This window comes from Bacillus sp. OV166 (genome assembly GCF_900177675.1).
In the GTDB taxonomy this organism is placed as follows: domain Bacteria; phylum Bacillota; class Bacilli; order Bacillales; family Cytobacillaceae; genus Neobacillus.
This window is the reverse complement of sequence record NZ_FXWM01000001.1, coordinates 5978331-6036001: the sequence shown is the minus strand read 5'-3', so window position 1 is coordinate 6036001 and position 57671 is coordinate 5978331. Positions and strand designations below refer to the sequence as shown.

Sequence of the window (57671 nt, the reverse complement as noted above, 5' to 3'; positions counted from 1 at the left end):
GTTCCCTTTTCGAAGAAACCCTACTATAAACGAAATAATGATGCCGTCAAATACCATCGTTGTTACCTACCTATGCTAGAATATATAACTAATAGAAGAAGTTCAAAAATTCCACAAAAAAAAAATATTCCCACAATAATATAATCAAAGATATTCGTCGAATGCAAGGGGATGTTGCTTGGTCTTGTGTCGAATATGTGTATATTCTGATGTCTTGACTCGAATACTCTTATTTCATAGGATTGTCCCACGATATAAACCGACTGGTAGGTGAATAGAATAGCTATTTATTACGTGAGTGCTTAGCTGTTCATTAGTAATCTCCAGAAAAGAGGTGTTTTAAAGACAGTTCTCGACATACTTTTCAGCCATTTAGAGAAATAAATCCAGGAATGGCACGTCCTGAACCCACTTTTAATCAAACGTTTATGCAGTAGGGAAAAGGGGGGGAATTAATAGAATGATGTAAGTTCAAGCGAAATCTGCCTGTTTTTGTGGAAATAATGGTTATTTCCTGCGGAATGATCCAGCGTAAACCGACAATTTCCCGCCTGCATTAGCAGGGGAAATCCTTATAGGCCAATACTTGCAGCTGTTTCAACCAAACGGTTGATTGAAAGGGAAACTTGGGGGAAATGGGTGAGATTTGTCATTTCATTGGATGGATTTGGAGTAAATAATCTACTAGCGGACATCCTAAAACCAGTTTTATAAATATGGAATAATCTAACTGATGATGAGATGGCTATAGTGGGAAAGCATGTATTAAAAGTGGAAAGGGATTTTATCAAGGGGATGGGAGAGTTGTGTATGCTAGATAAAGTAAAAGGTGGTCTTTTTGGAGTGGCGATTGGGGATGCCTTAGGAGCGACAACGGAATTTATGTCCCCAGAAGAAATTAAAAAAGAGTATGGTCGAGTGACGTCGATCATTGGTGGGGGCGTTTGGAAAGTAGAACCGGGGGAAACCACTGATGACATAAAGAGGTTCTATGTGACCGTGAAGGAAGAAAAAAGGAGAGTCCGGTCACATAGAGAGGTTCTAAACAAAATCAGCTAGTGTGATGCTCATTTCATTTTAGTAATATAGTTTTTTGAGCTCTTTCGCCGGTAAAACGAGTTTACGCGGTGAAATAATTTTGTTCTAGCGGGTTTCTCCATTCTTCTATTTTGTGCTATTTTTAAATATATCAAAAAGACATTTAATATAATGCCCATTGGAGGAAGTTTACATGTTAGGTGCCATTGAAGCAGGAGGAACAAAATTTGTTTGTGCAGTAGGGGATGAATCGGGTAAGATTCAGGAGCGTTTTCAAGTTTCTACAACCGTTCCTGAGGAGACCATTCCTTGGGTGATCGAATTTTTTAAAAAATATCCTATCCAAGCCATCGGAATTGGCTCGTTCGGGCCGATTGATGTGAACCGGGAAAGTCCAACTTATGGCATGATTACCACGACACCGAAAACAGCATGGAGGGACTTCCCATTTGTTGACACGTTCAAGGAGGCATTTTCGGTTCCAGTAGGATTCAATACGGATGTAAATGCTGCTGCATTGGGTGAATCTGTTCTGGGTGCTGCAAAAGGTCTGGATAGCTGCCTTTACATCACTGTTGGGACTGGCATTGGAGCAGGTGCGATTGTACAGGGGGAACTCTTGCAGGGGTGGTCACATCCTGAAATGGGTCACATTCTTGTAAGACGGCATCCGAATGATGAATACAAAGGCAAATGCCCATACCACGCTGATTGCCTGGAAGGTTTGGCTGCTGGACCCGCGATTGAAGAACGATGGGGTGCACAAGGAATCCATCTGGTGGAGCGTTCCGAAGTATGGGAAATGGAAGGGTACTATATTGCACAGGCACTTATGCAATATATACTGGTTCTCTCTCCTAAAAAAATTATTATTGGCGGCGGCGTTATGAACCAAAAGCAGGTATTCACGTCTATCTATAAGTTTCTATCGGAATTAATGAACGATTATATCACCTTACCAAAGCTTTCTAACTATATTGTGAGTCCTGGTCTAGGGGATAATGCCGGGATCACGGGGTCCCTTCTGCTTGCCCATCGAGCGTTACTTGAAGCTGGACTTGAAAAATAAACTTAAACCATCCTAATAAAAAGCGTAATAGGCGATGACCTATTACGTTTATTATTTTTTTCATAGATTCCCGGTCTTAACGAAGAATGGCTGGACGCCTTGAAATAAAGAGTGAGTAAATGCTGAAGCCATTTTTCTCCATTCCTTTCAGGCATTTTGAGGGATAGGTTCAGGACTGGAGAGTGGTGACACCACTTTTAATTAAACATTTGTGTAGTAGAGAAAAGGCGGGAAATTAATAGAATGATGGAAATTTAAGAGAAACCCATCAGAATTTGTGGAAAGGTGGGTTATTTCCTGCGGAATGATTTTGCGAATCTCGACAATTTCCCCTCAACCTTGGCAGGGAAAATACCTATAGAACCGTACTTACAGCTGTTTCAACTAAACGTTTGATTAGTATAGCATATATGGAATCACGTCGATTGGCTGTCGTTAGAAACAATAATTGTTCAAAGGCTATTTATCTCCTAATTTTAGGTCATTTTTCAACAATTAATTTATAAATTTGAAGGTATGAATACTTATTTATCAAGGGTTGAAGATACTTTTAATCAAACGATTGTTTGGAAGTAGGTTTCTTTTCAGTTGAAGAAGCATTGGAAATGGTTACTTGGAATAATTTCAGGCAAAGAATCGAGTATTGTTTAAACGAAAAACTTCATCCTTTTTATGTGGAGTGTTGATTTAGTTTTTTTAGTAGTTGTTAAAAGAATGGAACGGACAGGAGTTACAGTTGGTTTTTCTTTGGAGAATATTTCAGTAATCAACCCTAACTCGGAAATATTCACATACGAACAATCAGTCCATGCTAGAACTGATTGTTCATAAAATTATTTTTTGATACTGAAATTATCAGCTAACAACGTCCAGTTCGATGGATATGGATAGCCTAATGCCCAGTAACTAATTCCGCGGAGATTAAATTCCTTAGCCAAGTCGAACTTGGCTTGGGCGCTGCGGGCATCTTCAAACCAAACTTCATGGCCACGGCCTTTTTCATCGACGTAACGGAAAAATGGTGATTGGGTGGTGTCATCATATTGAATCGATGCCCCGTATTTTACCGCACGCGCAATCGCTTCTTGTGTACTAAATGTTTCTGCTTCTTGTCCTTTAACATGTGGAAGGAGCCAATCGCGGGCATAAATTTGGAACCCTAAGAATATTTTTTCTGCCGGCATAACGGTCCGTGCGTATTCCACGACACGTCTCATTTGGTTGATAGGAGAGATCGCCTGTGGCGGCCCTAATCGGTATCCCCATTCATAGGTCATCAGCACGACAAAATCTACAATTCTTCCATGTGCTTCATAATCATGTGCTTCATACAGCAGACCCGCTTGTGTCGCACTTTGCTTGGGTGCAACTGCCGTTGAGACAAAATATCCTCGCGGATGAAGACGGTCCACGGTTAGTTGGAGGAATAGATTGTAATTTTCGCGATCGGCTGGCAACACATTTTCAAAATCAATGTTTACTCCTTTATATCCCTTTTCATCCATAATCCGAAGCATATTTGTCAGTACCTTTTCACGTAATTCTGGACTAGATAAAAGGGTATGAGCCACGTTTGAGCCAGCTGCAGTTGAAGTGAAGTTTGTAATCGACATCATCGGTGTGACATTACTTGTTTTTGCTGCTTGAAGGGTTAACTCATCATGAACTGGAGTGAGATCCCCCTTTTCATTGATTAAGTAAGCAAATGGACTGATATACGTGAGCAACTGGCTAAGCTCCTTAACCGTTTCAGCCGCTGCTTGATCGGGTTGATAGGTATAGGCATTGACTTCGATGATTGGTTTCTTGATTGGTATTCTTAGCCGTGTACCCGAATAAATAAGGTTTGGATTTTGAATCTGATTTTCATCGATAATGGCTTGGACTGTTACCCCGTAACGATTTGCGATTTGCCATAATGTTTCCCCAGATTGGGTCACGTGTATCCGTGGAGGGATAATTAGTTTTGTCCCCGGATATAAAAGAGACGGATTTGTGAGTTGATTTGCCTGGATGATCGAGTTAATTTCCACCCCATATTGTTGTGAAATCGACCACAATGTATCACCGGATCTAATGATGTGTGATGTTCCGGGGACTGGGATTACTAGTGATTGCCCAACTAACAGCTGGTTCGGGTTTTGCAGCCCATTTGATTGAACAATTCCATTCATATTTACTTTGTAACGAGCAGCAATTTGCCAAAGCGTTTCACCGCTCCGGACCACATGGATCACCATCTGCCTCTCCTCCTGTTTCACTTCAATAATGTAACCTATGTGGGTTAGAAGGATTGGGTTAATTGTCTATATAAGTTTATGGGCACAGTTAGATTTTTTCGTAAAAAAGCTAATCATCGAATATTAGTGGGGATAAGTGAAATCAAATTATTCTTATTTTTCTATAGAAGTTATTGTATGATCCTCAAAGAAACGACATATAGTCTGAATGCTTAGTTTTTTGTAATAGTATTGACAGTTTTTCGACATAATTATAGAATTACATTGAAATATATGAATCTATGCTTTTCTAATACGGTTGATCGGGGGATCAACTAAACCAGCTTATTATTACACTTCCCATTCCAAAACATAACATCTTGCGTTCAAAAGTAGGATTGAAAAATTTCGGGAGTAATTTTCGTGATGTAATTGTTTTTTTGCACTAATTTGAAATCGTTTTCAATTTTTTTGACAATAAAATCCCGATGAAACAATACGAGCAGGTGTTATGTGAAGAAACTGAGTGAGGTAATATAAAAGGAGGAATTATTTTGGCAAAAAAGGTTTTAGAGGACTTCTTAACACCCCAACTGAACGAGTTGCGGGAAAACGGCCTCTACAATGTCATTGATACTGTAGGAGGACCAAACGGCCCTATAGTTACCATCAATGGCAAATCATTAATCAATATGTCATCCAATAACTATCTTGGCCTAGCCAATAATGAAAGAATGAAGCAAAAAGCGCATGAAGCAATCGAGGCATATGGGTTGGGGGCCGGTGCGGTCCGTACAATCAATGGTACATTGACAATCCATAATGAATTGGAGAAAACAATTGCCAAGTTCAAGCATACCGAAGCTGCCATTGCTTTCCAATCCGGGTTCAATTGCAACATGGGTGCCATTTCAGCCCTGATGACAAAGAAGGATGCAATTCTCTCAGATGAATTGAACCATGCATCGATTATTGATGGGTGCAGATTGTCAGGAGCGAAAATTATCCGCGTCAAGCACCAGGACATGGACGATTTGCGTCGAGTAGCGAAAGAGACAATTGAAAGCGGTTTATACGAAAAAGTCATGTACATCACAGACGGAGTTTTTTCAATGGACGGTGATGTAGCAAAGCTTCCGGAAATCGTTGAAATTGCTGATGAGTTTGGGTTAATCACGTATGTAGATGATGCTCATGGCTCTGGTGTAATGGGTAACGGTGCTGGTACGGTTAAGCATTTTGGCCTCTCAGACCGAATTGACTTACAGATTGGGACCCTTTCAAAAGCGATTGGCGTCGTAGGCGGATATGTAGCAGGTACAGAGCAGCTGATTGACTGGCTGAAAGTCCGCGCACGTCCTTTCCTGTTTTCAACCTCATTGACTCCGGGAGATGCGGCGGCATGTATCGAAGCTATCAATATCATGACCGAATCGACAGAAAAAGTTGAAAAGCTTTGGGAAAACGGAAGATATCTAAAAGAAGGCTTAAAGAACCTTGGTTTCGAAATTGGCCATTCCGAAACACCAATTACCCCATGCATCATAGGAAAAGAAGATCTGACCCAGTTATTTTCGCGCAGGCTGATGGAAGAAGGCGTTTATGCAAAATCGATCACCTTCCCAACAGTTCCGAGAGGTACAGGCAGGGTTAGGAATATGCCTACTGCTGCGCATACCAAGGAAATGCTCGATGAGGTTCTGGCGGTCTATGGAAAAATAGGCAAAGAATTGTCTATTATATAATCGTTTACAATTTCACAAACTATAACAGAGTTCTTGCTTCAGTTGAATAACTGTAAAATAAACCTCAGGAGGTCTCTAATATGAAAAAAATACTTATTACTGGCTGTCTCGGCCAAATCGGTTCTGAATTGACACACCGTCTCAGAGTAATGTACGGAACAGAAAACGTTGTTGCAACAGATATTCGCCATATCGAAGGCAATCCAGTCATCGAGGGTGGTACATTTGAAATACTTGATGTTATGGATTACGAAGCAATGCTAGGCCTTTGCAAAAAATATGAAGTTGACACCCTCATGCATCTTGCAGCCCTATTGTCGGCAGTAGGAGAAACCAAACCAAAATTCGCATGGGACCTAAATATGGGTGGCCTTATGAACGCCCTTGAAGTTTCCCGTGAGCTAAACCTGAAATTATTTATTCCGAGCTCCATCGCTGCTTTCGGACCAGGAACACCGGCAGATATGACACCGCAGGATACGGTACAAAGGCCTGCCACTATGTATGGTGTTACCAAGGTAGCTGGTGAATTGCTTTGTGACTACTATTTTACTAAATACGGTGTAGACGCACGCGGAGTAAGGTTCCCAGGACTGATTTCGTACAAGACTCTTCCAGGCGGGGGAACAACCGACTACGCAGTAGATATTTACTATGAAGCACTTAAGAACAAGAAATATACATCTTTCATTGGCAAAGGAACCTATATGGACATGATGTATATGCCTGATGCTATCGATGCAATCATTCAATTAATGGATGCTGATCCTTCAAGATTGAAGCACCGCAACGCATTTAACATCACTGCGATGAGCTTTGAGCCGGAACAAATTGCTGCATCAATTAGAAAATTCATTCCTGAATTCGAAATCTCATACAATGTTGACCCTGTACGCCAAGGCATTGCAAATTCATGGCCAAACAGCATTGATGCCTCTGCCGCACGTGAAGAATGGGATTTCAATCCTCAATACGACCTGGATCGTATGACAAAAGATATGCTGGAAAATTTATCAGAGAAATTAGGCATTCCTTTTAGAGAGCTTGCATTAACCTATTAATTATTAGTTTCCTTTCCTAAAACTATTTTATGAAAACTGGGGTAAAGGAAAGCGCTCTCTTCTATAAAAACTATTATAATTCATTTGCGAAAAAAAGACAAATGTATTTTCAGGATGGACTCTTTCATGTATATTAGAAATTTGAAATAAAGAGGGGGAAATTTAAATGGCAAACAAGGAATTGAATAGGGGTTTAAGTTCACGCCATATTCAGATGATTGCGTTGGGCGGAACGATTGGTGTAGGTCTATTTATGGGATCTTCAAGCACGATAGGCTGGACGGGTCCATCCGTAATGCTTGCTTATGCAATTACAGGAATTTTTCTATATTTGATTATGCGTGCCATGGGCGAAATGCTCTATTTGGAACCAAGTACAGGTTCATTCGCAACATTTGGCTATAAGTATATCCATCCAATAGCGGGATATATGACTGCCTGGAGCAACTGGTTCCAGTGGGTAGTTGTCGGCATGGCGGAAGTCATCGCAATCGGCACATATATGCATTATTGGTTTCCAGATCTTCCTGCGTGGATTCCAGGCCTTATCGCAATGGTTATCCTTGGGGCAGCAAACTTTATTTCTGTTAAATCATTTGGTGAGTTCGAATTTTGGTTTGCTTTGATTAAAGTAGTTACGATTGTATTGATGATTGTTGCAGGTTTCGGCCTGATTTTCTTCGGCTTTGGCAACGGAGGAGAATCAATCGGCCTATCAAACCTATGGAAAAATGGCGGCTTCTTTACTGGCGGAGTTAAAGGGTTCCTCTTTGCCCTAGCACTCGTTGTGGGTGCTTATCAAGGTGTTGAGCTTATCGGTATTACAGCTGGTGAAGCGAAAGATCCTCAGAAAACAATAAGGAACGCGATTCAAAGTACAATTTGGCGTATCCTCGTTTTCTATATTGGCGCAATTTTTGTTATTGTCACAGTTTATCCTTGGGATCAATTGACTTCTATCGGAAGCCCGTTCGTAGCAACTTTTGCAAAAATCGGTATTACAGCTGCAGCTGGAATCATTAACTTTGTGGTTATCACTGCTGCATTGTCAGGCTGCAACAGCGGTATCTACAGCGCAGGGCGCATGCTTTATACTCTTGGAGTCAATGGACAAGCTCCAAAAGCGTTTGCGAAGGTTTCAAGTAATGGGGTGCCTTTATTCGGTACAATTGGCGTACTGATCGGCCTTGGCTTTGGAGTTGTTTTAAGTTATATTGCACCGGAAAAACTGTTTGTGTACGTCTATGCTTCAAGTGTTCTTCCTGGGATGGTTCCTTGGTTTGTCATTCTGATCAGCCAAATCAAGTTCAGGAAAGTCCATGCTGCAAAAATGGCCGCCCATCCATTCAAAATGCCTTTTGCGCCTGTCACTAACTATCTGACAATTGGCTATCTGGTAGCGGTCCTTATCGGTATGTGGTTCAATGAGGACACTCGTGTATCGCTGATTGCGGGTATCGTGTTCCTGGCTATTGTGGCAATCAGTTTTTATGCTTTCGGAATAAACAAGCGTGTACCTGCGGATCTTCAAGCAGAGGATCTGAAAGAGAGGAAAGTGATCTAAACTCCTGACTGTTTGATTGTGGGAGAAACGGAAGGGTATAAGGAAGCTATTAATATAAGAAGCAATAAATAGGGACAGTTTTCATAAATTGTCCCTATTTTTCTTGCAGGCTGCATGCTAAGAAAACCAACGGAACATCTATGTAGAGAATCTTAATTATAGAACTCAGGTGAAAACAATGAAGTATCGATCAGCATTTGAAATCATTGGTCCAATTATGATTGGGCCTTCCAGTTCACATACAGCAGGTGCAGTCCGGATTGGCCGCGTTGCCCGAACCCTATTCGAGGGCCAGCCGAAAAAGGCTGTTCTCTCGCTTTACGGCTCATTTGCAAAAACGTATAAAGGACATGGAACTGACTTGGCTCTTGTTGCGGGCTTATTGGATTTTGATACGTTCGACGAGCGGATACCCGACACATTGGAAATAGCGGAACAATTGGGTATGGAGGTCATCTTTCAAGAGGAAGAGGCCATTACAGAACATCCAAACACAGTAAAGATTAATCTTTTTGATGAAGATAAAGAGTTGGAGATTATCGGCATCTCCATTGGCGGAGGAACCATTGAAATAACTGAAATCAATTCGTTCAAACTAAAATTATCGGGTGACCCTGCAATACTGGTCATTCATAATGACCGTTTTGGAGTAATCAGCTCTGTAACATCCATTCTTTCGCAAAATAAAATAAACATCAGTCATATGGAAGTGTCCAGGAAAGATAAAGGCGACATGGCAATCATGGTAATTGAGTCCGATGAAAAGCTAGATGACCAGGTGATCAACGGGGTGCAAAAGCTGGATAACGTTATAAGTGTAATCCGTATGGTTGTATAAATAGGTGTTTTCGGGCACGAACATAAATTAAGAGAAGACAGCAGGGGGAAATCCTATGTTTCGTAATGTAGCTGAACTTGTTTCGCTGGCGGAACAACGACAGGTTAAAATAGCCGAAATTATGATTCGGCAGGAAATAGAAGTGACTGGCCTTTCCCGTGAAGATGTGATTGCCAAAATGGATCAGAACCTGACGGTAATGGAACGGGCTATCGAACGGGGCTTAAATGGAGTAAAATCACGCACTGGACTCACAGGCGGAGATGCAGTATTGCTGCAAAACTATATTCAGAGCGGAAAGTCCCTTACGGGCACATTGCTGTTGGATGCGGTGAGCAAGGCGGTTGCCACGAATGAAGTCAATGCAGCAATGGGCACCATTTGTGCCACGCCAACTGCCGGTTCGGCCGGGGTTGTCCCGGGTACATTATTTGCGGTAAAGGATAAACTCAATCCAACTAGGCAGGAAATGATTGAATTTTTATTTACGGCAGCGGCGTTTGGGTTTGTCGTTGCAAACAATGCGTCCATTTCAGGGGCTGCAGGCGGTTGCCAGGCAGAGGTAGGTTCGGCTTCAGGTATGGCAGCAGCAGCAATCGTTGAAATGGCTGGCGGTACGCCAAAGCAATCAGCAGAAGCGATGGCCATCACCTTGAAAAATATGCTGGGTCTTGTTTGCGACCCGGTTGCCGGCCTCGTTGAAGTGCCTTGCGTGAAACGGAATGCAATGGGTGCATCGAATGCTTTGACAGCAGCCGATATGGCCCTTGCCGGGATAACCAGCAGGATTCCATGTGACGAAGTCATTGGAGCCATGTATGCAATAGGACAGTCAATGCCGGCTTCATTAAGGGAAACAGCCGAAGGCGGACTAGCGGCTACCCCGACCGGACGTAGGCTTGAAGCAGAAATCTTTGGCCAGCCTAAAGTAAAACTGATTGATTATTTAGTATAACTACTTCAAAAAGCTGCCGGTCATACTAGGCAGCTTAATTTTTGGTATCTATGAAGGAGAAACGGAATGCAAAAGGTCCATTGCAGATTCCCTGAAAACTTATAGCAAACTTTAATAAATATTCTGGATAAAAATGCTGCCACAAATAGCAAGTCATAAAAAAGTTCTAACCACGTCACTTTTTTCCTTCCACACTGGTAATGCCTCCCATAAATGACGAAATATTTATAGACATAAAGTTTCAACTCTTGCAGCCACTTATTAAAACAAATGGAATCTTCCGATTATGATCGTCCAAATGATCAAAGTTAAGATTGGCATGGAGATTAGGGTGATTAACCACGCTCTTTCAAATAGGTTATAGCCTTTTTTCTCCGCAAACCATTCAGACAATAGGATCAGGAGATAAAGGGCGATGAACTCTAGCGTAATAGTTAATAACTTATAGAGTACAAAATTGAAGAAGCCATGATTGTCCATGTTTATCCCCCTTCGCTTGTACATGTTTATTCGTTTCCAGGCTAAAGTATTATAAAAACTAAGGCTGTGGTGTCAGGCACCATTTACAAAATGTCCCTACCCTAATTAATAGGAAGCTCGCTACGGTTAAACGATTTGATACTATAAATATATTTTTATACAAAAAAATTGACAAAATCTGAACGGAATTTGTCGCTGAAGAGGTCATTTTCGTAGGAAAAGTTGAAATATGGGCTGAATTTTATCCCCGGGTACCTTGAGATGATGACTTTCCTCAAAAATAAAAATAAAAGATTAGATTTGTAGATTTTTGACTAAACATTCTTAATTACGAACACAACACCCCTTTGTTAAGATAGTAATGTACTTAATAACGAATGGAGCGGTGTTATGAAAATTGGTAAAAAATTCAAGAGTTTAGTATTAGTTGGCGCTTTACTTATGTCCTTACCCGTTAACGCTTTTGCAAAAGGCCCTGCAAACGCCGCAAAAAGTCCTCAAAAACCGGTCATTGATTATGTGGCTTTAGGGGATTCGCTCGCAGTAGGATATACGCCCTTTGGTCCAGGTGATGTAGGATATCCTGACTACATTGCACAAGATTTTGAGAAAGAAAATTACAAAGTTGATTACGATAATTATGCGATCCCTGGCTATACTTCAGCCCAATTGTTGAAAGATGTCCTTTCCAACAAAGAGGTAAGGGCGGGAATTAAAGAAGCTGAGTACATTACCATTGATATTGGGGGAATTGACCTTCTAGGGGCTCTAAAGGCTGACCCAACTGGTAAAGCTGCTCCAGCTGCAATTGCCCGTGCATCTCTGAATTTACAAATCATTTTACAAACGATTGATAATTTAAACCGCAATGCGAAGGTTTATGTCATGGGTTATTACAATACCTTCCCTTATTTGCCTGCGGAACAACAGGCCGGGCTGCTGCCATTGTTGTTTGCGTTTAATAGTAAAATCGACACGCTATCCAAAGCCAATCACGATACGTATGTGCCGACTTACAATGTGATTGCATCAAACTATCCATTGTATCTTCCAAATCCATTTGACATTCATCTAAGTCTAGCAGGCTATCAAGTTGTTGCCGACCAGTTCTGGAGAGAAATTGATCCGACCTTACCATAGAGGAAATAACGACAACCAGAACGTTATTATCACCGATAAAAAGCAAAAAAGTAACCGCTCATCCATCTGGATTGGGCGGTTACTTTTTTTATCCCACAAAGTAAGATATTTGGTGCAAAGGACATATCCCTGTATAATCAAAAGAAATATGAAGCTATTGAATGATCCGATTATAAGCACTAATACTCCCTCATTTGAAAGGAACATGAACCCATGCGATTAGAAGGAAAGAAAGTAATTAGTCTCGTTCATAATGATTTTGAAGATTTAGAGTTATGGTATCCGATTCTTAGACTTCAGGAAGAGGGGGCAGTCGTCCATCTTGCCGGAGAAAAAGCAAAGGAAAAATATATTGGTAAATACGGCGTACCGGCGATCTCTGATTTTGCCTATGGTGAGGTTAGCGCTGAAGACTATGACGCAATCTTAGTTCCAGGAGGATGGGCACCAGATAAAATTCGACGTTTCCCTGAAGTCCTTTCTCTGCTTCAGCAGATGAATGCGGATGAAAAGCCAATCGGACAAATCTGCCACGCAGGCTGGGTACTAGTTTCTGCAAAAATCCTTGATGGAAAAAAAGTAACCAGTACTCCTGGTATCAAAGATGATATGGAAAATGCAGGCGCGATTTGGTATGACGAACCCGTTGTGACGGACGGTCACCTTGTGTCCAGTCGTCGTCCACCGGATCTGCCTGACTATCTACGCGAATTTATTAATGTCTTAGAAAAGAAATAGTCATGGAAGGGAGATAGCGAGCAATAACTCGCTGTCTTTTTTTTGATTCTGTGGCTAGTCATTCTCCGAACATGGGGTAAGACATCCTCCTTTTTTCTGAGGTCATGGAAACGTTTAACACCTAATCGTTACGGTTAATTCTTTTTTTCCGAGGTCACGGTAACGATTAACCTCTAATCGTTACCACTGACTGCTTTTTTCTTTGATTACGGGCAGAATAACTTTGCTAATTGATTTTTCTCGCGGAAAGATTGAATTTTTCTAATGGGATTAGAAGATGATGGTGTTTACACCTCGACCGACCAAACCACAAACCATGAAACCTTTCCATTTATCATTCGTATGTTTTATTGATAAGAATAAGGGTAATTTTGTAGAAAATAAACAAACGAGGGTGACTCAAAATACATGGAAACAAGAGATGAATTATTGAAAGAACTAACTGTTATTGAGAAGTGGGAAAATGGCCAGAGCGATCTGTGGATTTGGGATCGCCTGGGACGGCTGCCATTTAAGATACTCGATAAAATCACTCCGCAATTCATTCACAATAAAGTGGGGAAATTACTAGAAGAGGTCGGTAACTATATTCAGACCGGCGGCAGCTATTTAATTAAAGAAGATAAACTATTTGATAAAATTGAAAAAGAGACAGGTAAGCCGATTAACCAAATAGCTGATATCAAGGAGATCCCTTTAGCTGACATGAATAAGATAAGCGAAGAGTTGACCGGTCAACGAAAGAAGTTTGCGACGATCCAAGGAGCGAGCACCGGAATCGGCGGGATTTTTACTCTTGCGATCGATGTTCCGGCTTTAATGGGCATTTCATTAAAAACGCTGCAGGAAATTGCTATCATCCATGGATATGATCCTAACGAAAAAAGCGAACTAATTTTTATAATTAAATGCCTGCAGTTTTCCTCAGCCGATATTGTCGGCAAACGTGCGATTTTGAATGAGCTTTCCAGCTATTATCAACAAGGGAGCGGGTCAGGTGAAATGATGTCGCAGCTGCAAGGCTGGCGTGAGGTTGTTTATACATACAGAGACCAGTTTGGGTGGAAGAAGCTGTTTCAAATGGTACCTATTGCTGGGATGATTTTTGGTGCATTTACAAACAGGTCAATGATTAATGACCTAGCGGAGACCGGGATTATGCTTTATCGGAAAAGAAGGATTCTTGAGAGATTGGAACAGGAATAGTGTCAATCTAATTTGGTCGTAAGTTTGTTAATAAAAGAAACAGCATTTTTTGAAGGGATTACGTTTCCAATCGTAAAGCTGAAAAAAGCACCGCATAATGCGGTGCTTTGTCATTTACAGATTAAAAAGCCCAGTTACGATTTTGTACAGGGAGAACAAGTTTTTTTCATTTTATAACTTGTTTTTAAGAATAAAGGAGGATTATTTAGAAAATGCTACTTAAATGGGGAAGATTGGTTATCGTTAGGGGGGACTGCCTTGTTCAATCATATGGTAAAAGCTATACCTAATTTATTTACGATTGGAAATTTATTGTGCGGTGTTCTTTCAATCACCTCTAATATGAGTGGCTTTTTGGAAGTAGCCTCCATTTTTATTTTCTTATCGGCAGTTTTAGATCTTCTTGACGGAAGAATAGCAAGAAAATTAAAAGTGAATAGTGAATTTGGCGTAGAATTAGATTCTTTAGCTGATATTGTTAGCTTCGGAGTTGCTCCTGCACTTCTATTTCATTCGATAGCTGCACCATCCATTTTAACTTCATTGGCATTTATCCTTTTCCCAACGATGGGGGCATTGAGATTAGCTAAATTTAGTGTTAAACCAACCATTGGATATTTTAGAGGATTACCTATTCCAGCTGCTGGATTGCCATTGGCTGGTATGGGATTGTTTTTATATAGCAATGCATGGATCACCTTAATCCTCGCTTTCTTAATGGTAAGTCCAATTAGGATTAAAAAAATTTAATATTATTATCTATTGTTTAAAAGCTAGTAACTTTTTCAAAAAAGGAATAGACTTCTTGTTTTTTGAAATGATACGATTGGAAAAATGAAAATTAATACATATAAAGTCATCATGGTTAAGAGAAAATTTCAAACAGACAAAAACCCCATATCTACAAGAGTAGGCAAGAGGGTTTTTGTCTGTTCCATGCCATTCCTAATTCATTAGAGTTACGGTTTTTTCCTCAAAGTATTTATTCATTAGTAAATTAAGTCTGATTGAAAGTGTAATATATTCGGAGCTGCTTGGACCTATTTGATTATATATTTCGCTTAGTTTCGTTTTAAGAGTAACTATTTCCTGTAAAAGTTCCATGTTTTCATTATGAGCAGATTCGATTGCTTCCATCATACACCTCGTAAAATAATATTTTTTTCCAACAATGGTTTGGAAGGCATGATGACTTGATTCCTTATTCTTCGTCTTCTAATGATAATACGATTCCAATCCCATTCTGATAGTAACATAGTGGATTTTTCATGTGAACAGGGAATGAAATAGTAAAAATATTTGAAAAAAGGTAAATAATATTGGTATATCAAGTGTTCTCCAATAGCAATTTGTAACCGCTTGAAAATAAACAAATACTGAATTTAGCTTATTTCGATTCACTGCGAACAAGTTATATTGTAATAACATCAAAATTAAAATAAAAATATTTTAATAATTACAAATAATTAAGATGAGGCATCAAATCTGGTTAAAGCTTTTTATAAAAAAAATATCCGGCAAGATGCCGGATCTACAAAAAATATATTAAAAGGGGGTCATGAAAAAGAAAAAGTTAAATGTTGTCCTCTTCATGTATTTATCGTACTACTTAATCATGAACAAACTATGAATAAACCGTTTAGTTTTTATTAATAAAGTTAAATTCAAAACTATTTATGGGAATTATAGGTTAAATAACATTGGGCTCTGCCCACTAGATCGTTAGATATTGTTTGCAAAGATTGTTACAAATGCGCTTAGTAGAACAGTTCCAATGGCTATGAAACTATAAGTAAGGTTCTTTTTGCGCTTTTTCTTTTTAAGCATTTCTTCTGTGGTGAGCCAGTAGCTTTTTGACATCTATTTTTACTCCTTTGTGCCATTTATAAAATTTACTGTATTCCTGTGTTTTTCTGGGTTTCCAAAATGATATTATACAATAATTTCAAAAAGCTGGAAAGTGGACTATAGCTGGTAAGATTAGGGAAATCCATTGAGGAATAAACATACAAACCTCCTCCTTATATTAATCAACTATTTGAATCGGAAAAAGAAAAAGGTAATTTCTGTCGAAAATTGTGTTTTGAAATTGGTAAGAGATGGTACAATAGAATGATGAATTTGGGAATTATTTAATGTCGATAAGATGTTTTTTGTTTCTTGTTCTTCCTAATCGTAGGTGGCAAAAACCTTGGCATGGCTCAGCAGCTTCATTGGCAGGCATCCCTTTAGTTTTTTACATAAGAATCGGTGGGTAATTCGCCTAATTTATAGGTGAAATAAGCTCCCATATTTTCTTTTAGCATAGTATGCAAAAGAAAGTAGGTGAAAACATGACATTAGGGTCACATGGTATGATGTCATTTCCAGGAATGGGGATGAGCGGTTCACCAGGAATGGGGATGGGCGGTTTCCCTGGAATGGGAATGGGCGGTCAACCAGGCATGGGGATGGGCGGTTTTCCAGGCATGGGAATGGGCGGTCAACCAGGAATGGGGATGGGCGGTTTTCCAGGGATGGGAATGGGCGGTCAACCAGGAATGGGAATGAGTGGTTTCCCTGGAATGGGAATGGGCGGTCAACCAGGAATGGGGATGGGCGGTTTTCCAGGCATGGGGATGAGCGGTCAACCAGGAATGGGGATGGGCGGTTTCCCAGGAATGGGGATGGGCGGTTTTCCAGGCATGGGAATGGGCGGTCAACCAGGCATGGGGATGAGCGGTTCACCAGGAATGGGAATGGGCGGTCAACCAGGAATGGGGATGGGCGGTTTTCCAGGAATGGGAATGAGCGGTTCACCAGGAATGGGAATGGGCGGTCAACCAGGCATGGGGATGGGCGGTTTTCCAGGAATGGGGATGTAGCGGTTTCTCTAGAATGGATATATAGCGATGATTTAACCAAGTTTCCAATACTTTGTTCATCAAATAAGTGCTTTTGCGAAAACAAAGCTGTCAATGTGGCAGCTTTTTTTATCAAAAAGCAGCGTAATACCCCTAGATTTAGCAATGGGGATACTCATGGAAAAATCCAGGCACTAAAAGGAATTAGTCTTGACGTGGAACAAGGTAAAATTGTAACCATACTTGGTGCTAACGGAGCCGGAAAAAAAAGACTACAATGAAGACAATATCTTGGAAGAAGATCAAGTTAGTTAGGATTTTGGGTCAGACCCCAACTTAGCTAAAATTTAAAGTGATAAAGTATGAATGCGAGGCGCAAGAGAGAAGTGCTACCAACACCTCTCTCTTTTTTATTATAATCCCATAGTTTTGGGTCCAGTCACTACCCAAATAATGGTAAGGGAGTAACCTTTTCTATTTATGCTACTAAGGAAATTGGACAAAGGAAGACCTAGTTATTTCAATTCTTTTTAAAGAAAACAAAAAAGGAACGGAGAGATCCATTCCCTTCTTGACTACATTTCAAGTCCTGCTTGGAATTTTTAATTACTTAGAGAATTCTAGTTTAAAATCACCATCATAAGGTTTATGCTCAACTGTTATGGTTATGTCCTTCCCATCTTTATCTTTACCTTTTCGCATATATGTGAATTTATTTTCATTAAGCTCTGTTAGTTCAAGAACGGCACCATACTTCATCCCTAGGGAAACATGTGCTCTTATCTTATTTCCATGTACGACATCGAAATAGCCGTAATCACCGCGGCTTTCACCCGTATTTGCATCAAAAAATTCATATTTATTTGTCTTATTATCATATTTGGCTAGTCCTAAATAATTTGAATTATAACTTGATACATCGTTTCCGTTTTCATCTAATGCCACGGTTCCTTGCCATAAGGTGCTTGATAAAATTTTATCCCCATCAATGTTTGTCACTACTTCTCCTGTAGTCGTTTCCAACTTCTTGTCCGGATCAGTAAAGGAAAGTTTTGTTTCTTTATAAGGAATATGATCAACGAATACCTCTACTTCGTTACCATTAGCATCTTTTCCCATTCTTTTATAGGTAAAGATATCTTTATTTAGTTTTGTTATTTCGACAACAGCTTGGTAACCCATGGATTCTGAAATTAATACTCTAATCTTTCCATCGTTGGTGATAAAGAAAGTTCCTTTATCGCCACGGCTTGCTTTTGTCGTTTTATCAAAAAATTCATATCTCGATGTTTCATCGTCATATTTCGCAAGACCGATAAAGTTTGCGTTCTCTTTTGTTAAGTCATTTTTATCCTTATCATATACTTTTGTACCTTGCCAATTTGTGTTACTAAGTATATTAGCCAATTCCTGTCCTTTGGTTTCCTTATTTTGTTTTTTGCTCTTTTTTGCCGTTTGTTCTTGCTTCTGTTCACTCGTTTTCGCTTGTGTGACTGTGCTGCATCCTGTTATCACTAAAGTTAACCCAAGTAGTATAGATGGTAATATTTTAGCTTTTTTGTTCATTTTATCGTCTCCTCATTTCTTTATTTTGGTGTAATTTACACTAGTGTCTATGATTTCTAGTACTAACATGGTTCTGTGTTTAGAGATGGGAACCTTATACGCTCTGGTTACTTTGCTCCTGCTTTTAGCAAAATATGTTCAATCTCTTTAAATCCTTTCTCGCGTGCATGCTGTATAGGTGTCACATTATTATGATCAGGATTGTGTACATCTGCCCCATGATCTATTAGTAATTGCACTGTTTGCTGCTGTTTTTCGTCACCATTACTCAAAATAATCTCTTCTAGTAAAGCTGTCCAACCGAGATCATTTACATGATTAATATCGATATCAGTACTGGTAAGAAGTTCTTTAATTACATCCACATATCCATGTTCAGAAGCTGGGATTAAAGCAGTTCCTCCAAACCGGTTAGTTATAGATGGGTCGGCACCTGCTTCAATCGTAAGTTTAAGAATATCTATATATCCTTCTGCACCAGCATACAGGAAGGGGGTATTTTCCATGTTATCTTTGATGTTGACATCTGCCCCCGAATCAATTAGGATTTTTGCAATCTCTACATCATTGTTATAAGTCGCAATCATAGTGGCAGTTCGCCCTTGTGAGTCCTGTGAATTAATATCAATACCTTCCTCAATCAATCTTCTTATGGTATCCGTTTCTGTGTTTTCTACAGCTTGAAATAGTTTTTCATTCACATCTATTGCTCCTTTTATCTCTTTTTCCTGTTCATTTGGATCACCATCGTTATCAGAGACACATCCCTGAAGAATGAAAATACATCCAATGAATATTGTTAGCCACCTCCACATGAGAATTTCACCAGCCTTTCGTTAATTATTACTTTAATTATGTTAATACTTAATCTTGAACTCCCTCTAAATAATTTCTTAAAATAAGATAAACTTTTTAATAAAATTTCTTAAGATTGATAAAAAAAACCGTCACCTTTGTGACGGTTCCTCAGATTATTTAATTTAAATATTAAATCGATACCCGGCTCCCCAAACCGTTTCTAAAAATTTTGGATGTGAAGGATCTCTTTCAATTTTCCCGCGAATTTTCCTGATATGAACTGTCACAGTTGAAACATCTGCTGCCGTTTCTAACCCCCATATATTTTCATAAAGCTGTTCTTTGCTTAATACTTGATTCGGGTGCATCACAAGAAACACAAACAAATCGAATTCTTTTGTTGTGAACGGTATTTCTTCACTGTTCATATGAACTTTGCGCGCTGACTTATCAATCGAAATTCCATGTACGAGAATCGTATTTGTTTTAGCTTGATTTCCAGCTAAACGTTTATAACGCTCTAAATGTGCTTTCACCCTAGCTACCAATTCACTTGGACTAAAAGGTTTGGTTATATAATCGTCTGCCCCTAAACCGAGACCCCGAATTTTATCGATCTCGTCTTTTTTAGCGGAAACAAACAAAATAGGAATATTTTTAACAGCGCGTATTTGTTTACATATCTCAAACCCATTTACTCCTGGGAGCATGACGTCCAATATAATTAAATCATATTGATTTTGAAGAGCTAGTTGGAGTCCTGCATCACCAGTATGTTGAATTTCGACATTAAAATGATTAATTTCTAGGTAATCTCTTTGCAGTTCTGAAATACTAACATCGTCTTCAATAAGCAATATCTTTTTCACAATACATCACCTTTCTTCTTTAAGGAAAAGAAGATACTTGTACCTTTTCCTATCATGCTTGTAGCCCACATTTTCCCTCCATGCTCTTGAATTATATGTTTTGTGATCGCAAGTCCTAAGCCACTTCCGCCTGTCTGAGAATTTCTAGATTGTTCTGCCCGGTAAAACCGATCAAAAATGTAAGGTAAAGCAGCAGGCTCTATCCCTTGTCCATTATCTTTTACTTGTACAGTTACGTCATAAATTCCATCAAATAGAGAAATGGTAATGTTCTTTTGGTCCTTATTCATATATTTTACACAATTGCTAATTAGGTTGGCCAATACGCGTTTTAATTTCTCCCTATCTGCTATTACATTTATCGGTTTGTCCATAAGATGAAGGTCAATCCGGATCCCTTGTTGATGTAAATCATGGTGAAGGTCTTCTACGTAGTCTTCCATATATTTATCCAGTTCGACAGTTTCAAAAGTAAAGGGCTCTTTTTTTAAATCTAGCTTTGAAAATAAGAACAATTCATCTATTAGTGAATCCATATATATTGCTTTTTGGTACACAGTTGATAAGTACTTGTCCATTTTCTTTGGAGTATTAGCTACACCGTCTTTTATCCCCTCAACATATCCAATAATTGAAGTAATAGGAGTCTTCAAATCATGCGAAATATTGGACAGAAGTTCTTTTCGATTTTCCTCATACTGAATTTGGAGATTTACGGACTCTTTTAATTTTATTCTCATATCCTCAAAGGTTCTGTTTAACTGTCCGATTTCATCATTAGAAGCAGCTTTGATTTCAAAATTTAGATCTCCTGATTTTATTCTTTCTGCACCTTCCCTAAGAATTGAGATAGGTTTGATGATGCTTCGTGAAACTAGATAGTTCAAAAGTCCAATAATCATTATAAAGAGAACTAGCAATAGACCGAATAAAATTGGAAACAACTCACGAGTCAATTCAGCAAAGGAGCTTACCTTTCTCAATACAAAAATACTTCCTTTACTTTTATCAGAAAAATAGAAGTCAAACTTCACATACGTGAAAAAAAAATCTTCAATTTTAATCGTATCTCGCGTATTAATGTTCGTTTCCTCAAACCCAGGAAGGGACTTAATCAATGCTTTCTTATCAAGAGTGGGGGAAGCGTACTCTATCTTTCTATTCTTTCTTACGACAATTTTGATCTCTTGCTGTTCAATCTTTTTTAGTTCCTCTTGGTATAGAAGTTGTTTAGGATTATTTTTAGCCAATAACTTTAAATCTAGGAACGCACTTTCCTCTACTGGTGTTAAGGGTTTTTGAACATAAGATTTTTTGTAAAAATGCTCGATAGATTTTACATCACCTGTTACCGCAAAAATAAGTAAAAAACCAGCCGCTAATAATAAAGTGATAGAAACAAGGACTACTCCAACGTAGGACAACAGAAACCTCATTTTAATTGACATCATATTCACCCCAGTGTCTATCTCTTGCTCATTCTTTAATAGAAGTTTACCGTTTAATCGGCTTGTTCTTGAATGCGAAATGCTGTTTGCAAATTACCATATCACATAATCCTTAAAACTTTCTAAAATATATATGAAAAATCCTTAAACATCAAACAATAAACGGCTTAAATAGTAACGGATTAGAGTTGGGGTTGCGTGGAGGCGTCAACCAGTGGTCCTTTGTTGATCGATTACGAAATTTTGATTAGAAAAGTGGAATTTCGTAAGTTGAAAAAAGCTTCTAGTATTGATAGTTACGACCAGGAATTGTATAATATTTACAATGATAGCTAATTAGGAAGTGGTCGGATGAAAATAAAGAGCTTTATAGTTACTTTTGGTTCATTTGTATTGATTGTGGGACTGCTTTACCTAGTTGGACATATGTTTATTATTCCTTCGTTAATGTTCCATCACGAATATACAAATAACGCAAATGGTTTCTTTATTACAACTGGTTCGTTGACTCCGCTTGTTATCGGGTTGATTATTAGCTTTTTGGCAGAAAAAATTTATATTTTCAAGTCCCGTCAAAAACTTGGTTAATCATGCCAAGTTTTTTTGTATGTCATTAATATGTTTTTTAGTTAAGTTTGTAGGAACTATTTTTCTAGCTCTAAATGATCAATCGCAGCTTTTTTATATGCTCGGCTTAAGGTATGAGCTTTTTTATAAAGGACATTCTTTTTCCCATCGCTCATTTCTCCAACAAATTTAACGACAACTTTTCCCTTTAACTCCGTCCATAATTGATTAAACTCTTTTATATAGGGTTTAACCGAACCTTCATAAGCATTTACATCAATAGCGTTGTCGCAAGAGGCCTATCATATGGATAATTTACAAGATGGTCATTAGTTAGATAGAGTTGATAAAATTGGAAAAACAAAAGGGGAGAATAAAATGGACATACTACATAAGATTTTGGAACTTGATTTTGCGTACCTTGATACCTTTACAAATCGGATGGATACTTCGTGGGGATCTATTTTTTACAATGAAGACCAACCGGCCTATTATGATGCAAATCATGCCCATATAATTCAGGTTCCGGAAAATCCCGAGGCTGTGATAGAAGAAGTTTTGCACTTCTATACGGATAGAAATTTAGCACCGAGGTTTTACATCTATGATTTTGAGAAACAAGCAAGATTTATTGAAGCGCTGCAAACTTATCAATTTCAGACTGAATCACTGGTTAGTCCAGTGCAGCTTTGGAATCAAGAGATTAACGAACATAAACGTAATGACAAAGTTACAATTGAGAGGGTAACAACAGATAATTTTCATGAAGCATTAGAGATTGAGTGCAGTATTAAGGAACTGGGTGGAAGGGAAGTAAGAGAGAAGTCTTTTCCAGAAGAGTTTAAACACCCTTCATTTACACATTATCTCTTAAGATATGACGGGGTTGCCTGTTCAACCGCATGCTTATTTGAACATGAGGGCCAAGTTCGGCTTGAGAGTGTCGCGACTATTGAAGAATATCGCGGAAAGGGACTCATTGGGGAACTTATCTACTTTTTGCAAGAGGAAGTAAAGAATCAAGGAGTGGAGAATTTCTGGGTTTTTCCGATCAATGAGAGAGTCGAAAAGGTTTACTTGAAATATGGATTCCAAACGATAGCGAAACTAACTACTGGACATGCATTTTTATCTGGAAAGAGTATTAAGGAAATACAGGGAAGCTAATGATTCGAAAGTTTCCCTCTGGATTTACCAGTGCCTTTGGTCACCACTCGAAATTTATCGAAAAGTGATAAGTTTTTAGTGTCAGCGGAAATGAACTTAGGGAAGAACCTTTTAGAAATAAAAATTCGGAGGATATAAAAATGTTAATAGACAAAATCATAGATTTCGAAAATAATTTTGCAGAGATCCAATCTACAGTAATCGAAAAAACTTATGGGAAAATCTTTTATGATAAGAATAATCCTTTATCGTATGATAGTAATCATGCATTCATTTACGAAGATTCTGACTATGAAGTCGCTATTAAAGATATTGTACAATTTTATCAATCAATCGACATAACTCCACGAGTGTATACATTCTCAAGACAAACAAGTGCAGTTGGTCAATATTTAGAGAGTAAAGGATTTAAGAAATCATTAGATGAAATTTGTTTCTTTGTCCAAAAAAACAAAAAAATAATAGATATTCCTCAGGCACTTCAAATTAATAGATTAAACCAAATAGATGAAACAATAAATGAATTACTCAGCTCTGATAAAGAACAAGGTGAGTGGGGTTATAAATCTCTGTTAAAGTCGATAGATAACGAAAATTTTTATTTGTTTGGTGGATACGTTGATGAAGAATTGGTTTGTATAGCTTCCTTGTACAGCAAAAATGATATTTCTAGGGTAAATGATGTATTTACTAAAAAAGATAAAAGAGGAAAGGGTTATAGCAGCCAATTAATTAACTTTATTACTGGTTTTAATGATCAGACACTAAAAACAATAAGTTATTTATATGCTCACAATCCTAATGCAATAAAAGTATATAAAAAAGCTGGATATGAGGAAATAAATGCAATTATTAGAGGTTGTTACTGGTTCGATTAGAAAAAATAATTCTATTTGAAGTTCTACACTGCCATTGGTTTGCTGGAAAACAACTGCTTTTTTGAGAAAATAAAAAGAAGAAGCATGACCTTCTTCTTTTTATATAAATTATGTTAATTTAAGCGAAACACATAAAATTTCTTATTTGTGAATACCTGTAACTTACTTTTTGGCGACGTCCTAGCCTCCAGGTATATCCGGATACTCCATTTTTTCTAACTTCTGTTGGGTAAAACCAAAAATCTCTTCCAAAAGGACCTGGCATTCTTAACCCTATTAATCCCCATTTACCTAAACAATTACACATCCAAGACCTCATTTGTCCAGTTTGTGCAGCTCCAGAAAACGTTGCAGGTAATGCTGGCATTTGTGCTGGTGGTGGTGTGGTCGGAGCATCTTCAGCATCATCTGGTCGATACACTTCATCATCAGTATCTCTTGAAGTATACACTGATTCATAACCAGAATTTTGTAAATGATAATCGGGTTGTTGAGCATAATTACTATATGGAAAGTATTGTGGCGAATTATTCACTTATAAGATCTCTCCTTATCCAATAAATCTAAGTTATTAGTATGCTGTCCTGTCATTATATGAAGCTTATTTACAGCAATAAATATACGGAAAGAAGGAAGAACACCCCCCATTTTAATAACGATTTTCCTCTTTATTCAATTAACCTGTTTCTTTAGCTATAAAAAGAAAAGCTGCCTTAATTTTGCGAATCGAGAGGACCATACAAGTATTTGTATGGTCATCCTGCACTTTGAGAGGTTGCTTTTTGCATAAATCTAATTTTTTGATATGCTGAAAATAGACGGTTAAAAAGAGATATAACAAATTGGAAAGGCTAAAATCAATAAAGTGAGGTTTATGAATGATTTTTACCTATGCTATTACACAAGATAATCAGTTGATAAAAGATGTAAAGTTGGAGGATCTAAGGTCAGATAGGTTCAAATTTTATTGGGTGGATTTTGAGGAACCAACTAATGCGGAAACAAAGTTGTTAAGTGAATTTTTCCACTTTCATCCCTTGGCGATTGAGGATTGTCTGCATTTTATCCAGCGCCCCAATATGAATTATTATGATGGTGTCCTTTTCTTTGTTTTACATTCAGTAAGTAAAACAATAAGGTGCGAGGAGATTGATGTTTTTGTAGGAGAAAACTATGTCGTGTCCTTTCATAAGGAGAAGGATGAGGCAATAGATATGGTTAAGCAAAAATTATGTGCAAGTAAGGAAATGGAAAAGGTTGGACCGTTATTTGTTCTACATAGCATTATTGATGAATTAGTGGATTGCTATTTTCCAATTTTGCATCAAATTGAAGACAAACTAAATGAATATGAAGAGAAGGAAGCCAGCAGCAAAAAAGTCATCGAAGAGGTTTATGAGATTCGCAGAGATCTGATTCGGTTGCGAAAAACGATCATTCCGATGAGAGATTTGTTATACCGGATGATAAACTCGAAGCGGATTCAGGAAACAAAGCAAATTCACCATTATTTTTCCGATATTTATGATCACTTAATGAAGTTAACGGATATGGTTGCGTCTAATCAAGATGTTACTTCTGATATGAGGGAGAATTACATGTCCATTCAATCCAATCGAATGAACTCCATTATGATGACACTTACCGTTATAACAACCATTTTTATGCCACTTACATTTATTGTGGGAGTGTACGGAATGAATTTTGATCATATGCCAGAGTTACATTGGCAATACGGCTATTTCATCACTCTAGGGGTTATGGCGATTATTGTAATTTTAATGATTTTTTGGTTTTACAAAAAGGGCTGGTTATTTAAAAGGTAACAAACAACCAATATTAAGTAATTTCAGAAAGAGTAAGGTGTATGGTTACATATTAATCGTCACTGACGATACTTCATATGATATATTCCCGATTTTTTGAATCAATTCCACCTAAACACGAACATTAAGTAGTTATAATGGATTAATATTCACCTTTTTATTGATTTTCTATTTTATATTTGCTATATTATCATAGTAATCATCTTACATATCATTACTCGTATATACTCGGTAATATGGTCTGAGTGTTTCTACCTGGTTCCCAATGAAAGAACTAGACTACGAGTTAAAGTATTTGGCTGTACGACTTTTTTAGCCGTTGCCCTGTTATCATTTGGCATATTTATCTATTTTTGCTAAATGATCTATACTTTGACTCTTGTAGGTCTAGAAGGTAGAAATCATTCTACATTTTCTAGACCTTTTTTATTGGCCAAATTTTTCGAGTTCAACACACATCAAGAGAAAAGGGAGAGGTTTTTTATGACAAACAAAATCTTAAAGAAATACGCTCCATTAGCAGCTATTGCTCTACTGTTCTTATTGTTGCTTGCATTACGTAATTCAGCTTTTCTAAATGAAACAGAGGTAGAGGGTGCTGGGAGGCCAATACTTATTCAAGGTCCAATGCCAATAGAGGCTGAAAAATTTGCACAAAAGTTAGAAAAAGTTAAAGTGGAAAAATCAGGAGCTTTCGTCTTTTACAAAGGAAAGCTGAACAATTATCCTGTAATCGTTGCTAAAACAGGTAAGGGAATGGAAAATACAGCAGCCGCTACAGCAGTGGCGATTGAAAAATATAACCCGATCGCTATCATCAACCAGGGGACATCTGGCGGACATGATCCGAAACTACATGTATTTGATATTGTTTTAGGAAAAAGTACGACAAATATCGGTTCCTTAAAAACAGAAAGTAAGAATGAAAACGAGGGAATGGATCCCACACAATGGATCCCGATGGACTTAATGGCTTCTGAAGGAAGCGGGTCAGATCCTAATGCTGAAAAAATTCGTTACTACGAGGGCGATAAGGATTTACTTGCAGCTGCTAATGCAGTAAAAGATACCTACACTAAGGGTAAAGTTGTCGAGGGTACGATCGGTTCAGCAGACGTTTGGAATAATGAAGTTGATCGAATTAAATGGTTCCATACGAATTACGGTACATCTGTAGAAGAAATGGAAGGTGCCGCAGCAGCACAAATGGCCAAAGCTTATGATGTACCATTCTTGGGTATTCGAGTACTGTCTAATAACAAAACAAATGGTGATAAATACAACCCGGATACGGCAGCAGCCAATCAAGAATATGTTTATGAAGTAGTTAAGAAATACATTTCTACTATTCAAAGCAAATAATATCGTAAAACTAAACAAACACCCTTGTCCAAGTAGACAAGGGTGTTTGCTTTATGTGAACATTAGCCACTTTAATATCTATTAATCCCTGCGTTTTATAATTCATCTAATCTTCCATTTGTGGTGATACATCATAAATTATACTATTCCAGTAGTATTTATCCAATAATAAAAAAAGATTAGGAATTTCACCTAAAAAAAGACAAAAAAGAGAGAGAATGCCATGGGTGCATTCTCTCTAAATTATTGACGAATTCAAACACATTAGAAATGGTTCTCAAAGGACTTAAGTTGAGGTATACGACTATTGCAATTAAATAAAAAAAGATCCGTAAGGAATAGATAAAATCCTTTGTACGTGTTTTGTAAGTATTGAGAAAAGGTCAAGGTAAGGATTTAGGGGTTTAGAATATTTATCTTCCAATAATATCCTATTATAATCGTTAAGCAGTTTGTCTAGTTCTTGGCTGCAATAGATGGTTTCTTCATTTTGAAGTCCTTTTGTCATTCCTAATTTAATCATTTCGTTTTTTTTCTCTTTAATAGCAGCTTCACATTGTTCTAGTCTCATAGCCCGATTACTCCTTATAAAATTTCAGTAAAGTTAGATTCTAATGGAGTTGAAATGAATTATAGCATTTTATTAACTGATATGGATTAGATTCGATAAAACAAGATAAAAGGAGACAAAAATAGACGAGGCATGTAGATTTTCGACAACATGGCCTGTTGAATTTACTCATATTGTAGTTCCTTAAAGAGTTGAAGGACTTTAAGACTAAAATTTGCAGGAGTGTTCCAACAACTAATAGGTAGATAGTAAGCTCTTCTGGAGATTAAAAAGACCGAATTTCTTCTATATAAGAAAGAAATTTCTGTTATTATTATTTTATACTTAAAAAGGTGAATGGAAGGATGCGTGATCGTTTGATGGACCACTATGATGTGATTATTGTAGGCGCAGGGTCTATGGGCATGGCTGCAGGGTATAATTTATCGAAGCTTGGAAAAAGGACATTATTACTAGATTCTAATGATCCCCCCCATAGCTTGGGCAGCCATCATGGGGATACTAGAATCATTCGCCATGCCTATGGAGAAGGAAGGAAATATGTTCCGCTTGCACTCCGAGCTCAAGCATTATGGCGAGAATTAGAACAAGAATCAGGAATGGATTTGTTTTCACCTACAGGAGTATTGTGTGTCGGTGCAGAGGGCTCTTTATTTATCGAGGAAGTTGTCAAAAGTGCAAGAGAATTTTCTTTACCTCTTGAAGTACTATCAAGTGATGAGATAAATGTTCGGTGGCCAGGCTTCAATTTACCAGAAAGATCGATTGGATGTTTGGAAAAAAATTCAGGAGTGTTATTTAGTGAAGAATGTATTCGAGCCTATCGCCGACTTGGCTTAGCGAATGGGATGACATTGGTGCCATTTACAAAAGTGGAGAAAATTGAAAAGTTTGGTGAAGGTGCCATTGTACAAACAAATAGCGAGCAATATGTTGCTGATTATGTGGTTGTCTGTTCGGGAGCTTGGACAGGAAAAATCCTCGAGGGAACAGGATTAGACATTCCTCTTCAGCCGACACGGAAAACAGTCTCATGGTTTGAATGTGATGATTTTCTTTATGATTCCAGTCGATTTCCAGCTTTCACGATTGATTTATTAGATGAACATTATTATGGCTTTCCAAATATCAATGGAAGTGGGTTAAAAATCGGAAGACATGATGGTGGCGAAAAGGTAGATCCGGATTTTTTCAATCGGGAATACGGTGTCAATTCATCAGATGAGGATGAGGCTCGAAACTTTATTAAAAAGTATCTACCAAAAGCCAATGGTCCCCTGATTAAAGGTAAAACATGTCTTTATACACTTACTCCTGATGAGCATTTTATTATTGACCGTCACCCTATACTTTCAAATGTTATTATAGCGGCTGGTTTTTCAGGACATGGCTTTAAATTTGCTAGCGTCATAGGAGAAATAATAGGTAATCTAGTTACTGAAGGTAAAACAAATTATGATATCTCCCTGTTTTCACTTCATCGATTTTCAAATGAATTTACAAATTAATAAGAGGGGAACCTTAAATGCGGTTTCCCTCCTTTTTATGCACATATAATTACTTTACAATAGCAACATTGTGCTAATAGTTCGAATGATTATCTAGAGCCTTCTTTATTTCAAAACATTATAATTTAGTTAGATAAAGTGTAAACGCTTTAATAAAGATGAAAGGCAATTAAGTTATTTTTTTTAAAAATATTTATCTGAAAAATTAAAAAACAGTGAAAAGGAGTTTTTTATGAGCAATCAAAAATATTTAATGGATGATGCCCCGCTTAATAAATTTCATCTTCGTATTACTGCACTTACTTTCGGTTCTAATTTTTCAGATGGTTTTGCTTTAGGGATTATTGGAATGGCGCTTTCATTATTAGGACCTGAAATGAAACTTGGACCTATATGGGAAGGATTAATCGGAAGCTCGGCTTTAATTGGTCTCTTTTTTGGGAGCCTATTTCTAGGTGGGTTATCTGATCGCATTGGCAGACAAAAAATCTACTTAGCTAACTTTCTGATTATTACGATTGCCTCTGCTTTACAGTTTTTTGTCAATGATCCATGGACGTTATTCATTTTACGCTTATTGATCGGTATTGCATTAGGAGGAGACTACGCTGTTGGATCAACTTTACTAGCTGAGTTTGCCCCTAGAAAGTATAGAGGATTATTGCTTTCTTCTTTAAATGTACTATGGACAGTCGGTTATGTCGTTTCAAATCTAGTAGGTTTCTATTTACAAAAATCAGGACCGGATTCTTGGCGATGGATGCTTGTTAGTGCTGCGATTCCCGCTTTTATTGTGTTAATCTTGCGTCTGGGAACTCCAGAATCGCCACTCTGGTTAATTAAAATGGGGCGTGTGGAAGAGGCTCGTGCCATCGTTAGAAAATATATTGGGCCCAATGCCATCCTGGATGAAACGATTAAAGAAAATTCCAAAACAGCCTTCCGTACGGTCGATCTTTTCAGTAAACATCTTTGGAAACGGACAACCTTTGGATCTTTATTTTATTTATGTCAGGTTGTTCCATATTTCGCCATCTATACCTTTCTGCCTACGATATTAAGTAAAATGGGATTTGAAGAAACGTTTAGTGTTGATATGCAACTGAACATTTTCCTGCTAGTTGGATCGATCGTTGGAGTTTGGTGTACGGAAAAGCTTACGCGAAGAAGCTTCACGATTTCTACCTTTATCATTCTTACCATTTCTTTATTTTTGTTAAGTGTATTGCCTAAGGATGCGCAAACGTTTGCGATCATAATCTTTGCTACCTTTACTTTTGTTATGTCTGCGGCATCAAATCTTACATTAGTGTATCCTGCAGAACTTTTCCCTACAGAAATTCGTGGCACAGGTGTCGGCGTAACTACTGCTGTCAGCCGAATTGGTTCTGCTATTGGAACCTTTCTGTTACCAGTTAGTGTTAGTTCATGGGGGATGGGACCATCGATGATTGCGATGAGTGTTATACTGTTGATTGGAACAATTGTATCGATCGCATGGGCACCAGAAACAAAGTATCTATCGATAAGTGATGTTAATAAACCAGAACTTGAAACGGGGAACTCTCCAATCATAGATTCTTCGCTTTCAAGCAAAAGAAATTTATCATAAGCTTTATTTTGAATAAAGAGGTGTTTTAGATGATCAAGAATGAATACTTACACCCAAAGGATATAAAAGAGGTTATTCTTGGAGATCATGAGCTTTCGCTTCATGAGGTGATCGCTGTTGCTAGATATTCAGCAATAGTTTCATTTACAGAAACGTATTGTAACAGGGTAAAAGCATCACGAGGATTGATAGAAAAGTTTTTACAAGAAGAGCGCGCGATTTATGGAGTGACAACCGGATTTGGCAGTAATGTAACAGAAGTGATTTCGAAGAACGATGCAGAAATACTACAACGAAATATTGTTCGATCTCATGCGGTTTCTGTCGGAGAGCCACTGGAAAGAGAAGTGGTTAGAGCGATTCAGCTAATGATCCTAAACCATTTAGGGCATGGATTTTCAGGAGTTAGTTTAGAGGTTTTAGAACTTATGGCCGGATTATTAAATCATGATATATTACCGATTGTTCCCGGTGATGGTTCAGTGGCCTATCTTTCTCCTGAAGCCCACATCGCTTTAGTATTAATGGGTGAAGGAAAAGCGTGGTATAACGGTGAACTCCTATCAGGTTGTGATGCGTTAGAGAAAGCAGGATTAAAGCCAGTTATATTAGGTTGTAAAGAGGGACTAGCCCTCATAAATGGTACAACTTCCGTTACAGCGTTTGCAGCTCTCGCCTTATACAATGCAATTCAAGCTGTAAAGACCGCAGATATTTCGGGAGCTATGTCGTTTGAGTCGTTAAAAGGAACCATAAAAGCTTTTGATCCTCGCCTCCATTCCGTAAAAAAACATGAGGAACAGGGGAAAACAGCTCGAAATTTAGTGAGAATTCTGAGTGGTAGTGAAATTGTTGATCAGTACAAAGATTATCGATTACAAGATGCTCTAAGTCTACGCTGTATTCCACAAGTCCATGGTGCCGTAAAGAAGGTATTGAAAAATACTTTGGATAACTTAATGAATGAAATGAAGTCGACCTGTGATAATCCAATTATCTGGCCTGAAGGTGATGATGGAATTGCTCTTATGGGAGGAAACTTCGATGGCTCCTTCATTGGAATGGATGCAGATTCCATGTGTATCGCGATGGCTAACTTAGGGAAGATAGCTGAACGTCGGATTGATCGATTAGTGAATTATCATGTAAGTGAACTACCAAACTTCTTAGTTGCAAATCCCGGTTTGAATAATGGCTATATGATTCCCCAATATACGGCTGCCGGATTATTAAATGAAATCAGAGTTCTTTCTCATCCAGCTACCATTGATAATGTCCCTACTTCTGCGAATCAAGAAGATGTGGTGAGTTTTGCTTATTTTGCTGCTAAAAAAGCCTATCAAATTTCAAAGAAACTTCAATACATTTTAGCGATTGAACTGATGCTTGGTACGCAGGCTTTAGATTTCTACGACTCATTGAATCCATCAATCGTCACTGGAAAAGTCCATCAGTTTATACGAGAGAAAGTACCAACTGTCCAAGAGGACCGATTTTTTCATCCTGATATAGAGATTATTTTCCAGCAAATCCAAGAAGGAGAAATCGTAACACTTGTCGAAAAGTTGATTGGAGAAATAGAATAGTAATTGTTAAAGGAGGAAGCCACAGGAAGCTTCTTCTTTTTCTTTAACTTAGAAAGACAGGATGAACGAGGGGAATGATTATGAAGCAAGATCCAATCAGAGCTGCTTTTTCGCATCTTCTACTCTCTGGAACGCTTGTTCATGAAGGGACATTTGCAGAGTTACAACAAAAATTTGGGATTTCTATTCATCCACATTTAGTTATGATTATTTCCATCGATCGTTATCCAGATATAGCAAGCGCAAGCGGGAATTCTTTGGAGTGGAGAAAAAAAGTTGGCCAGCAGCTAGTGGGAAAAATTGAGGAAACCGTACGTATTCCTTTTCTTTGGAATTGGGTTGAAGAGGGAGTTCTAGCTCTTCTTTTAGAATTAGAGGAACAGGATTCAGTAAATGAGTTTAATAGAAAAATGGTTCATATGGCAAAAGAAATCCAACTTGCTACTAATTCTATTGAACTGTCAGTATCCATAGGGATTGGTAGATATTATCAGGATCCATATGCGCTTTACCAATCGTTTTTAGAAGCAAGGAAATCCATGTCAGGCCGCTTTTTTCAAGGGAATCAATTAATCTTTCATTGTGAGATGAAACGAAATAACGAGGAGCCAGTAATCAATCCGTTTAATGAAGAAAAGGCAGAGCTGCTGGCACTTGTTAAAATTGGGGATGTAGAAGGGACCATTCAAAATTTGAAACGCCTCCTAGAAAAATTAGCTGTGGCTAGTCATTTTAATGAGGATATTTTCAAAACAGAAGTAGTGTCCATCGTCTTATTATTGTCTAAACGGGTGATAGATTCAGGTGCAAATGCAATAACCATCCATTCAAATAATACTAATTTTATTCAAAACTTGTATCATATTATTCGTTACGATAAATCTGTCAATCAGGTTTGTGAATATGCGGTTTGGCTTACCGAGCAATCAGTAAACACGCATTTAAATGAAGTAAGTCCTGTAATTCAACAAGCTATCGGTTATATTAAAGAACACCATCAGAAGAGTATTTCGCTGATTGAAATAGCACAATATTGTTGTTTGAGTCGGCATCATTTTAGTCATTTGTTTAAGAAAGAAGTAGGGATTAGTTTGATTGATTATTTAAATCGAATGAGAATTGACATGTCTTTGTCGTATTTAGAAATGACTGATTTACCAATAAGTGAGATTGCTGCCAAAATAGGTTTCCATGATGCCAATTATTTTAGCCGCATGTTTAAAAAATATATGCAGTTTAGTCCTTCAGATTATCGATTAGCAAGAAATTGAATGGAACTATTATTTTTATCGCCAAACAGTATAAAGGCAGAACAGCTTCTCAAAAGCGGTTCTGCCTTTTCTATTTTATATCAACTCAAGGTATAAATTTGAAGTACAGTACTTGAAAATCCTTTTTTAATGGAGCAGACTTATTTCATCGCTTCAACTAATAAGTCCACGATATGGACCGCACGCATGGTAGAGGATAAGCCTTCCCGTTCAATGCCAAGCTGCATCTGTAATAAGCAACCTGGATTTGCGGTGACAATCGTCGTTGCGTGTGTCGCTTTGGCCTCAATCATTTTTGCGTCGAGCATTACCATCGACATCTCTGATTCGACAATATTATAAATCCCGGCTGAACCGCAGCAGCGATCGGCATCCTTCATTTCTTTATATTCTGCCCCTTGGATGGCTTGAAGGAGTCTTCTTGGTGCGGCGGCTGTTTTCATGCCATTTCTTAGATGGCAAGAATCCTGGTAGGTGATCACCTGCGCAGGAAGTTTCAATGGTACCTTTTTATGAAAATCGACGGCTGCTAATATTTCGGAAATATCCTTTATCTTTTCCTTAAATTCTCTGGCGCGGTCTTTCCAAGCAGGTTCATCTTTCAGTAAATGATCATAATCTACTAAGAAGGCGCCGCACCCGCCTGCATTGGTAATGATGAAATCAACTTGAAGATCCTCAAAGGCCCTAATATTTCGTTTGGCTAGGTCTTTTGCTGTTTCTTTTTCACCACTATGACCATGGAGCGCTCCGCAGCATGCTTGATTTTGCGGAATCACGACCTCACAGCCGGCTTTTTGCAGCAGCTTCATGGTGGCATCGTTGGACTTTAGGAACATCGTGTCCATTAAACAGCCGCTGAAAAAAGCAACTCTGTGTACCTTTTCAGCGATTGCAGGCAAATAAGTGGGCCGATTTTTCATCTCTTTCATCGTTGGCACTTCAGGCAATACTTTTTCCATTGCCGTTAATTGGTTTGGTAAAAGTCCTAAAAAGCCGATTTTTCGGGCAATCGTTTGAATGCCGGAGCGCTGATAAAATCCGATTAAACCGACCACCCCGCGCATCCGGTTCTGGTGCGGGAACAGCCCTTGAAACACGGTTTTCCTGACAACCTGCGCTGGCAGAGAGTGCTTTTTGTTTTGATGGATAATGTCCCTTGCCTCTTCGAGTAAATGGCCATAATTCACGCCGGATGGACAGACCGGTTCACAGGCACGGCAGCCAAGACAGAGTTCAAGCGAGCGCTCAAAATCCTCATCCGGCTCAATCAGCCCATCCACAACAGCCTTCATTAGTGCGATCCGGCCTCTTGGAGAATGAGATTCTTTGTAGCCTGATTCAATATAGGTCGGACAGGTTGGCAGACAAAAGCCGCAGCGCATACAGTTGAGCAGTTCATCTTCGTTCATCCGCGCTTTAAATTGTTCTTGAATCGTTTGCTTTTCTTTCACGGTTGTCATCTTGTAATCACCACGCGTTTCTTGCTGTCTTTGGCAAAAACCTTCCCAGGATTCATGATGTTATTTGGGTCAAACGCTAGTTTAATAGATTTCATCGCGGCAATTCCTTCTGCTTTCAATTTCCATTCAAGGTAGGGGGCTTTCATCGCGCCGACGCCATGTTCCCCGGTAATCGTTCCGCCCAAATCAATCGCTTTTTCAAAAATTTCCTCAAAAGCTTTTTCGACCCGTTCCATTTCTTCATGATTTCTTGCATCTGTTGCACAGGTTGGATGGAGGTTTCCATCTCCGGCGTGGCCAAACGTACAAATGGTCAGTTGGTATTTTTCAGTTATCTCATTGATCGCCTGCACCATATTGGCAATTTCTGACCTTGGAACCGTTGCGTCCTCGAGTATCGTCGTCGGTTTTAAGCGAGCAATCGCAGAAAGTGCGGCACGTCGTGCAGTTCTTAGTGCATCAGCTTCTTCCTCAGAAGCGGCGACTTGAATCGAAATCGCTTTTTCGTTCTTACAAATTTCAGCCATTTTGATTAAATCACGCTCGACCACTTCGGGCGGACCGTCCTGCTCGATTAGAAGAACGGCCTTTACATCGGTAGGCAGTCCGATTTGAGCAAATTCCTCGACCACCTTTAAGGTTGGCTGGTCAAGAAACTCCAGTGTCGTGGGAATGATTTTATTAGCAATGATTTTTGAAACAGAGTTTGCGGCAGCGGATAGATCTTGGTAAAGGGCAAGCATCGTTTGTTTCGTCTCCGGCATCGGAATCAATTTGAGTGTGGCCTCGGTAATGACAACGAGCGTGCCTTCAGATCCAACAAACAGCCGGGTTAAGTCATAGCCAGCAACATCCTTTGCCAGCTTTCCACCGGTCCTGATGATGTCGCCATTTGGCATAACGACTTCAAGGGCGATGACATAATCGCGTGTCACCCCGTATTTAAGCCCGCGCAACCCACCGGAGTTTTCATTGATATTTCCGCCAATCGTCGAAATCTTCATCGAGCTTGGATCGGGCGGATAGAACAGCCCTTTTTCTTCTACCTTATTAATCATATCAAGGGTAATGACACCAGGTTGAACGGTGACGGTTAAATTTTCCTCGTCAATTTCGAGGATTTGGTTCATATGCTTAAAAAGCAGGACAATCCCGCCCTCGGTTGGGCATGTCCCAGCACAAAGGTTGGTCCCGGAACCGCGCGGAACAATCGGAACCTTATGTTCATTACATACCTTTAGGATTTGAGAAACTTCTGCTGTATTCCTCGGGCTGATGACCGCATCAGGCATCGACTGGAAGTTCGGTGTGGCATCATATGAGTAAACTAAGCGTTCGACTTGGGAATCATCAAATTTTTCCTTGGTTACAATGGAAATTAGTTTTTCTTTTACTGTATTCGAGAGCATTTGGTTTCCCCGTTTCATTGTTTTGTCTATTTTAATGTTTCTTACAGTATAGGTGATTCTTGTTTGGAAATCAGAATATTATATAAATTGTTGTCCTAAAAAAGTGGTGTCAGGCACCATTATAATTTGAAATTAAATTTCAGTAATATTATATTAAAAATAAAATAAAATTACAAAGGGGAATTAATAGGTGAAATATCGACTATTAGCGACGGACTTAGACGGCACGTTATTAAATGATCAAAAAGAGATTGATGTGGAAACGATTGAGGCAATCCACGAATACCGCAAACGAGGGGGGAAAGTCGTAATTTGCAGCGGGCGTTCCCCGCTTTCAACCCAATGGATTGCACGTACGATTGGCCTTGAGGGTGAGCCGATCATTGCTTACAATGGGTCGATTCTAATCGATGAAAATGGTGAGGTCAGCGAGCAATCAGTTTTTCAATACGAGCCGCTGTTGAGCTTTTGGGAATTATGTGAGGCGGAGGGTATCTATGCCCACTTTTACGAAGGGGATATTCTCCTGGTCCCACAGGTGAATAAATGGAACGAGAACTGGATTGAAAACAACATCCCTACCCTTGAAAAATCAGGGGGAGAACGTCAGCATTGTCAAAGTTTTCGAGAAAAATGTCAGGTGAAAGTGGTTGAGGACTTTTACCGATACGTAAAGGAACAGAAGCCGAACATTACAAAAATTGCTGTCTTTGATGATGGGAACAAGCTGGATGATTTCACCAAACGTCTGAAGGAACAGAGCGTCGATATGGAAATTAGCAGCAGTTTTAACTTTGTTAATTTAGAAATTACCCCCACTGGTGTGACAAAGGCGTCTGCCCTTATGAAACTGACCGAGCAGCTGAAGATTCCACTCTCTCAAACGGCTGCGATTGGTGATAATTACAATGACGCCCTCATGCTCTCGGCTGCTGGCCTTGGAATTGCGATGGGAAATGCGCCCGAAAAGGTGAGACTGTTAGCGGATCAGGTGACTGGTACGAATAATGAAGTTGGTGTTGCTAAGGCGATCCGCCGCTATTTGCTTGAATAATGTCCAAATAAACATTTCAGTACAATAGTGTTTTGAAATAACATTTCATTATTTTAATAAAAATATTGAAATGTTATTTCAAAGATTATATAATAAATGTGCGGGTAACCGTTTTCACCTCAGAAAAGACTTACAGGAGGATAACAATACAATGGCAGAAAATCTTGAATTATTAACGACAGAATCGCGAAATGAACAGTCGATGCAAATAGATACAGCAAGTCCAATCGATATATTACGAATCATGAATGAGCAAGATCAACTGGTCGCACTAGCGGTTAAGGATGTGTTACCAGATGTGGAGGCAGCGGTTCAATTTGTGTTTGAATCCTTTAAAAACGGCGGGCGCCTCATTTATTTAGGTGCAGGCACGAGCGGAAGATTAGGAGTTCTAGATGCAGTCGAATGTCCGCCTACCTTCAGCACGGACACTGAAATGGTCCAAGGGATTATGGCAGGAGGAGAAGGCGCCTTTTTGAAAGCAGTCGAAGGAGCAGAGGATCAGCCTGATCTTGGTGTAGCTGATTTGAAGGAATTGGGCCTGACAAAAGATGATACCGTTATTGGTATTGCGGCCAGCGGGCGGACACCTTATGTGATAGGTGCACTTCGATATGCACGAAGCATTGGAGCGAAAACCGTTGCTCTTTCCTGCAATAAAAATGCAGCGATTAGTAAGGAAGCCGACCAAAGCATCGAAGTGATTGTCGGTCCAGAGGTACTAACTGGTTCGACTCGCTTGAAATCAGGGACCGCCCATAAAATGATTTTGAACATGATTTCAACTTCATCAATGATTCTTTTAGGAAAAGCCTATGAGAATTTAATGGTAGATGTTCATGTCAGCAACCAAAAATTGAAGGAACGAGCGATCGGCATCATCCGTAAAATTACTGGGGTTTCCTATGAACAGGCTTTGGAAACACTAGAGGCATCAAATCTACAAGTTAAAACGGCAATCGTCATGATAAAAACGAATAGAAATAAACAAGAAGCAGAACGATTATTAACAGAAGCGAATGGCTATGTAAAAAAAGCAATCCAAAACGTGGCAGAGTAATTTTAAAAAAGGTGGTCATTGGTGTGGCAGCAGGCGGATTAAAAATGATTCAAAATATGCTGGAACAGCTTCCGGCTTCCGAGCGGAAAATTGCTGAATTTATTCTTGATAATCCTCAAGCGATTTTAAACAGTACAGTTCATGACATCGGATTGCAGGCTAATACAAGTGGTGCTGCTGTGATTCGGCTGTGTAAGTCCTTGGGCTTAAACGGTTTTCAAGATTTAAAAGTACGAATTGCTGGGGATCTAGTGAAACCAGTTGAACAAGGGTACCGTGACATCGAGCCTGGTGAATCTTTTTTCTCTATCGCTCAGAAGACAACAAGTAATAGTATCCAAAGCATCCGCGACTCGGAAGAGATGATCAATTATGACGAATTGGAACGTGCTGTTCACACCTTGTCGACTGCTCAAAATGTTCATTTTTTTGGAATTGGGGCTTCAAATATTATCGCTAGGGACGCACAGCAAAAACTCCTTAGAGTTCATAAAAACGCAACCGCTTTTTCGGATACACATCTTGTTGCTACATTGATTGCCAATGCCAATAAGGATGATCTGGTGTTTGGAATTTCCCACTCAGGAGAGACACCTGAGGTGATTAAAGTTATGGCACTCGCAAAAGAGCGCGGCGTTAAAACAATTAGTTTAACGAAATATGGGCAATCATCGGTCTCTGCTTTGGCAGATATTAAGTTGTTTACCGCCTATTCAGGAGAGGCTCCGTTTCGAAGTGCAGCCACTTCATCACGCCTTGCGCAGTTATATATCATGGATATTTTGTTTTTATCGATGGCAACCGTTCAATATGAGGATACGATTCATTCCATTGATAAAACAAGAGAAGCGATCCGGTTTATTAAAGAAGGGAAATAGTCCTTTCAGGAGGTGATGTGAACACCATTCCATCTCTTATCGTCCTGCATTACTGACTTGGAATAAGAAGTTCACTTTTGAAAAAACAACAGAGAGAAGGGGAATTAGCATGGCTGGAGAGAATAAAATTTTAGCAGAAAAGATTCTTGAACAATTAGGCGGCCCAGCGAATATTGAAAATTATACTCATTGTATGACAAGACTTCGTGTGACACCGAAGGATGATTCGATTGTCAACCAAGCTGCCATTAAGAAAATAGACGGAGTCATGGGAGTTGTAGAAGAAGAAACGCTCCAAATTATCTTAGGCCCAGGAAAAGTAAACAGGGTGACAGAAGAGTTTGGCAGATTGATAGATGCGGCTGGCGGAATCGATTTGAAAGAAAAGGCAGCCAGCAAAAAGGCTGAAATTAACAAAAAGAATGCCACGCCATTTAAGCTATTTTTACGAAAAATCTCAAGTATTTTCATTCCATTAATCCCAGCACTTGTCGCTTCTGGATTGATTACAGGGATCACCAAAGCGATCGTCCAAGCGGGATGGTTAGCAGCAGATTCCCAACTGGCAACCATCTTGTCCGTAATTGGAAGCGGTTTATTTGGTTACCTTGGCATTTTAGTTGGTACCAATGCAGCGAAAGAATTCGGTGGTTCACCCGCACTTGGGGCGATTGCCGGTATTCTAATCATTAACCCAGCTGTTGCAGGAATCAAATTGTTTGAAACCGCCTTACTTCCTGGGCGCGGCGGTTTAATTGGAGTTTTATTTGCCGCCATCTTTATTGCCCTTGTCGAAAAACGAGTTCGTCGTTATGTTCCACAATCGCTTGACCTGTTTATCACGCCAACGGTTGCTTTATTGTTTACTGGTATTGTAACTTATCTTGTTTTTATGCCGCTTGGTGGTTTCGTTTCAGATGCGATTACAAAAGGATTAACTTCGCTGCTTGATGTGGGTGGTGTCGTGGCTGGCTTTGTGCTTGGTGCAACCTTCCTGCCGCTCGTTGTCACTGGTTTACATCAAGGATTAACACCAATTCACTTGGAGTTAATTAATACGCTTGGAAATGACCCGCTTCTGCCAATCTTGGCTATGGGTGGTGCCGCACAAGTCGGCGCTGCGTTTGCGATTTACTTTAAAACGAAGAAAAAACGCTTAAAAAGAGCAATTGGCGGGGGGCTGCCTGCAGGAATTCTTGGAATTGGCGAACCGCTTATTTTCGGTGTGACCTTACCATTAGGCCGTCCATTCTTAACTGCCTGCTTAGGTGCAGGTGTCGGCGGTGCATTCCAGGCTGTCTTCCATGTAGCGACGATTGCTGTAGGGGTTTCTGGTTTACCGCTTGCTTTCCTAGTTGTTTCTGGCCAAGTCCTGCTTTACCTGCTAGGTGTGTTAATTTCTTATGCTGCTGGTTTCTTGTTCACCTATTTATTCGGCTTCAATGATGACATGGCCGGTGAGTTTGATTGATCGGTATTAGTTTCTATTTAAATGACCCTTTAGCAGAAGAGCGGATTGCGCTCGCAGGAAAAATGGGTGTGAGGCGGGCGTTTACTTCGCTTCACATCCCTGAAGAGTCAGGAGATTTAGTGGCCCGCGCGAAATCGTTGCTTAAAGCAGCAAAAGAAGCTGGATTAGAGGTTTATGCGGATGTATCGGCACGAACACCTGCCCATTTAGGCTTAGAAAGCTTATCTGCGTTAAAATCCTTAGGAGTAATCGGTTTGCGTTTGGATGACTTTTTTGAAAATGATACGATTTTGACCCTGGCTAAGGAATTCAAACTTGCTCTCAATGCCAGTATTTTGTTTGAGAAAGATGTGCGTGCTCTCCTTGAGGGCGGCTTAGAGGCTGGTCAGCTGCTGGCTTGGCATAATTTCTATCCAAGGCGTGAAACGGGCTTATCTGAATCGTTCTTTGAATCACAGAATGAACTTTTTAGACGGTATGGTATTCCAGTAAGTGCGTATATTCCAGGAGACGGTGAGAAACGCGGCCCTCTGTTTGAAGGGCTGCCCACCTTGGAAGCGCATCGTGAAGTTGATCCGTATCCGGCGGCGCTGGAGTTGTTCCAGGCGGGTGTCGATGATGTGTATATCGGCGATCCGGAGGTAAGTGAGGAGCTTCTTAAGCGATTAATTGATTTTGACTGTGATCACCGGGTTTCGGTCAGAATCGAAGGATTTGAAACAGGAGAGTTCCGGCTTCGCCCTGATTTTTCCCGTGACGTTATCCGGTTCATGGATACACGAAGTTCTGGATCGGTCGTCTCTGAAAATACGGTCGAACGGCCAATCGGATCGATAACGATTGATAATGACCACTATGGACGATATCGCGGAGAGGTCCAAATCACGCTTCATGACCTACCGTCCGATGAGCGAGTTAATGTGGTTGGAAGGGTAGTGGAGGCGGATTTACCTTTGCTTTCCTTCCTGCAACCGGGTCACATCGTAAAACTAATTCGAGTTTGATTAAAACCAAGGGATTTCCCTAACAGGTTCTGATACCTGTCACAAAACCTTTATTTACTCTAAAAAATGTATGTGAATATGTACAATTAATTGCGCCGCGTTTTGCGGTGCTTTTTGTATATTACAATAAAAAAGCACAGTTCTTTGAACTGAGCTCTTCCTCATATTTATCCTTATTCAACTAAAGCTACCCATATACAGTAAGATTTTTGACTATATTCATCGTAAAATAAACTTATAAATTACTTCGGGTTTTTCGTGAAGATGTGCATCGCCTTTTTTAAAATTTCATTCTCCTCTTCAAGATCCTTAATTTTTTTTCTAAATCTTTTTGTAACTTCAAATCGGGATGTACATTTCCACTTCCAATAATCCAGTTTCTTTCTGATCTCTATAAATCCTAACCCATCTTCCCAATGGTTTAGGAGAAATATCTAATTCCTCAGCCAACTGAGTCGTCTTTCTTCCTTCCTCTACTACCAATCGAGCAGCTTGAGTTTTATACTCCTTATCAAAATGTATTCCCATTCTAAACACGCCCTTTAAATTGGATGATTTTAGCATTATCCCCAATTTATCGTGTCCGTATTTTAGTCTAACACCATAGTGCATTTCTATTGGACAGTTTCCCGGTTTCCCGTGGAGGTATTGTCCCATAGAGGATTGCCCTTGGATTCACCAAACCTGTCCGAATGAGTCTTTAAAGTATGCAAAAATTAGTACAGAAAACATCAAAGTTTACGGAAAGAGACATTTTTTATAAGCCTCTGTAGGTTTTATTAGTTATCATAGCACTTTTGGATGGCTTCCGGAACATCTTGGTTATAAACCAGTTTCCAAGCGTCAAGGAGATTTTCTTTTGTTACTTTTAGAGCAGGGACAGCTACATAGGCTGGTGCTTGTTTGCCAAGCAGCGCATACCCTGCCAAGATTGCTTCGGCGACTCCCTGATGGTATGGCATTTGGGCGCCCAATCCCTTGATAAGTCCATCTTTGGCCATTTCTAAAGCTGCAGTAGCACCTAAATCAATCGTAGTGATGACCAAATTATCTCTTCCTGCGGCACGGGCCGCATCCAATGCTCCTTCAGCCAATACTCCCCATACCACAAAGATTCCATTCAAATCCTGATGTCTGGCAAGCATAGCAGCAGCCAACTTTTCCCCATCCTCTGGACTTTTGAAACCACTGCGAGTAACGATTTGAATGTCAGGATACTTTTCTCTTATCGTTTTTTCAAATGCTTCTAGTCTTTGTTTCGTTACAAAGAAATCAGCATCATGGTAGATCACTCCAATCATGCCTTTGCCGCCTAATTTCTCTGCCATAATATCAGCTGCCTCGATTCCGTTTCCAAAGTTGTCTGCGGAAACGACACTTACATAATCCTTCCCGGGCTGTAAATCCTTTGGAGTATTGTCCATAAATACCAGCTTAACACCTGATTGAGATGCTTTTTGAAAGGCACTTGCTGTTAATACAGGATCTACAGGAAGACTCACGATAATATCAGGCTTTTTGGCTAAAATGGTTTCGATATCAGCCACTTGTTTTTTCCATTTAAATTGAGCATTTGTTACAGCCGCTACCTCAATGCCCATTTTCTTAAAAGTTGCATCCAATCCTGCTATTTGAGCCCTTACCCAATCATTGTCTGTATAGTGCATCGCGATGGCAGCCGTATAATTCTTTTCCTTAAGCTTTTTCAAGTCTTTCAAAGATAACTGAAGTGTTTTGGCCGAAACAGCCTCCTCTCCACGAGGCCCTGTGCTTAAAATTCTATGTTCAGGAATATTTTGATGAATCGTACTATTTAGCGTCTCACTTACAATGGTCAAAAACTCATTTACATGAATGGGTTTTGTCACATAGTTATCAAACCCTTTGTCTAAAGTATATTGAATATCCTGGGGCATCGCATTCGCACTAACCGCAATAACGGCAATATCTTTCGTTTGTTCATTTGTTTTTAATAGGTCGAACACTTTATAGCCGTCGATATCCGGCAGGTTAAGATCAAGCAGGATTAAATCCACTGCTTCTTTCGCGGCCATTTCTAATCCTTCTTTTCCAGTGCGAGCTAATAAAAGAGTATAGGAGGGTTGAGATTTTAGGATGTTCTCTACTAAGTGCAAGTTTGACTGGTTATCTTCAATGTATAGAAAACAGTAATGATTAGTCTTATGGTCATTTTCGACAGGAGATTCAACTTCTTCCCCCCATCTTATAGCAGCCTTTAATTCATAGGGAACCGGCAGGCTAAAGCAAAAATCACTGCCGATTCCTTTATTACTCATTACACTAATATTCCCTCCCATTAGATTGACAAGTTGTTTAACTAAAGACAATCCAATGCCTGTACCTTCTTCTAGTGTCCCTTCAATTCGATAAAATGGAATAAACACTTTTTGATATTCTTCAACTGAAAGTCCGACCCCAGTATCCACAAAATGAATGAATTGATCGTTTCCTTTCAAATAAGAGAAAATAATGACTTTTCCGCCTTCACGGTTATATTTAATCGCATTATCGAGAAGGTTAAGAAGGATTTGCTTAAGGCGAATGGGATCGGCAATAACGAAGACGGTTTGACATTGATCCAAATGGTTATGAATACTGATTCTTTTTTTCTTGGCCAGCGGTTGCACGATATTGATACATTCATTGATAATGGTCAGCAGATCAACTTCTTCAATCGAAACTTTTAATTGGCCTGTCTCTATTCTTGATACATCCAAAATATCATTAATTAAACTTAATAAATGTCTTCCGCCACCTAAAATTTCTTGGACAAAATCACCCTGTTCTTTATTTAAGGTTTCATCCATTTCTAATAGCTGTGCAAAACCAAGGATTCCATTCAATGGTGTACGGAGTTCATGACTCATTTTAGACAGAAAGTCGGATTTGGCCATATTTGCTTTTTCTGCCTCTTCTTTAGCTCGAATCAAATCATTTTCCGTATTTTTCCATTCGGTGATATCAGAAATTGTAACAAGGGCAGCCTGTTCTTCATTATCACAAATTTTAAGAGGTGTTGAATTTACTGAAATCCATTTTATAAAACTATTCCCGTTGTTAATACCCAATATGAAATTATGGAAAGGAATACCGTGCTTAAGTGTTATTATTCCTGGTAACTGGGAATAGGGTAATGGTGATCCGTCTTCTTTAACATATTCTAGTTGCATTAAGCTGGATTTAGTTAAGAACTCTGATTTAATGCCCAGTATTTTTTCTACATTTTCATTTAAGGCAACCATTTTCCCCGACTTTTCAAGAATCATGACACATTCGGACATGGTCCGAAGAACTTCCTTATATAAATTATCCCTATAGTTGACTTCCATTTTTCTCCACCAATCCCTTTCGATTCAAAAAAACTTTGTTAACTAGATTAACTGTCTTATACTGTTAGTAGTTAAAGTTCGTAAACGATTGCAAATTAAATAAATAATAAGGGGCTATTTATCATCATTTTCTCACATATTATCTAGTTAATACGTAGAAAGGTTCCGTAACAATCGATGTGATAATAGTTTTAACCAAACTTCAATTACATGAGGGATGATTTATGAAAGTTTTGATTGCAGAGGATAATGCGGTATCTAGAAAATTGTTAAAGCATCTGATTAAATTTGTTCCGAACTATCAAATTGTCGGAGAAGCAGTAAATGGTGAGGATTTAATCATTAAGGTGTTAATGGAAAAGCCTGACATCGTGTTAGTTGATATTAACATGCCTTTATTGAACGGAATGGAAGCGGTTAAATCGTGTAAAAAAATTCTGCCAACCTTGCAGGTTATTTTTATCACAGGCCATGATGAATACGCGCTGGAAGCCTTTGGAGTAAATGCAATTGATTACATTGTTAAACCGATTGAACGGGACAGGCTTTATTCCGCTTTAGAGCGGGCAGCAACCCTTTCGAAGCAAACCGGCACGGTTCCGCCTCCTGCTCCAGTCAAAAAAGATTTAATGATCAAGCAGTACAATCAATATTCCTTTATTCCGTTAGACGAGATTATTTTTATTGAAAAAGCAGAACGAAAGTCCGTCATTCATACGTTTGATAAAAAAATTGAATTAAATGAGGCGTTAACGAATCTCGAAGAGCTCCTTGATTCGCGATTTGTTGTTTCTCATCGTTCTTTTATTATTAATTTGCAGTATTTAACAGGAATAGAAGTGGCTGGTCAAACGTATATAGCACATTTTAAAAATTACGAAGAAACAGCAAGGGTCTCTAAGCATAAGCTAGTTGAATTGCAAAAATGTAAATCGTTGTAAAAGTAAGGCTCAGTAATGAAAAATTACTGGGTCTTATTTTTTTTAAAAAAATGCATTTTTTGTTCGAATGAATGAAAGGGCTTTCTGGGTGAATGAAATTAACAGTCAAATGGACAAAAAGCTTGTCTGGAGGCGATTAGACGACAAATTTGTAATCGTTTACAATCTGAGTATAGAAACAGTAAAGGAAAAGAGGACAAAGATGGTTGGGATTGTAGATGTAGCAAAAAGGGCTAATGTTTCTACTGCAACAGTATCCCGAGTATTAACCAAGCCTGAAACAGTAAGGGAAACAACGACGGAAAAAGTGTTAAAGGCGATTGAAGCATTGGATTATCAGCCTAATATCTTAGCACGCCAGTTAAGAAGGCTCGAAACGAAAACGATCCTAGTCGTTGTCCCGGACATTACAAATCCCTTTTTTTCAAAGGTGTTAAGGGGTATTGAAGCTGTCGCTGTTGCAAAAGGATATCAGGTTTTACTCGGCGATACAGGCAATGATTTGGAAAGAGAAAAGGGGTATTTAAACATCCTTCAGCAAAAAAAAGCAGATGGAATGGTTTTATTAACCGCCAGAATGGATGCAGCAGCTGTTGAAGAGGTGGCCCGAAGGTTTCCGGTGGTGCTGGCATGTGAGTATATTGAAGGCTCTAGCATCCCAACTGTTTCGATTGATAACATCAGTGGTGCCAGAAAGGCAATGGAATATTTAATCGACTTGGGACACGAAAGAATTGGCTGCATCACTGGACCTCTCGATATCGTGTTGAGCCGAGACCGCCTCAAAGGATTTTATCAGGCGATGGCAAGGAAAAACCTTATCGTTGACCCCGTGTTAGTCCAAGAGGGTGACTTCTCATTTGATAGCGGTTTTAATCTCATGATGAAGTTTTTCGCCCTTGGCCAACTCCCAACGGCGATATTCGCTGCAAACGATGAAATGGCAATGGGCGTGATTAAAGCGATTAAATCTAAGGGTCTTAATGTGCCTGAGGATATTTCGGTTCTAGGTTTTGATAATCTGAAATTTTCCTCCATATTCGAACCGGGTCTTACAACGATTGCACAGCCGGCATTCGAAATCGGCGAGAACGCGATGGAATTACTAATGAAGCTCATCAGCAAAGAGGAAGTCAAACGCGAGCAAATTATCTTAGCTGACCAGTTGGTTGTAAGGGAGTCGGTAAGAAGTATTTAAAAATTTTTAAAAAGACATGTAATCCTTTACATTTTTTGGATTTCAGGAAATTTCTCAAATGTAAACGATTACTAGTCAAAATTCAATAAACTTTAATTTTTGTAAAGGGGGTGGTGCCACACTTATAGATTGTAAGGTGGTACCGACAAATAACGAGCTTCAACTAAATAACTACTATAGTGGGGGTAATCAAATGAAAAAGAGTTTTTCTATTACAGTTTTACTGTTACTTGTTTTAAGTGTTTTTCTTGCAGGGTGTGGCGGAAAAAAATCTACATCTGAACAAGCGAGCACGAAAAAGAATGAAAACTACTCAGAAATAGCTTCAGGACCATTAACGATCAATCCAAAGATTCCTGATTTAGCGGTACAAGATAAAGGGCCGAACGGAGAACAGGCCGTTTCAGCTAAGACATTGCAGCTTACGGAAGATGAGCTAAAGAAGATTAAAGAAGGTAATTATAAAGCGGCGATTGTTATGCACTACTCTGGTACTGACTATATGAATGCCGCAGTTGGTGCGATGAAGGATACATTTAAGAAGATGGGCATCAAGATCGTTGCTGTAACAGATGCACAGTTCAAAGCGGAAAAGCAAGTAAATGATATCGAAACCGTTTTAGCGAAAAAGCCGGACATTATGATCTCTGTTCCAGTTGATGCCGTATCTACCGCACCAGCTTATAAAAAGGCTGTTGCCCAAGGCGTAAAGTTAGTATTCATGGATGGTGCTGCACAAGGTTTAGTTGCAGGTAAAGATTACATCAGTATTGTGTCTGGTGACAACATGGGTAACGGAGCAACCGCAGCAGACATTATGGCTGAAAAACTTGGCGGAAAGGGTAAAGTCGGCATTGTGTATCACGATGTAAACTTCTTTGTAACCAAAAACCGTTCTGATGCTTTTGAAAAAAGAATCAAAGAAAAATATCCAAATATTGAGATTGTCGCAAAAAGTGGGATTACTGGTCCAAATCAGGCAGAAGAAGTAGCATCTGCTATGTTGACAAGACACCATGATATTGATGGTATCTTCGCTCCATGGGATGTACCGGCTGAAGGTGTTATGGCTGCAGCAAGAACGGCTGGCAGGGATGACCTAGTTGTTACAACAGTTGACTTAGGTACAAACGTAGCAATCTCGATTGCACAAGATGGAATTGTTAAAGGTCTTGGAGCACAGCTGCCATATGACCAAGGTGTAGCACAAGCGATCCTTGCCGGCTATGCCCTAATAGGAAAAGAAGCACCAGCGTATGTTGCTTCACCATCAATCAAAGTTACGAAAGAGAATGTATTAGATGAATGGAAGTTAATCTACGGAACAGAGGCTCCTGACACAGTAAAAAATGCGATGAAATAATTTTAAAAAAAGGATAGAGGCTGCTTTTGAAAGCAGCCTCTAACATAAAAAGAAGGTGAACTTGGATGGAACAACCGATTCTCGAAATGAGAGGTATTAATAAAGCTTTTAATGGGATTACCGTTTTAAACGATGTACATTTTTCCGTCAAAAAAGGTGAAGTTCACGCCTTGATGGGGGGAAATGGTGCCGGGAAATCGACGTTAATGAAAATCCTCACAGGCGTATACTCTGCAGACAGCGGCGAGATTTTAATTGAAGGAAAACCGGTAAGCATTAAAAGTTATGATGATGCTCAAAAGAATAATATATCGATGATTTTCCAAGAGTTTAGTTTAATTCCTACCCTTACCGTCGCCCAAAACATCTATCTTACTCGTGAGAAGAAAACATCATTAGGGCTGCTCGATGATAAGGATTGTGAGAAGAAAACAGAAAAATTGCTTGAAGAATTAGGCGTAGATATTAGACCAAATGATGTAGTTCAAAATTTTGGGGTTGGCTATTGGCAGATGACGGAAATTGCCAAAGCACTTTCCCAAGAAGCAAAGATTCTGATTATGGATGAGCCAACCTCGTCCTTAACCAAAAATGAAACGGAAGTACTCTTTAGTTTTATTAACAAATTGAAAGCAAAAGGTTATTCCATCATCTATATTTCTCACCGGATGGATGAAATCTTTGAAATATGTGACCGAATCACGATTATGCGTGATGGCCGATATATCACAACAGAAAAATGCAGTGAAACCGATCTTGATACTGTAATTTCACATATAGTCGGTATGCAATTTGACCAAGCGTTTGAATGGAAAGAACGTTCCTACGCAACGGACGTGCCGCCCATTTTTGAAGTAAGAAACTTAAGTGCCGAACATGTCCAAGATATTAATCTAAAAATTCAGCCGGGTGAAATCGTTGGAATTGCCGGGTTAATGGGAAGCGGCCGGACGGAATTACTTCGAAATCTCTTTGGGATTGACCCAATTAAGAGTGGAGACATCTACATCAGTGGTCAAAAACAATCCATTAAGAATCCTAAGAATGCCATAGAAGCCGGACTTGCATTGATTCCGGAGGACCGCCGGATGCAAGGATTGGTCCTTGAACATAGTGTCAAGGATAATATGATTCTTCCAATTCTTTCGAAGGTGAAAAAAGGAGCTTTTATTGATAGTAAGAAATCCAATGAGATTAGTAATGAATTTGTAAGGAAGTTAAATATTAAAACGGATAATATTTTTAAAAAGGCCGGGTTGTTATCGGGCGGTAATCAGCAAAAAATCGTTCTAGCTAAATGGCTGGCGAACGACCCTACTGTCTTGATGTTGGATGAACCAACGATTGGTGTGGATATTGGTGCAAAAACGGAAATTGTGGAGATTATTAGAGCCATGGCCGAAAACGGCAAGGCAATCCTTGTGGTCTCTTCCGAACTTCCAGAACTGCTTGCATTGAGTGATCGTGTCATCGTTATGCATGATGGGAAAATTAAAAAGGAAATGACCCGCAGGGAGATTAAATCAGAGGAGGAATTACAATATGCAATCCAAGGTTTCTAGTATTCAAAAGCCAGCAACTCCTTCATTGAAAGGATTCGAGTGGCGTAATTATATTGTCTATTTTGCCTTCGTGGGCGTATTAATCTATTTTTCTATCAGCTTAAGTGATGAAGGTTTCTTAACTTCAGGGAACTTATTAAACATTGTTAGACAAACAGCGACGATTTCTTTGATGGCGTTGGCAATGACATTTGTTATTAGTACAGGGGAGATTGACCTTTCTGTTGGTTCCATTGCTGCCCTTTCTTCTCTAGTCGGTGCATTAGCCATCCAAGCGGGTTATGGCATTATTGGTGGACTCATCGGCGGTGTAGGTACTGGACTTGTGGTTGGATTAATCAATGGTTTGCTAGTAACAAAAGTAGCGATTCCTTCCTTCTTAGTAACACTGGGAACGATGGGAGCCATTAAAGGTGCTGCGATGTGGGTTACAGATACTGCTCCAGTTCCGATTGTAGACGCAAATTTCAATTTCATCTTTGGTTCAGGGGACATTGGTCCAATTCCAGTTTTACTTATTTGGACTCTAGTATTTACAGTGATTGCTCATATCTTACTTCGTAAAACATCTTTTGGCCGTCAGGTATTGGCGACAGGTGGTAACGAAAATGCGGCAAGATTCTCTGGCGTAAAGACAATGAAGATCAAGCTAATGGTATTCCTTGCAACTGGTTTAATGGCTGGTTTAGCTGGTCTTCTCTATGCGGGCCGTATGAATGCCGGACGTTTCTCCTTCGGTGAAGGCGATGAGCTTTCTGTTATCGCTGCGGTTATTCTTGGTGGAACAAGCTTGTTTGGCGGTGTAGGAACGATTATCGGAACGATTGTTGGTTCCCTAATGATCGGTACAATCAACAATGGTTTGATTATCATGGGTCTTGATGTCAGCCAGCAAATGATTATCAAAGGAATTATCATTATCTTGGCGGTGGCATTTGGTAAGAAAGCGTTGAAGAGGTAATTTTTAATAAAGGTTTCCGCGGAATAATAGCAAAATTCTGCGGAATTCCCCCGGAAATTGACGGAATTAATGAGAAAACTGGCGGAATTTCCTCGGAAATTGGCGGAATTAATGATAAAATCGGCGAAATTCTTTTCAAAAAAAGCGGAATGACCCTATAAGGTCTATAAATTTGCATCCTTGAACAACACGATCAACTTTTGAACAGGAGGAAGAAAGGTGGAGAAGATTAAAGTTGGTATCATCGGTACTGGTTTTATCGGGCCGACTCACATAGAAGCCATCAGAAGGCTTGGTTTTGTAGAAGTAGCTGGTTTGGCGGAAACCAGTCAAGAAATGGCTGAAAAAAAGGCAGCTGAGCTTGGAATTCCGAAGGCCTTTGGTGATTACCGAGAAATGCTGAAAGACAGCGAAATCCAGGTCGTGCACAATTGCACACCAAATCATCTTCATTTTGCCATTAATAAAGAGATTATTTTAGCTGGAAAGCATGTTGTCTCAGAGAAACCGCTGGCTATGAACAGTGATGAATCAGCAGAATTGTTGGAGTTAGCAGAAAAACAAGGCGTCATCCATGCGGTGAACTTTAATTACAGACAGCATGCGAGTGTACAAAACTTAAAAGCGAAAATCACTGAAGGTGATCTTGGGAAAGTGAACATGGTTCACGGAAGCTACTTGCAGGACTGGTTATTATATGAAACAGACTACAACTGGCGTTTGGCGCCGGAAGTAGGCGGAAAGTCACGCGCAGTAGCTGACATTGGTTCCCATTGGTGTGATACCGTCCAATTTGTAACAGGCAAAAGGATTGTCGAAGTTTTTGCCGATTTAGCAACTGTTGTTCCAGTAAGAAAGAAGCCTACAGGAAACGTAGCTACTTTTGGGGCACAGACTATAGAAGATATGGAATATGAAGATGTTCCAATTAATACAGAAGATTATGCATCCGTTCTTGTTCGTTTTGAAGATGGATCAAGAGGAGTCTTTACTGTATCTCAAGTAAGTGCCGGACGGAAAAATAGATTAAGCTTTGAGATTAATGGAAGTCAAGCTTCAATATTCTGGAACCAGGAAGAACCAGAGAAGCTATGGATCGGGCACCGGGACAAAGCAAATGAAGTTCTATTAGCGGATCCGGCGTTGTTTTCACCTGAGGCAAGGTCTGCTATTCATCATCCTGGAGGGCATAATGAAGGCTGGCCAGATGCTTTGAAAAATATGATGTTGAATTTCTACTCGTTTGTTCGCGATGGCAAAAGCCTGAAAACAGACAAGTCTAATTTTGCGACATTTGCAGACGGGCACCTTTCGATGTGTATCACAGACGCAATCTTGGAAAGTAACGAGCAGCAGAAATGGGTGAAGGTTCAGGCTAGCAAGGAGGTACTTGCGTGAAATTAGGTGTATTTACCCCCTTGTATCAGAACCTGCCTTTTGAAGAAATGTTGGATAAACTGGCAGCCATGGGTGTGGAGGCCGTTGAATTGGGGACAGGGAATTATCCCGGCAATCATCACTGTAATCCGGATGAATTGCTTGAATCTCCCGAAAAAAGAAAATCATTCCTGAGAGCGCTTGAAACTAGGGGAATAACGATCAGCGGCTTAAGCTGCCACGGTAACCCGCTTCATCCAAATGTAAACATTGCTCAAGAGTCACATGACGTTTGGCGAAGAACAGTATTACTTGCAGAACTTTTGGAAGTTCCTGTTATCAATGGCTTCTCCGGCTGTCCGGGTGATCATATAAGTGCAAAAAATCCAAACTGGGTTACATGCTCATGGCCTCCGGAATATTTAGAAGTGCTGAACTGGCAATGGAACGAAGTCGTGATTCCTTATTGGAAAGAGGAAGCAAAATTCGCGAAGTTGCACGGCATTAATCAAATAGCTTTTGAGATGCACCCAGGATTTGTAGTTTATAATCCTGAAACTCTACTAAAGTTAAGGGAGCATGCCGGCGAAAACATTGGTGCAAACTTTGATCCGAGCCACCTTGTTTGGCAAGGAATTGACCCGGTCGAGGCCATCAAAAAGCTTGGCAGGGAAAATGCGATTTTCCATTTCCATGCGAAGGACACTTATTTAGATCAAGCAAATATCAAGATTAATGGTGTTTTAGATACAAAGCATTATAGCCAAATTTTAGACCGCTCTTGGACATTTAGATCAGTCGGATACGGCTCGGACGAAAAAATGTGGAAAGACATAGTAAGTGCCCTTCGAGCGGTCGGATACGATTATGTCATTTCCATCGAACATGAAGATATGCTTGCTTCCACCGACGAGGGACTAAGCAAAGCTATTACTCTCTTAAAAGGGGCCATGTTCAAGGAGAAAATTTCCGAGATGTGGTGGGCATAATTTTTTGGAAGCATGGGTGGAAGCATGGGGACGGTTCTCTTGCTTCCAAAGGGAGGGTTTTCCCTCCCGCAGCTCATTTCAAGGAAATATGATAGGATAATTGTTTTTCAAAATTAATGATGAATGATTGGAGGCAGTACGATGACAACAATGAATGCAGTATTTTTTCCAGGAGATAAAAAGGTAGAGATTCGCCAGATTGAAATTCCAACGCCTGGCCAAGGGGAAGTATTAGTTCAGTTAAAAGCATCAGCGATCTGCAGAAGCGATATGAGCTTATATTATGGAACTTCCGTTTTTGAAGGAACAAAATGCGGATGCACGGTACCAGGGCATGAACCTGCAGGAGTTATCACGGAAGTAGGAGCTGGCGTTTCCAATTACAAAGCGGGTGACAGAGTTGCTGTTTACTTAGCTCTTGGCTGTGGTGAATGTGCACATTGTAAGAGCGGCTACAAAATGTTCTGCAAAGAGTTTAAATGTATCGGCTTTGACTCTCACGGCGGTGACGCAGAGTACATGGTCGTTCCAGCTGAAAACTGTATGAGATTGCCAGATAGCATGAGTTTCGTAACGGCCGCTGTTTCAACCGACGCTGTTGGAACCCTTTATCACGCACAAAAGAGATTAGGAATTTCCGGTAGAGATTATCTCGTTATTTTTGGAATGGGTCCTATGGGCGGTGCGGGTGTGATGATCGCCAAAGGATTAGGCGCAACCGTTATTGCTGTTGATATGCTTGATGAGCGCTTGGAGCTTGCGAAGGAATTGGGTGCGGATTATACCATCAATGGTAAAACAATGAATGTTCAAGAAGAAATTGCTCGTATTACAAAGGGTCTTGGTGCAGATGCTGCGATTGATTGTTCCGGAAGCCCTTACGGTGAGAATGATGCATTAGATTGCGTGAGAGCACATGGACGTGTCGCTTTTATCGGGGAAAGTAAAGAGACAACAATCAAACCAAGTGCGCAATTAATTCGAAAACAGATTTCTGTAATGGGTTCTTGGTACTTCCCAATTCAAGAATTTGATGAAATTGCGGAGTTTATTGTTAGAAAGAATCTGCCTGTGGAAAAATTAGTTACTCACCAATTTAAATTGGAAGAAGCGGAAACAGCTTTCCGTTTGTTTGACGAAAGAAAGACTGAAAAAGCTGTGTTTGTTTGGGAATAATCACATTGAATAACAAAAATTTGCTTTATGACTTAATTTTTGAGGAGGATCAAAAAATGAAACTTTCATTTAATACTTGGGTTTATAATTCTTTTCCATCCATGTTGCCCTTTTATCCATTAGAAGAAGTGATTAGTCGAATTGCTGCATTTGGATATGATGGAATTGAAATAGGTTGTGCGAGTCCGCATGCATGGCCTGATTATCTATCCACACAAAGACGTAAGGAAATTCTTCAGCATTTAAAAAGAAATAATCTTAATGTAGCTGCTATGCTTCCCGCACCTGGAGGAGGACCTGGAGTGAATCCAAGTTCAGCTTTGAAAGAAGAGCGTGAATTTACGATCAATCATTATAAGGAAGTCATTCGTTTAGCGCATGACTGGGAATGCCCAACTGTGATGTGGCTTGCCGGCTGGTTTGGTTTTGGTATGAACAAACAAGAAGCATGGAAGTATAGCCGCGAAGGTTTGCAAGATGTGGCAAAATATGCAAAAGACCTTGGAATCACATTAGTAGTTGAACCTCAAGCTGCTGATTGTAATTTAATTGAATCGGCAGATGATGCCCTGCAGTTGGCAGAAGAATCAGGTGAATCCAATGTGAAAGTGATGTTTGATACGTTCCATGCCCTATATCGTAATGAAGTACCGAGTGATTATGTTTATAAAATGAAAGATAAGTTGCATCATGTTCATATTTCGGATGACGATCGTTTACCGCCTGGACAAGGAACGGTAAATTGGGATTCCGTATTAAAAGCATTAAAGGAAATCGATTACAAGGGCTACCTCTCAATGGAAATTGGATTTGGTACTAGAAAAGCAGATCCTGATTGGTATGCAAAAACATCCATTGATTACTTGACAGAAAAGTTAAAAGGAATTGGATGTAAGTAATAACCTAATTGAAAAAAGCATTATACGGGCGAATGCAGTACGTTTAAATGCCACTGGTTCGCCCAGTTAATCTATTCAAAAGGGCTAATAATAAGAATAAGTGTTTTTCCCCTCTTTTAAGTGAATTTAAAACCAAAATTTAATCGATTATATAATCACCGAGAAAAGCAGTAAAAAATTAATTAACGGAAAATTGTAATCGATTACATTACGTGAGAGGGTGTGATACATAAAAACGATAAAAATACTTCAGTATTTCTATCAACGGATTAAAAGTTACAACCATGAAAAGGGGGCAAGTCATGAAAAAGTTACTAACTGTTTTTACTATGATTCTATTTATCACTAGCGTTGCACTTGTCGGATGCGGCAAGAATAGCACAACTAGCAGCGCAAGCAAAGAGACAGAGAACACAAAAACAGAAGAAACAACCGCAAGTTCAGGCCCAATAACGATTAATCAAGATATACCCGATCAGGAAATTTTAAGTAAAGGTCCTAGTGGAGAAACCGCTGTTTCAGCAAAAACATTGCAGCTTACTGAAGAAGAGGTGCAAAAGATTAAAGAAGGCAAATACAAAGCTGCGATTGTTATGCACTATGCTGGTAATGACTGGGCAACCGCTCAAATCAATGGCTTAAAGGCAACTTTTGCAAAAATGGGGATTAAAGTCGTAGCCGTAACAGATGCTCAGTTCAAGGCTGAAAAACAAGTATCCGATATTGAAACTGTTTTAGCGAAAAAGCCGGATATTATCGTTGGGATCCCGGTAGACCCTGTTTCAACTGCATCTGCTTTTAAGAAAGCGGCAGATGCAGGCGTGAAAGTCGTGTTTATGGACAATAAACCAAAAGGACTGGAAGCCGGCAAGGATTATGTGAGCGTAGTTTCTGCAGACAACTATGGCAATGGCGTTCAAGCAGCCGAGATCATGGCGAAACAGCTTGGTGGAAAAGGAAAAATCGGTGTCATTTATCATGATGCAGATTATTTCGTGACCAAACAGCGTACAGAAGCCTTTGAAAAAACAATAAAAGAAAAATATCCAAAAATTAAAATCGTTGAACGCGGCGGTATCATTGGCCCTAACGATGGAGAAAAAGTAGCATCAGGTATGCTGACCAAAAATCGTGACCTTGATGGAATGTTTGTCGTTTGGGACGTTCCCGCTGAAGGCGCTTTAGCAGCAGCACGAACGGCAGGAAAGAAGGATTTTGTCATTACGACTATTGATTTAGGGACAAACGTTGCTTTAGACATTGCATCAAATGGTTTGATTAAAGGTCTAGGTGCTCAGCTGCCATATGACCAGGGGATTTCAGAAGCGATTTTAGCTGGTTATTCTTTACTTGGTAAGGAAGCACCTGCCTATGTAGCTGTCCCAGCGTTAAATGTAACGAAAGAAAACGTATTAGATGCATGGAAACTTGTTTACCACCAAGAGGCACCAAAGTCCATCCAAGGGGCAGCTAAATAATAAAAACACTATTATTATCTAAATCTATTATTGGGGGTTACTATGAAAAAACTTACTTTACTAATCGTAACGATACTCTTAATTAGCAGTTTGGCTCTTATGGGGTGTGGAAA

Annotated in this window: 48 protein-coding genes, 4 pseudogenes and 1 riboswitch (2 of these 53 cut by a window edge); of the genes and pseudogenes, 38 read left to right on the top strand and 14 right to left on the bottom strand. The window is 39.4% G+C overall.

The genetic code is table 11. The features are described from left to right. A pseudogene (locus CCK98_RS29600) lies at positions 1–57 on the bottom strand (DUF5317 domain-containing protein); it reaches 541 nt to the left of the window's first position. A 753-nt stretch (positions 58–810) separates the two neighbouring features. On the opposite strand from CCK98_RS29600, the pseudogene CCK98_RS29595 reads away from it, so the two are divergent. From CCK98_RS29595 to CCK98_RS36595, 3 genes and pseudogenes are all read left to right on the top strand, one after another. Continuing rightward, positions 811–978, top strand: a pseudogene (locus tag CCK98_RS29595) (ADP-ribosylglycohydrolase family protein); the annotation flags it as partial. A 253-nt stretch (positions 979–1231) separates the two neighbouring features. Then, on the top strand, positions 1232–2107 hold the full coding sequence (locus CCK98_RS29590; RefSeq protein WP_088089874.1) for an ROK family protein: 876 nt from the start codon (positions 1232–1234) through the stop codon (positions 2105–2107). Between the two features lie 554 nt (positions 2108–2661). Beyond that, a pseudogene (locus CCK98_RS36595) lies at positions 2662–2793 on the top strand (ADP-ribose pyrophosphatase); the annotation flags it as partial. Positions 2794–2940: 147 nt separating this feature from the next. On the opposite strand, the gene CCK98_RS29580 reads toward CCK98_RS36595, so the two are convergent. Next, a complete protein-coding gene (locus CCK98_RS29580) occupies positions 2941–4347 on the bottom strand; it encodes a LysM peptidoglycan-binding domain-containing protein (RefSeq protein ID WP_088089873.1) in 1407 nt (468 codons plus the stop codon). A 533-nt stretch (positions 4348–4880) separates the two neighbouring features. On the opposite strand from CCK98_RS29580, the gene CCK98_RS29575 reads away from it, so the two are divergent. The 5 genes from CCK98_RS29575 to sdaAA all read left to right on the top strand — a co-directional run bounded on the left by CCK98_RS29575 (position 4881) and on the right by sdaAA (position 10489). Beyond that, positions 4881–6071 (top strand): glycine C-acetyltransferase, encoded by a 1191-nt coding sequence (locus CCK98_RS29575; protein WP_088089872.1) that lies wholly within the window; start codon positions 4881–4883, stop codon positions 6069–6071. A gap of 80 nt (positions 6072–6151) precedes the next feature. Further along, positions 6152–7132, top strand: a complete 981-nt coding sequence (locus tag CCK98_RS29570; protein WP_088089871.1) for an L-threonine 3-dehydrogenase — start codon at positions 6152–6154, stop codon at positions 7130–7132. A gap of 166 nt (positions 7133–7298) precedes the next feature. Next, positions 7299–8696: an amino acid permease gene (locus tag CCK98_RS29565; RefSeq protein WP_088089870.1), complete on the top strand. Its 1398-nt coding sequence runs from the start codon at positions 7299–7301 to the stop codon at positions 8694–8696. A gap of 178 nt (positions 8697–8874) precedes the next feature. Continuing rightward, complete coding sequence (sdaAB, locus tag CCK98_RS29560; protein ID WP_088089869.1) at positions 8875–9534, top strand: L-serine ammonia-lyase, iron-sulfur-dependent subunit beta; 660 nt, start codon at positions 8875–8877, stop codon at positions 9532–9534. A 55-nt stretch (positions 9535–9589) separates the two neighbouring features. Then, a complete protein-coding gene (gene sdaAA, locus CCK98_RS29555; RefSeq protein WP_088089868.1) occupies positions 9590–10489 on the top strand; it encodes an L-serine ammonia-lyase, iron-sulfur-dependent, subunit alpha in 900 nt (299 codons plus the stop codon). Between the two features lie 261 nt (positions 10490–10750). Here the strand turns inward: sdaAA and CCK98_RS29550 are convergent, their stop codons facing one another. Then, on the bottom strand, positions 10751–10969 hold the full coding sequence (locus tag CCK98_RS29550) for a hypothetical protein (protein ID WP_088089867.1): 219 nt from the start codon (positions 10967–10969) through the stop codon (positions 10751–10753). Positions 10970–11359: 390 nt separating this feature from the next. Here CCK98_RS29550 and CCK98_RS29545 point away from each other — a divergent pair, with 390 nt between their 5' ends. The 4 genes from CCK98_RS29545 to pssA all read left to right on the top strand — a co-directional run bounded on the left by CCK98_RS29545 (position 11360) and on the right by pssA (position 14803). Further along, positions 11360–12109 carry a GDSL-type esterase/lipase family protein gene (locus CCK98_RS29545; RefSeq protein ID WP_088089866.1) on the top strand — a complete coding sequence of 250 codons (750 nt, stop codon included), beginning with the start codon at positions 11360–11362 and terminating at the stop codon, positions 12107–12109. 213 nt (positions 12110–12322) lie between these two features. Then, positions 12323–12847, top strand: coding sequence for a type 1 glutamine amidotransferase domain-containing protein (locus tag CCK98_RS29540; protein ID WP_088089865.1), 525 nt, complete (start codon positions 12323–12325; stop codon positions 12845–12847). A 408-nt stretch (positions 12848–13255) separates the two neighbouring features. Beyond that, entirely contained in the window at positions 13256–14053 is a 798-nt protein-coding gene (locus CCK98_RS29535) for an EcsC family protein (RefSeq protein ID WP_088089864.1), read from the top strand. A gap of 258 nt (positions 14054–14311) precedes the next feature. After that, positions 14312–14803 carry a CDP-diacylglycerol--serine O-phosphatidyltransferase gene (gene pssA, locus CCK98_RS29530; protein ID WP_088089863.1) on the top strand — a complete coding sequence of 164 codons (492 nt, stop codon included), beginning with the start codon at positions 14312–14314 and terminating at the stop codon, positions 14801–14803. A gap of 972 nt (positions 14804–15775) precedes the next feature. Here pssA and CCK98_RS35735 read toward each other — a convergent pair. After that, positions 15776–15913, bottom strand: coding sequence for a hypothetical protein (locus CCK98_RS35735; protein ID WP_179195964.1), 138 nt, complete (start codon positions 15911–15913; stop codon positions 15776–15778). A gap of 473 nt (positions 15914–16386) precedes the next feature. On the opposite strand from CCK98_RS35735, the gene CCK98_RS29520 reads away from it, so the two are divergent. After that, positions 16387–16917, top strand: a complete 531-nt coding sequence (locus tag CCK98_RS29520; protein ID WP_088090589.1) for a hypothetical protein — start codon at positions 16387–16389, stop codon at positions 16915–16917. 585 nt (positions 16918–17502) lie between these two features. On the opposite strand, the gene CCK98_RS29515 is transcribed toward CCK98_RS29520, so the two are convergent. From CCK98_RS29515 to CCK98_RS29500, 4 genes are all read right to left on the bottom strand, one after another. Then, positions 17503–18462: a DUF4822 domain-containing protein gene (locus CCK98_RS29515; protein WP_088089861.1), complete on the bottom strand. Its 960-nt coding sequence runs from the start codon at positions 18460–18462 to the stop codon at positions 17503–17505. Positions 18463–18569: 107 nt separating this feature from the next. Then, the gene (locus tag CCK98_RS29510) at positions 18570–19277 is read right to left on the bottom strand and encodes an ankyrin repeat domain-containing protein (RefSeq protein ID WP_088089860.1); all 708 of its coding nucleotides are present in this window, start codon (positions 19275–19277) and stop codon (positions 18570–18572) included. A 165-nt stretch (positions 19278–19442) separates the two neighbouring features. Continuing rightward, a complete protein-coding gene (locus CCK98_RS29505; RefSeq protein WP_088089859.1) occupies positions 19443–20129 on the bottom strand; it encodes a response regulator transcription factor in 687 nt (228 codons plus the stop codon). Further along, positions 20126–21577: a HAMP domain-containing sensor histidine kinase gene (locus tag CCK98_RS29500; protein ID WP_088089858.1), complete on the bottom strand. Its 1452-nt coding sequence runs from the start codon at positions 21575–21577 to the stop codon at positions 20126–20128. The genes CCK98_RS29505 and CCK98_RS29500 overlap by 4 nt, the downstream gene beginning before the upstream one ends. A gap of 351 nt (positions 21578–21928) precedes the next feature. Here CCK98_RS29500 and CCK98_RS29495 point away from each other — a divergent pair, with 351 nt between their 5' ends. The 3 genes from CCK98_RS29495 (at position 21929) to CCK98_RS29485 (ending at position 24189) form a co-directional block, all read left to right on the top strand. Further along, positions 21929–22165, top strand: a complete 237-nt coding sequence (locus CCK98_RS29495; RefSeq protein ID WP_088089857.1) for a hypothetical protein — start codon at positions 21929–21931, stop codon at positions 22163–22165. Positions 22166–22522: 357 nt separating this feature from the next. Further along, a complete protein-coding gene (locus CCK98_RS29490) occupies positions 22523–23311 on the top strand; it encodes a GNAT family N-acetyltransferase (protein ID WP_088089856.1) in 789 nt (262 codons plus the stop codon). 140 nt (positions 23312–23451) lie between these two features. After that, positions 23452–24189 (top strand): GNAT family N-acetyltransferase, encoded by a 738-nt coding sequence (locus tag CCK98_RS29485; protein WP_088089855.1) that lies wholly within the window; start codon positions 23452–23454, stop codon positions 24187–24189. A gap of 118 nt (positions 24190–24307) precedes the next feature. On the opposite strand, the gene CCK98_RS29480 is transcribed toward CCK98_RS29485, so the two are convergent. Next, entirely contained in the window at positions 24308–24724 is a 417-nt protein-coding gene (locus CCK98_RS29480) for a hypothetical protein (RefSeq protein ID WP_088089854.1), read from the bottom strand. A 343-nt stretch (positions 24725–25067) separates the two neighbouring features. On the opposite strand from CCK98_RS29480, the gene corA reads away from it, so the two are divergent. Together corA and CCK98_RS29470 are read left to right on the top strand one after the other, a co-directional pair. Further along, complete coding sequence (gene corA / locus CCK98_RS29475; RefSeq protein WP_088089853.1) at positions 25068–26015, top strand: magnesium/cobalt transporter CorA; 948 nt, start codon at positions 25068–25070, stop codon at positions 26013–26015. Positions 26016–26213: 198 nt separating this feature from the next. Then, positions 26214–26317, top strand: a riboswitch (purine riboswitch). Between the two features lie 301 nt (positions 26318–26618). Further along, positions 26619–27377: pseudogene (locus CCK98_RS29470) on the top strand (5'-methylthioadenosine/S-adenosylhomocysteine nucleosidase); the annotation flags it as partial. 313 nt (positions 27378–27690) lie between these two features. On the opposite strand, the gene CCK98_RS29465 reads toward CCK98_RS29470, so the two are convergent. Continuing rightward, positions 27691–27948, bottom strand: a complete 258-nt coding sequence (locus CCK98_RS29465; RefSeq protein WP_088089851.1) for an aspartyl-phosphate phosphatase Spo0E family protein — start codon at positions 27946–27948, stop codon at positions 27691–27693. Positions 27949–28292: 344 nt separating this feature from the next. Between CCK98_RS29465 and solA the strand changes: the two genes are divergently transcribed. The 4 genes from solA (at position 28293) to CCK98_RS29445 (ending at position 33925) form a co-directional block, all read left to right on the top strand. Continuing rightward, positions 28293–29456 (top strand): N-methyl-L-tryptophan oxidase, encoded by a 1164-nt coding sequence (gene solA / locus CCK98_RS29460; protein ID WP_256942488.1) that lies wholly within the window; start codon positions 28293–28295, stop codon positions 29454–29456. A 232-nt stretch (positions 29457–29688) separates the two neighbouring features. Beyond that, positions 29689–31068 (top strand): MFS transporter, encoded by a 1380-nt coding sequence (locus CCK98_RS29455; protein ID WP_088089850.1) that lies wholly within the window; start codon positions 29689–29691, stop codon positions 31066–31068. 29 nt (positions 31069–31097) lie between these two features. Beyond that, positions 31098–32654 (top strand): histidine ammonia-lyase, encoded by a 1557-nt coding sequence (hutH, locus tag CCK98_RS29450; RefSeq protein ID WP_088089849.1) that lies wholly within the window; start codon positions 31098–31100, stop codon positions 32652–32654. Positions 32655–32734: 80 nt separating this feature from the next. Beyond that, positions 32735–33925 carry an AraC family transcriptional regulator gene (locus CCK98_RS29445; protein ID WP_088089848.1) on the top strand — a complete coding sequence of 397 codons (1191 nt, stop codon included), beginning with the start codon at positions 32735–32737 and terminating at the stop codon, positions 33923–33925. A 140-nt stretch (positions 33926–34065) separates the two neighbouring features. Here CCK98_RS29445 and CCK98_RS29440 read toward each other — a convergent pair whose 3' ends face one another. Both CCK98_RS29440 and glcD read right to left on the bottom strand, forming a co-directional pair. Continuing rightward, a complete protein-coding gene (locus tag CCK98_RS29440) occupies positions 34066–35388 on the bottom strand; it encodes a (Fe-S)-binding protein (RefSeq protein ID WP_088089847.1) in 1323 nt (440 codons plus the stop codon). Then, positions 35385–36797, bottom strand: a complete 1413-nt coding sequence (glcD, locus tag CCK98_RS29435; protein WP_088089846.1) for a glycolate oxidase subunit GlcD — start codon at positions 36795–36797, stop codon at positions 35385–35387. The genes CCK98_RS29440 and glcD overlap by 4 nt, the downstream gene beginning before the upstream one ends. 190 nt (positions 36798–36987) lie before the next feature. Here glcD and CCK98_RS29430 point away from each other — a divergent pair, with 190 nt between their 5' ends. From CCK98_RS29430 to CCK98_RS29410, 5 genes are all read left to right on the top strand, one after another. Beyond that, entirely contained in the window at positions 36988–37851 is an 864-nt protein-coding gene (locus tag CCK98_RS29430) for a Cof-type HAD-IIB family hydrolase (RefSeq protein ID WP_088089845.1), read from the top strand. 151 nt (positions 37852–38002) lie between these two features. Beyond that, positions 38003–38911 carry an N-acetylmuramic acid 6-phosphate etherase gene (murQ, locus tag CCK98_RS29425; RefSeq protein ID WP_088089844.1) on the top strand — a complete coding sequence of 303 codons (909 nt, stop codon included), beginning with the start codon at positions 38003–38005 and terminating at the stop codon, positions 38909–38911. Between the two features lie 23 nt (positions 38912–38934). Beyond that, positions 38935–39789 carry a MurR/RpiR family transcriptional regulator gene (locus CCK98_RS29420; protein ID WP_088089843.1) on the top strand — a complete coding sequence of 285 codons (855 nt, stop codon included), beginning with the start codon at positions 38935–38937 and terminating at the stop codon, positions 39787–39789. 109 nt (positions 39790–39898) lie between these two features. Next, positions 39899–41260 carry a PTS transporter subunit EIIC gene (locus CCK98_RS29415; RefSeq protein ID WP_088089842.1) on the top strand — a complete coding sequence of 454 codons (1362 nt, stop codon included), beginning with the start codon at positions 39899–39901 and terminating at the stop codon, positions 41258–41260. Further along, a complete protein-coding gene (locus tag CCK98_RS29410) occupies positions 41257–42264 on the top strand; it encodes a MupG family TIM beta-alpha barrel fold protein (RefSeq protein WP_088089841.1) in 1008 nt (335 codons plus the stop codon). Before CCK98_RS29415 ends, CCK98_RS29410 begins: the two co-directional genes overlap by 4 nt. Positions 42265–42603: 339 nt before the next feature. On the opposite strand, the gene CCK98_RS29405 is transcribed toward CCK98_RS29410, so the two are convergent. Then, positions 42604–42921: a transposase gene (locus CCK98_RS29405; RefSeq protein WP_088089840.1), complete on the bottom strand. Its 318-nt coding sequence runs from the start codon at positions 42919–42921 to the stop codon at positions 42604–42606. Between the two features lie 122 nt (positions 42922–43043). Continuing rightward, positions 43044–45614, bottom strand: a complete 2571-nt coding sequence (locus CCK98_RS29400) for a substrate-binding domain-containing protein (RefSeq protein ID WP_088089839.1) — start codon at positions 45612–45614, stop codon at positions 43044–43046. A 224-nt stretch (positions 45615–45838) separates the two neighbouring features. On the opposite strand from CCK98_RS29400, the gene CCK98_RS29395 reads away from it, so the two are divergent. From CCK98_RS29395 to CCK98_RS29345, 11 genes are all read left to right on the top strand, one after another. Further along, positions 45839–46555 (top strand): LytTR family DNA-binding domain-containing protein, encoded by a 717-nt coding sequence (locus tag CCK98_RS29395; protein ID WP_088089838.1) that lies wholly within the window; start codon positions 45839–45841, stop codon positions 46553–46555. A gap of 202 nt (positions 46556–46757) precedes the next feature. Then, complete coding sequence (locus tag CCK98_RS29390; RefSeq protein WP_088089837.1) at positions 46758–47753, top strand: LacI family DNA-binding transcriptional regulator; 996 nt, start codon at positions 46758–46760, stop codon at positions 47751–47753. 193 nt (positions 47754–47946) lie between these two features. Then, positions 47947–49116: a substrate-binding domain-containing protein gene (locus tag CCK98_RS29385; RefSeq protein ID WP_088089836.1), complete on the top strand. Its 1170-nt coding sequence runs from the start codon at positions 47947–47949 to the stop codon at positions 49114–49116. A gap of 65 nt (positions 49117–49181) precedes the next feature. Continuing rightward, positions 49182–50678 carry a sugar ABC transporter ATP-binding protein gene (locus CCK98_RS29380; RefSeq protein WP_088089835.1) on the top strand — a complete coding sequence of 499 codons (1497 nt, stop codon included), beginning with the start codon at positions 49182–49184 and terminating at the stop codon, positions 50676–50678. Beyond that, a complete protein-coding gene (locus CCK98_RS29375) occupies positions 50659–51639 on the top strand; it encodes an ABC transporter permease (protein ID WP_088089834.1) in 981 nt (326 codons plus the stop codon). The genes CCK98_RS29380 and CCK98_RS29375 overlap by 20 nt, the downstream gene beginning before the upstream one ends. Before the next feature lie 219 nt (positions 51640–51858). Next, entirely contained in the window at positions 51859–53037 is a 1179-nt protein-coding gene (locus tag CCK98_RS29370; RefSeq protein WP_088089833.1) for a Gfo/Idh/MocA family protein, read from the top strand. Further along, positions 53034–54005 (top strand): sugar phosphate isomerase/epimerase, encoded by a 972-nt coding sequence (locus CCK98_RS29365; RefSeq protein ID WP_088089832.1) that lies wholly within the window; start codon positions 53034–53036, stop codon positions 54003–54005. The genes CCK98_RS29370 and CCK98_RS29365 overlap by 4 nt, the downstream gene beginning before the upstream one ends. A 141-nt stretch (positions 54006–54146) precedes the next feature. Beyond that, positions 54147–55181 (top strand): zinc-binding dehydrogenase, encoded by a 1035-nt coding sequence (locus CCK98_RS29360; RefSeq protein ID WP_256942487.1) that lies wholly within the window; start codon positions 54147–54149, stop codon positions 55179–55181. A gap of 56 nt (positions 55182–55237) precedes the next feature. Next, on the top strand, positions 55238–56080 hold the full coding sequence (locus tag CCK98_RS29355; protein ID WP_026565962.1) for a sugar phosphate isomerase/epimerase: 843 nt from the start codon (positions 55238–55240) through the stop codon (positions 56078–56080). A 302-nt stretch (positions 56081–56382) separates the two neighbouring features. Beyond that, positions 56383–57558: a substrate-binding domain-containing protein gene (locus CCK98_RS29350; RefSeq protein WP_088089831.1), complete on the top strand. Its 1176-nt coding sequence runs from the start codon at positions 56383–56385 to the stop codon at positions 57556–57558. A 42-nt stretch (positions 57559–57600) separates the two neighbouring features. After that, positions 57601–57671 carry the 5' portion of a substrate-binding domain-containing protein gene (locus tag CCK98_RS29345; RefSeq protein ID WP_088089830.1) on the top strand. 1090 nt of this gene lie beyond the right edge of the window, so the window shows 71 of its 1161 coding nt (coding positions 1–71); its start codon is at positions 57601–57603; its stop codon lies off the right edge, out of view.

Excerpts from the sequence above, each read along its gene's own strand:
- CCK98_RS29405 (WP_088089840.1), bottom strand. The coding sequence starts at position 42,921 with ATGGGACAATACCTCCACGGGAAACCGGGAAACTGTCCAATAGAAATG.
- CCK98_RS29350 (WP_088089831.1), top strand. The coding sequence starts at position 56,383 with ATGAAAAAGTTACTAACTGTTTTTACTATGATTCTATTTATCACTAGC.
- CCK98_RS29490 (WP_088089856.1), top strand. The coding sequence starts at position 22,523 with ATGGACATACTACATAAGATTTTGGAACTTGATTTTGCGTACCTTGAT.
- CCK98_RS29495 (WP_088089857.1), top strand. The coding sequence starts at position 21,929 with ATGAAAATAAAGAGCTTTATAGTTACTTTTGGTTCATTTGTATTGATT.
- CCK98_RS29385 (WP_088089836.1), top strand. The coding sequence starts at position 47,947 with ATGAAAAAGAGTTTTTCTATTACAGTTTTACTGTTACTTGTTTTAAGT.
- CCK98_RS29580 (WP_088089873.1), bottom strand. The coding sequence starts at position 4,347 with ATGGTGATCCATGTGGTCCGGAGCGGTGAAACGCTTTGGCAAATTGCT.
- CCK98_RS29565 (WP_088089870.1), top strand. The coding sequence starts at position 7,299 with ATGGCAAACAAGGAATTGAATAGGGGTTTAAGTTCACGCCATATTCAG.
- CCK98_RS29440 (WP_088089847.1), bottom strand. The coding sequence starts at position 35,388 with ATGACAACCGTGAAAGAAAAGCAAACGATTCAAGAACAATTTAAAGCG.
- CCK98_RS29535 (WP_088089864.1), top strand. The coding sequence starts at position 13,256 with ATGGAAACAAGAGATGAATTATTGAAAGAACTAACTGTTATTGAGAAG.
- CCK98_RS29390 (WP_088089837.1), top strand. The coding sequence starts at position 46,758 with ATGGTTGGGATTGTAGATGTAGCAAAAAGGGCTAATGTTTCTACTGCA.
- CCK98_RS29455 (WP_088089850.1), top strand. The coding sequence starts at position 29,689 with ATGAGCAATCAAAAATATTTAATGGATGATGCCCCGCTTAATAAATTT.
- CCK98_RS29355 (WP_026565962.1), top strand. The coding sequence starts at position 55,238 with ATGAAACTTTCATTTAATACTTGGGTTTATAATTCTTTTCCATCCATG.
- CCK98_RS29445 (WP_088089848.1), top strand. The coding sequence starts at position 32,735 with ATGAAGCAAGATCCAATCAGAGCTGCTTTTTCGCATCTTCTACTCTCT.
- CCK98_RS29520 (WP_088090589.1), top strand. The coding sequence starts at position 16,387 with ATGACATTAGGGTCACATGGTATGATGTCATTTCCAGGAATGGGGATG.
- CCK98_RS29395 (WP_088089838.1), top strand. The coding sequence starts at position 45,839 with ATGAAAGTTTTGATTGCAGAGGATAATGCGGTATCTAGAAAATTGTTA.
- hutH (WP_088089849.1), top strand. The coding sequence starts at position 31,098 with ATGATCAAGAATGAATACTTACACCCAAAGGATATAAAAGAGGTTATT.
- corA (WP_088089853.1), top strand. The coding sequence starts at position 25,068 with ATGATTTTTACCTATGCTATTACACAAGATAATCAGTTGATAAAAGAT.
- glcD (WP_088089846.1), bottom strand. The coding sequence starts at position 36,797 with ATGCTCTCGAATACAGTAAAAGAAAAACTAATTTCCATTGTAACCAAG.
- CCK98_RS29375 (WP_088089834.1), top strand. The coding sequence starts at position 50,659 with ATGCAATCCAAGGTTTCTAGTATTCAAAAGCCAGCAACTCCTTCATTG.
- CCK98_RS29540 (WP_088089865.1), top strand. The coding sequence starts at position 12,323 with ATGCGATTAGAAGGAAAGAAAGTAATTAGTCTCGTTCATAATGATTTT.
- murQ (WP_088089844.1), top strand. The coding sequence starts at position 38,003 with ATGGCAGAAAATCTTGAATTATTAACGACAGAATCGCGAAATGAACAG.
- CCK98_RS29415 (WP_088089842.1), top strand. The coding sequence starts at position 39,899 with ATGGCTGGAGAGAATAAAATTTTAGCAGAAAAGATTCTTGAACAATTA.
- solA (WP_256942488.1), top strand. The coding sequence starts at position 28,293 with ATGCGTGATCGTTTGATGGACCACTATGATGTGATTATTGTAGGCGCA.
- CCK98_RS29360 (WP_256942487.1), top strand. The coding sequence starts at position 54,147 with ATGACAACAATGAATGCAGTATTTTTTCCAGGAGATAAAAAGGTAGAG.
- CCK98_RS29590 (WP_088089874.1), top strand. The coding sequence starts at position 1,232 with ATGTTAGGTGCCATTGAAGCAGGAGGAACAAAATTTGTTTGTGCAGTA.
- CCK98_RS29485 (WP_088089855.1), top strand. The coding sequence starts at position 23,452 with ATGTTAATAGACAAAATCATAGATTTCGAAAATAATTTTGCAGAGATC.
- CCK98_RS29400 (WP_088089839.1), bottom strand. The coding sequence starts at position 45,614 with ATGGAAGTCAACTATAGGGATAATTTATATAAGGAAGTTCTTCGGACC.
- CCK98_RS29500 (WP_088089858.1), bottom strand. The coding sequence starts at position 21,577 with ATGTCAATTAAAATGAGGTTTCTGTTGTCCTACGTTGGAGTAGTCCTT.
- CCK98_RS29545 (WP_088089866.1), top strand. The coding sequence starts at position 11,360 with ATGAAAATTGGTAAAAAATTCAAGAGTTTAGTATTAGTTGGCGCTTTA.
- CCK98_RS35735 (WP_179195964.1), bottom strand. The coding sequence starts at position 15,913 with ATGTCAAAAAGCTACTGGCTCACCACAGAAGAAATGCTTAAAAAGAAA.
- CCK98_RS29510 (WP_088089860.1), bottom strand. The coding sequence starts at position 19,277 with ATGTGGAGGTGGCTAACAATATTCATTGGATGTATTTTCATTCTTCAG.
- CCK98_RS29570 (WP_088089871.1), top strand. The coding sequence starts at position 6,152 with ATGAAAAAAATACTTATTACTGGCTGTCTCGGCCAAATCGGTTCTGAA.
- CCK98_RS29465 (WP_088089851.1), bottom strand. The coding sequence starts at position 27,948 with ATGAGACTAGAACAATGTGAAGCTGCTATTAAAGAGAAAAAAAACGAA.
- sdaAA (WP_088089868.1), top strand. The coding sequence starts at position 9,590 with ATGTTTCGTAATGTAGCTGAACTTGTTTCGCTGGCGGAACAACGACAG.
- sdaAB (WP_088089869.1), top strand. The coding sequence starts at position 8,875 with ATGAAGTATCGATCAGCATTTGAAATCATTGGTCCAATTATGATTGGG.
- CCK98_RS29515 (WP_088089861.1), bottom strand. The coding sequence starts at position 18,462 with ATGAACAAAAAAGCTAAAATATTACCATCTATACTACTTGGGTTAACT.
- CCK98_RS29380 (WP_088089835.1), top strand. The coding sequence starts at position 49,182 with ATGGAACAACCGATTCTCGAAATGAGAGGTATTAATAAAGCTTTTAAT.
- CCK98_RS29550 (WP_088089867.1), bottom strand. The coding sequence starts at position 10,969 with ATGGACAATCATGGCTTCTTCAATTTTGTACTCTATAAGTTATTAACT.